Annotated in this window: 40 protein-coding genes, 1 tRNA gene and 1 pseudogene (1 of these 42 running past the window's edge); 22 read left to right on the top strand and 20 right to left on the bottom strand. The window is 72.7% G+C overall.

What is annotated here, in order from left to right; all coding sequences use genetic code 11:
* A protein-coding gene (locus LLG88_01030) for a S8 family serine peptidase (protein ID MCE5245493.1) crosses the window boundary here: on the top strand, positions 1-2,516 show its 3' portion. The gene continues 1,330 nt to the left of window position 1, outside the view; the window shows 2,516 of its 3,846 coding nt (coding positions 1,331-3,846); its start codon lies off the left edge, out of view; its stop codon occupies positions 2,514-2,516.
* Positions 2,517-2,579: 63 nt separating this feature from the next.
* On the opposite strand, the gene LLG88_01025 is transcribed toward LLG88_01030, so the two are convergent.
* On the bottom strand, positions 2,580-4,208 hold the full coding sequence (locus LLG88_01025) for an NCS2 family permease (protein MCE5245492.1): 1,629 nt from the start codon (positions 4,206-4,208) through the stop codon (positions 2,580-2,582).
* Positions 4,209-4,321: 113 nt separating this feature from the next.
* Here LLG88_01025 and LLG88_01020 point away from each other — a divergent pair, with 113 nt between their 5' ends.
* The 6 genes from LLG88_01020 (at position 4,322) to LLG88_00995 (ending at position 17,215) form a co-directional block, all read left to right on the top strand.
* On the top strand, positions 4,322-4,864 hold the full coding sequence (locus LLG88_01020) for an HD domain-containing protein (GenBank protein ID MCE5245491.1): 543 nt from the start codon (positions 4,322-4,324) through the stop codon (positions 4,862-4,864).
* A gap of 120 nt (positions 4,865-4,984) precedes the next feature.
* Positions 4,985-6,103 carry an alanine dehydrogenase gene (locus LLG88_01015; protein MCE5245490.1) on the top strand — a complete coding sequence of 373 codons (1,119 nt, stop codon included), beginning with the start codon at positions 4,985-4,987 and terminating at the stop codon, positions 6,101-6,103.
* Positions 6,104-6,164: 61 nt separating this feature from the next.
* A complete protein-coding gene (locus LLG88_01010; protein ID MCE5245489.1) occupies positions 6,165-7,466 on the top strand; it encodes a 4-hydroxybutyrate CoA-transferase in 1,302 nt (433 codons plus the stop codon).
* Positions 7,467-7,760: 294 nt separating this feature from the next.
* Positions 7,761-15,821: an immune inhibitor A gene (locus tag LLG88_01005; GenBank protein MCE5245488.1), complete on the top strand. Its 8,061-nt coding sequence runs from the start codon at positions 7,761-7,763 to the stop codon at positions 15,819-15,821.
* A gap of 138 nt (positions 15,822-15,959) precedes the next feature.
* Entirely contained in the window at positions 15,960-16,721 is a 762-nt protein-coding gene (locus LLG88_01000; GenBank protein MCE5245487.1) for an FCD domain-containing protein, read from the top strand.
* A 29-nt stretch (positions 16,722-16,750) separates the two neighbouring features.
* Complete coding sequence (locus tag LLG88_00995) at positions 16,751-17,215, top strand: DUF3465 domain-containing protein (protein MCE5245486.1); 465 nt, start codon at positions 16,751-16,753, stop codon at positions 17,213-17,215.
* Between the two features lie 57 nt (positions 17,216-17,272).
* Here the strand turns inward: LLG88_00995 and LLG88_00990 are convergent, their stop codons facing one another.
* The 3 genes from LLG88_00990 to uvrA all read right to left on the bottom strand — a co-directional run bounded on the left by LLG88_00990 (position 17,273) and on the right by uvrA (position 23,113).
* Complete coding sequence (locus tag LLG88_00990) at positions 17,273-18,574, bottom strand: 6-phosphofructokinase (GenBank protein ID MCE5245485.1); 1,302 nt, start codon at positions 18,572-18,574, stop codon at positions 17,273-17,275.
* Positions 18,575-18,660: 86 nt separating this feature from the next.
* Positions 18,661-20,286: an NADP-dependent glyceraldehyde-3-phosphate dehydrogenase gene (locus LLG88_00985; GenBank protein ID MCE5245484.1), complete on the bottom strand. Its 1,626-nt coding sequence runs from the start codon at positions 20,284-20,286 to the stop codon at positions 18,661-18,663.
* 10 nt (positions 20,287-20,296) lie between these two features.
* Positions 20,297-23,113, bottom strand: a complete 2,817-nt coding sequence (gene uvrA, locus LLG88_00980; GenBank protein ID MCE5245483.1) for an excinuclease ABC subunit UvrA — start codon at positions 23,111-23,113, stop codon at positions 20,297-20,299.
* Between the two features lie 127 nt (positions 23,114-23,240).
* Here uvrA and folD point away from each other — a divergent pair, with 127 nt between their 5' ends.
* Both folD and coaE read left to right on the top strand, forming a co-directional pair.
* Entirely contained in the window at positions 23,241-24,164 is a 924-nt protein-coding gene (gene folD, locus LLG88_00975; GenBank protein ID MCE5245482.1) for a bifunctional methylenetetrahydrofolate dehydrogenase/methenyltetrahydrofolate cyclohydrolase FolD, read from the top strand.
* The gene (coaE, locus tag LLG88_00970; protein ID MCE5245481.1) at positions 24,161-24,844 is read left to right on the top strand and encodes a dephospho-CoA kinase; all 684 of its coding nucleotides are present in this window, start codon (positions 24,161-24,163) and stop codon (positions 24,842-24,844) included. The genes folD and coaE overlap by 4 nt, the downstream gene beginning before the upstream one ends.
* Before the next feature lie 666 nt (positions 24,845-25,510).
* Here the strand turns inward: coaE and pyrE are convergent.
* Positions 25,511-26,077 (bottom strand): orotate phosphoribosyltransferase, encoded by a 567-nt coding sequence (gene pyrE, locus LLG88_00965; GenBank protein MCE5245480.1) that lies wholly within the window; start codon positions 26,075-26,077, stop codon positions 25,511-25,513.
* A gap of 174 nt (positions 26,078-26,251) precedes the next feature.
* Here pyrE and LLG88_00960 point away from each other — a divergent pair, with 174 nt between their 5' ends.
* From LLG88_00960 to LLG88_00930, 7 genes are all read left to right on the top strand, one after another.
* Complete coding sequence (locus tag LLG88_00960) at positions 26,252-26,782, top strand: carboxypeptidase-like regulatory domain-containing protein (protein ID MCE5245479.1); 531 nt, start codon at positions 26,252-26,254, stop codon at positions 26,780-26,782.
* Positions 26,783-26,994: 212 nt separating this feature from the next.
* Positions 26,995-28,227, top strand: coding sequence for an outer membrane beta-barrel protein (locus tag LLG88_00955; GenBank protein MCE5245478.1), 1,233 nt, complete (start codon positions 26,995-26,997; stop codon positions 28,225-28,227).
* Positions 28,228-28,252: 25 nt separating this feature from the next.
* A complete protein-coding gene (locus tag LLG88_00950; protein MCE5245477.1) occupies positions 28,253-29,170 on the top strand; it encodes a polysaccharide export protein in 918 nt (305 codons plus the stop codon).
* Between the two features lie 16 nt (positions 29,171-29,186).
* Positions 29,187-31,418 (top strand): polysaccharide biosynthesis tyrosine autokinase, encoded by a 2,232-nt coding sequence (locus LLG88_00945; GenBank protein MCE5245476.1) that lies wholly within the window; start codon positions 29,187-29,189, stop codon positions 31,416-31,418.
* Positions 31,419-31,427: 9 nt separating this feature from the next.
* Positions 31,428-33,965, top strand: a complete 2,538-nt coding sequence (locus LLG88_00940) for an O-antigen ligase family protein (protein MCE5245475.1) — start codon at positions 31,428-31,430, stop codon at positions 33,963-33,965.
* A 193-nt stretch (positions 33,966-34,158) separates the two neighbouring features.
* Positions 34,159-34,806, top strand: a complete 648-nt coding sequence (locus tag LLG88_00935) for a carboxypeptidase-like regulatory domain-containing protein (protein ID MCE5245474.1) — start codon at positions 34,159-34,161, stop codon at positions 34,804-34,806.
* 150 nt (positions 34,807-34,956) lie between these two features.
* Entirely contained in the window at positions 34,957-35,640 is a 684-nt protein-coding gene (locus tag LLG88_00930) for a carboxypeptidase-like regulatory domain-containing protein (GenBank protein ID MCE5245473.1), read from the top strand.
* A 118-nt stretch (positions 35,641-35,758) separates the two neighbouring features.
* Here the strand turns inward: LLG88_00930 and LLG88_00925 are convergent, their stop codons facing one another.
* The 4 genes from LLG88_00925 to fusA form a co-directional block, all read right to left on the bottom strand.
* Complete coding sequence (locus LLG88_00925) at positions 35,759-36,007, bottom strand: hypothetical protein (GenBank protein MCE5245472.1); 249 nt, start codon at positions 36,005-36,007, stop codon at positions 35,759-35,761.
* 95 nt (positions 36,008-36,102) lie between these two features.
* Positions 36,103-38,595: an endopeptidase La gene (gene lon / locus LLG88_00920; protein ID MCE5245471.1), complete on the bottom strand. Its 2,493-nt coding sequence runs from the start codon at positions 38,593-38,595 to the stop codon at positions 36,103-36,105.
* A 112-nt stretch (positions 38,596-38,707) separates the two neighbouring features.
* Positions 38,708-39,148, bottom strand: coding sequence for an Hsp20/alpha crystallin family protein (locus LLG88_00915; GenBank protein MCE5245470.1), 441 nt, complete (start codon positions 39,146-39,148; stop codon positions 38,708-38,710).
* Positions 39,149-39,288: 140 nt separating this feature from the next.
* Positions 39,289-41,373 (bottom strand): elongation factor G, encoded by a 2,085-nt coding sequence (gene fusA, locus LLG88_00910; GenBank protein MCE5245469.1) that lies wholly within the window; start codon positions 41,371-41,373, stop codon positions 39,289-39,291.
* A 683-nt stretch (positions 41,374-42,056) separates the two neighbouring features.
* On the opposite strand from fusA, the gene LLG88_00905 reads away from it, so the two are divergent.
* Positions 42,057-43,061 (top strand): zinc-binding alcohol dehydrogenase family protein, encoded by a 1,005-nt coding sequence (locus LLG88_00905; GenBank protein MCE5245468.1) that lies wholly within the window; start codon positions 42,057-42,059, stop codon positions 43,059-43,061.
* Positions 43,062-43,082: 21 nt separating this feature from the next.
* On the opposite strand, the gene LLG88_00900 is transcribed toward LLG88_00905, so the two are convergent.
* From LLG88_00900 to LLG88_00850, 11 genes and pseudogenes are all read right to left on the bottom strand, one after another.
* Positions 43,083-44,912 (bottom strand): molybdopterin-dependent oxidoreductase, encoded by a 1,830-nt coding sequence (locus LLG88_00900; protein MCE5245467.1) that lies wholly within the window; start codon positions 44,910-44,912, stop codon positions 43,083-43,085.
* A 36-nt stretch (positions 44,913-44,948) separates the two neighbouring features.
* Positions 44,949-45,248, bottom strand: coding sequence for an ATP-binding protein (locus LLG88_00895; protein ID MCE5245466.1), 300 nt, complete (start codon positions 45,246-45,248; stop codon positions 44,949-44,951).
* A gap of 168 nt (positions 45,249-45,416) precedes the next feature.
* Positions 45,417-46,016 (bottom strand): annotated as a pseudogene (locus LLG88_00890) (PAS domain-containing protein).
* Between the two features lie 6 nt (positions 46,017-46,022).
* Positions 46,023-46,412: a response regulator gene (locus LLG88_00885; GenBank protein MCE5245465.1), complete on the bottom strand. Its 390-nt coding sequence runs from the start codon at positions 46,410-46,412 to the stop codon at positions 46,023-46,025.
* A 123-nt stretch (positions 46,413-46,535) separates the two neighbouring features.
* On the bottom strand, positions 46,536-47,345 hold the full coding sequence (locus LLG88_00880; GenBank protein ID MCE5245464.1) for an SDR family oxidoreductase: 810 nt from the start codon (positions 47,343-47,345) through the stop codon (positions 46,536-46,538).
* A gap of 154 nt (positions 47,346-47,499) precedes the next feature.
* Positions 47,500-47,575 (bottom strand) — tRNA-Gly (locus tag LLG88_00875).
* Positions 47,576-47,649: 74 nt separating this feature from the next.
* Positions 47,650-48,711, bottom strand: a complete 1,062-nt coding sequence (locus LLG88_00870; protein MCE5245463.1) for an AI-2E family transporter — start codon at positions 48,709-48,711, stop codon at positions 47,650-47,652.
* A gap of 129 nt (positions 48,712-48,840) precedes the next feature.
* Entirely contained in the window at positions 48,841-49,875 is a 1,035-nt protein-coding gene (locus LLG88_00865; protein ID MCE5245462.1) for a tRNA-dihydrouridine synthase family protein, read from the bottom strand.
* The gene (locus LLG88_00860; GenBank protein ID MCE5245461.1) at positions 49,872-50,441 is read right to left on the bottom strand and encodes an NUDIX hydrolase; all 570 of its coding nucleotides are present in this window, start codon (positions 50,439-50,441) and stop codon (positions 49,872-49,874) included. Before LLG88_00860 ends, LLG88_00865 begins: the two co-directional genes overlap by 4 nt.
* On the bottom strand, positions 50,438-51,073 hold the full coding sequence (locus tag LLG88_00855; GenBank protein MCE5245460.1) for a site-2 protease family protein: 636 nt from the start codon (positions 51,071-51,073) through the stop codon (positions 50,438-50,440). Before LLG88_00855 ends, LLG88_00860 begins: the two co-directional genes overlap by 4 nt.
* 54 nt (positions 51,074-51,127) lie before the next feature.
* Positions 51,128-51,985, bottom strand: a complete 858-nt coding sequence (locus tag LLG88_00850; GenBank protein ID MCE5245459.1) for a 3-hydroxybutyryl-CoA dehydrogenase — start codon at positions 51,983-51,985, stop codon at positions 51,128-51,130.
* Positions 51,986-52,104: 119 nt separating this feature from the next.
* Between LLG88_00850 and LLG88_00845 the strand changes: the two genes are divergently transcribed.
* The 5 genes from LLG88_00845 to LLG88_00825 form a co-directional block, all read left to right on the top strand.
* The gene (locus LLG88_00845; GenBank protein ID MCE5245458.1) at positions 52,105-53,109 is read left to right on the top strand and encodes a D-2-hydroxyacid dehydrogenase; all 1,005 of its coding nucleotides are present in this window, start codon (positions 52,105-52,107) and stop codon (positions 53,107-53,109) included.
* 2 nt (positions 53,110-53,111) lie between these two features.
* Entirely contained in the window at positions 53,112-54,524 is a 1,413-nt protein-coding gene (locus LLG88_00840) for a GTPase domain-containing protein (protein MCE5245457.1), read from the top strand.
* Between the two features lie 170 nt (positions 54,525-54,694).
* On the top strand, positions 54,695-55,672 hold the full coding sequence (locus LLG88_00835; GenBank protein ID MCE5245456.1) for an NAD(P)H-quinone oxidoreductase: 978 nt from the start codon (positions 54,695-54,697) through the stop codon (positions 55,670-55,672).
* A gap of 125 nt (positions 55,673-55,797) precedes the next feature.
* Positions 55,798-56,493, top strand: a complete 696-nt coding sequence (locus LLG88_00830; GenBank protein MCE5245455.1) for a hypothetical protein — start codon at positions 55,798-55,800, stop codon at positions 56,491-56,493.
* The coding region (locus LLG88_00825; GenBank protein ID MCE5245454.1) for a deoxyribodipyrimidine photo-lyase at positions 56,490-57,671 on the top strand (1,182 nt) is incomplete at its 3' end. The genes LLG88_00830 and LLG88_00825, both read left to right, overlap by 4 nt.

Genomic DNA, 57,671 nt, shown 5'->3' with positions numbered 1-57,671 from the left:
CGCGGATCAGCAGCAACAGCTGGGGGAGCAAGCCGTCGGGGACCTCGGCCTTCTCCTACTACAACATTCCGGCGCGCGACTACGACCGGATCGTCCGCGACGCGACGAGCGACGCCGGCAACCAGCAGATGATCATCGTCTTCGCCGCCGGGAACGAAGGGGTCAACGCGAGCTTCGGCACCGTGACCCCGCCGGCGACGGCGAAGAACGTCCTCACCCTCGGCGCGACCGAGAACTTCTGGACCGGCGTCGCCCTCACCGGCTACAAGCCGATCCAGAACAACACCGCCGGGCGCGACCTGCTCTACTACAGCAGCCGCGGCCCCACGGCCGACGGCCGGATCAAGCCGGACGTCACGGCGATCGCGCACGGCTGGGTCGCCACGAAGAGCCAAGTCCAGACCTCGACCGCCTTCCCGGCGTGGGACACGGCCGACAAGACCCTCTACCAGCTCCACAACGGCACCAGCGCGGCGACCCCGGCCGCAGCGGGATCGGCGGCCCTCTTCTACCGCTGGTCGCTCGACCACGGCTTCGCCGCCCCGAGCCCGGCGCTGGTCAAGGCCGCTTTCGCGGCGACCGCGAGCGACATGGGCGACGAGGGCGGCTGCGCCCCCGCCGGCGCCGCGGGCGACTACACCAAGTGCGTGGCCCCCTCGGTGCCGATGCCGAAGATCCCGAACGTCCACGAGGGGTGGGGCCGGATCAACGTCGGTCGGCTGTTCGACGGCACGCCCGCCCTGCGCGTGGACCAGACGGTCCTGCTGAAGAGCACCGGCGAGACCTACGTGAAGTACGCCACCGTCTCCGCGACCGACAAGCCGGTCAAGATCGTCCTCGCCTGGACCGACGCCCCCGGCAACACCAGCTCGGCCCCGTGGAAGAACGATCTCGACCTGGTGGTCGACGACAACGGCTCGACCTACGTCGGCAACAACTTCGGCGCGACGTCGAACGGCTACTCCGTGGCCGGCGGAACGGCCGACGCCAAGAACAACCTCGAAGTCGTCGTGCTGCCGGCCGGCGCCGCGCGCACGCTCAGGATCACGGTCCGCGCCGCGAACCTCGTCGACGACGGCGTTCCGGGCAACGGGATCTCGATCGACCAGGACTTCGCGCTCTACGGCTACAACCTCGCCGCGTGCACCGGCCCGGCGGCCCCCGCCGGCCTCACCGGAACGGCGCTCTCCGGCAATCACGTCGCCCTCTACTGGGGCGCGGTCTCCGGGGCGAGCGAGTACCACGTCTACCGCGCCTACACCGCGGGCGGCCCCTACACGCAGATCGCGACGACGGCCGGCCCGGGCTACGACGACCCGACGGCCACCGCGGACCGGCTCAACTACTACGTCGTGCGGGCCTTCGGCTCGTGCGAGTCGGCCGACTCCAACGAGATCGCGCGCCAGCCTTCCGGCGTCTGCCTCGTTCCGCCGACCTTCGCCGGCCTCTCCTCGATCGACGCGGCGGGCGGCGCCACCTGCGGCACGACGCTCCACTGGAGCGCCGCGACCGCCAACTGCGGCGGCAACGTCCTCTACGAAGTCCACCGCTCGACGACGAAGGGCTTCGCCCCGAGCTCGTCGACGCTGCTCGCCAAGGGGATCGGCCAGACCAGCTTCACCGACACGCTGAGCGTGGCCAACGCGGCGACCTACTACTACGTCGTCCGCGCCACCGACGCGGCGACCGGCGCGACCGACGCGAACAGCGTCCAGCGCTCCGTGCTGGTCACCGGCGCCGGCGGCGTCAAGCACTACGACGACGCCGCGGCCGGGCTCCCCGCGGCGATCACGGACGCCACCTCGACCGCCTGCGGCACGCTCCTGTCCCGTTCGATCACCGTTCCCGACGGCGGCACGCTGACCAACGTGCAGGTCGGCGTGAACATCACGCACACCTACATCGGCGACCTCGACATCGTGATCCAGGCGCCGTCCGGAAAGCAGGTCTTGCTCAAGGGCGGCGGCGCCGACCCGACGCAGAACCTCAACACCGTCTTCGACAGCCAGACGCCGGCCGACGGCTTCCTCGCCGACCTCTACAGCGAGGCCCCGAACGGCGTCTGGCAGCTGCTGGTCCAGGACTGCGGGCCCGGCGACACCGGCACGCTCAACTCCTGGTTCCTCGACCTCGACGTCCGCGGCGCCTGCACGGCCGGCTCGTCGAACCTGCCGGGCGAGGTCTCCGCGGCCGGCACGATGACCGTCGCCAAGGCCGCGGGAAGCGCGGTGAACCTGGCCTTCGCCGCCGGCAGCAACACGACCGGCACGACCGTCTACATGGGCACGGCGGTCGCGCCGCTCTCCGGGCTGCAGTGGACCCAGTCGTTCTGCGGCCTCGGGGCGACCGGGTCCGCCTCGTTCGATCCGGGCACGCCGCAGGCCGGCCAGGTGTTCTACTTCGTGGCGGTCGGGAACAACGGCGCCTACGAAGGGCCGTACGGCCGCAACTCGGCCGGGTACGAGCTGCCCGAAGCGACCGTCGGAAGCTGCAAGCTGCCGCGCGCGACCAACTAGACCGGCCGCGTTTCGATTCACCGGGCCCCCGCCGCCGCGCGCGGCGGGGGCTCTTTCTTTTCCCTACTCGCGCCCCTCGTCGGGCAGCGGCCGGCCGAAGCGGGCGGCGGCGAGGAAGACGAGCGCGGCCGCGAAGTAACCGACGGCCATCGGCCACGCCGCGCCGAAGATCGCCTCCTCGCGCACCGCGCCGGCGGCGACGGTGAACGAGTGCATCAGTCCGGCGAGGGCGAAGAGGCCGGCGACGCCCGCCCAGAGCGCGGCCTTGCCGAAGCGCCGCTCGGCGAGGAAGACGCCGATCGCGCCGAGGAAGGTCGCCGAGAAGAGGAACCCGGCCTTGAGCGTCAGCAGCCCCTGAACGTACGGAATCGTCGTCGCGCCGAGATCGGCGACGAGCCGCGGCAGGTCGGCGCCGGCGACGAGCCGCCCCGCGGCGCGGGCCCCGCCGAGCGTCTGCTCGACCAGCAGCCAGCCCCACGCGGCGAGGCCCGGCAGGAGGCCGAGCACGACGGCCGGGGCGTGCGCCCGCGGCGTCGCGGTGAACGCCTGCGCCGTGATCACGACCGCGATCCAGACCAGGATCGCCATCGCCGCCTCGACCGGCACGATCTTGGCGATCGGGCCGATCAGGCCGGTCGTGGCCACGACGGCGAAGAAGAGGCCGTTGGCGGCGGAGTAGGCCCACCCCGCCCCCATCCGCTTCCAGCCCGGATGGCCGATGTAGATCGTCGTCGGGAAGCAGGAGCCGAAGCACGCGGCGACGACGGCGCCGAGGCCGTTGACGACGAGGCAGCGGCGCGCCGGGAAGCGGTCCCCTTCCGCCTCGGCCGACTCGATGTTCTGGAGCGAGCCGAGGACGTTGATCAGCGCCATCGGCACGATGATCGACATCCGCCCCCAGACGTGCGGGCTGCCGAGGGCGGCCCACAGGTCGCCGAGCGCCGGGATCGGCGGACGCAGCCCCGCCCCGGCCAGGATGTCCGCGCCGCCGACGGCGACGCCCCCCGGCGCCCCCGTCGCCTTGAGCAGCCACGCCAGCGCCGTGCCGAGCGCGACGGCCACCAGCCCGCCGGGGAGGTTGCCCGGCCACCGCAGCCGCCCGAGGTAGGTGACGAGGACCAGCGCCAGCGGCGCGAAGGCGACGAGCGGCCGGTCGAAGGAGCGCAGGACGAACTCCATCGAGATGAAGCCGAGGGCGATCCCGGCGAGGGTCGAGAGGAGCGCGGCGCGCGGCGTCGCGCGGCGGACCCAGTCGGCGACCAGACCGCCCGCCGTCTCGAGGACGCCGGAGAAGAAGCAGGCGGCGAGGCCGACCTGCCAGGCGACGCGCGCCGCGCGTTCCGCGCCGACCGACGGATCGGCGGCCAGCTCGGCGTAGGTCGGACCGATGATGAAGAAAACGAACGCGAAGAGGCTGACGGTGTTGATCCCGTACGGCAGGGCCGTCGTCCGCCGGCCGGTCGCCCGGGCCGCGCGGCGCGCCAGGAACGCGTAGTAGAGGTTGCCGAAGATGATCGACAGCGCCGCGCCGGGGAAGACCCGCGACAGGACGAAGTCGGCCGGGAAACCGCAGATCCCGACGGAGAGCGGCAGGATCACGAGGAACTGCAGCAGGTTGTCGACCATCAGGCCGAAGAAGCCGTCGAGGTCGCCGCGCCCCACGTCCGCGGGGCGGTCGCCGAACAAGGACATCGCGCGCTCCACCGTCTCGTCCGCCCCCGCGTCCGCCCCGAGGCGGGCGTTGGCCGCGGCGAGCGGTTCGGACCGGGGGCTATCCTAAGGCCGGATCTTGCGAGGAAGCGACGATGACGCGCGACGAGGCTTGGGCGATCGTGACCGAATGGACCGCGGGCGAGGCGCTGCGGAAGCACGCCCTGGCGGTCGAAACGACGATGCGGGCGCTGGCGCGGCGGTTCGGCGGCGACGAAGACCTCTGGGGCGTCGCCGGCCTGCTCCACGACGCCGACTACGAGGCGTTTCCCGAGCGGCACCCGCAGGCGACCGTCGAGCGGCTGCGGGCGGCGGGCGAGGACGAATTGGCCGACGCCGTCGCCGCCCACTACACCAAATGGGGGCGGCCCTACGAGGCCCTGCTGCCGAAGGCGCTCGTCGCCGCGGACGAGCTGACCGGGTTCATCGTCGCCTGCTCCCTCGTCAACCCCGAGGGGATCGCCGGCGTCGCCGTCGCGTCGGTCCTGAAGAAGCTCAAGCAGAAGGGATTCGCGGCGAAGGTAGACCGCGACGAGGTCCGGGCGGGGGCGGAGTTGCTCGGCGTCGAACTGGCCGAGGTCGCGGCGATCGCGATCGACGCCTTGCGCGAAAACAAGGAGGCGCTGGGCCTCAAATAGTTGGCCCGCACTGTCGCCCAAGGCTATCTTTAGAGCGCGTCGTCCGCGGGAGGATCCGCGGAAGACGCCGTTGTCGTCCGTTTCGCATCTCCGGCCGCCCCGGCAAAGGAGAGACCGCCCATGAAGATCGGCGTCCCGAAGGAAACGCTGCGCCACGAGCACCGCGTCGGCCTCACGCCGTTCGGCGTGTCCAAGTTGGTCGATCTTGGACACGACGTCTTCGTGCAGAGCGACGCGGGCGCCGCCGCTCATTTCGCCGACGCGGACTACGCGCAGGCGGGGGCGACGATCGTCTACAACGCCGACGAGGTCTTCGGCCGCGCCGACGTCGTCGCCAAGGTCGGCGCCCTCTCCGCGGACGAGATGGCCCTCCTGCGCGCGGAAACGACGATCCTCGGCTTCCATCATCTGGCGGTCGCCGGCAAGGAGGTCGTCCAGGCGATGGTCGACCGGCGGCTGACGATGATCGGCTACGAAATCTGCGAGGACGCGCGCGGCGGCCGCCCCGTGCTGGCCGCGCTGTCCGAAATCGCCGGCCACATGGTGATCCACGTCGCCGGCCACCTGCTCGAAACGTCGCAGGGCGGGCGCGGCGTGCTGCTCGGCGGCGTCGCCGGCGTCGCCCCGGCGACGGTCCTCGTGCTCGGCGCGGGGGTCGTCGGCCGCACGGCCGCCTCGCACCTGCTGGCGCTCGGCGCGCACGTCATCCTGCTCGACAGCGACCTCGCCAAGCTGCGGGACGCGATCGAGCGCGGCTGCCACGACGCCGTGACCGCCGTCTCCAGCCCGCGCAACATCCTCCGCTTCGCGCCGGTCGCCGACGTCGTCGTCGGCGCCGTGCTCGTCCCCGGAGGGCGCGCCCCGTTCCTGATCGGCGAGGAGATGGTCAAGTCGATGAAGTCCGGCAGCGTGATCATCGACCTCGCGGTGGACCAGGGGGGCTGCGTCGAGACGAGCCGCCCCACGACGCCGGAGCAGCCGACCTACAAGGTCCACGGCGTGACGCACTACTGCGTGCCCAACATGACCACCAACGTGCCGCGCTCCGCCTCGCGCGCCCTGGGGCTCGCCGCCTTGCCGCTGATCACGCGGCTGGCGGAGAGCGGCCCCGAGGCCGCGCTCCGCGCCGACGCGGGGCTGGCCCGCGGGGCCTACTCGTTCCGCGGCCGGATGGTGAACGAACTGGCGGCGAAGGCGCTCGGACTGGCGCCCTCCCGCCTGAACGACCTGTTGCCTTGACCCCTTTCGTCCGACCCGTTGACTTGACCCGCGCCGGCGGGCGCGGCCTTGGAGACCCACGATGAGCTGGCACGACGACTACAACAGCAAGCGTATGTCCGCCGAGAAGGCGGTTTCCATGATCCAGAGCGGTTCCCGCGTCTTCTACGGCGGCAACGCCAACATGCCGCTGGCGCTGATGCGCGCCGCCGCCGAGCGCTGCAAGAGCCTCGAGAACGTGAAGATGACGCACGTGTTGGTGCTCGGCGAGGACCCGCTGGCCGCGCCCGAGATGGCCCCGCACGTCCGGCACCACTCCCTGTTCGTCGGCCCCTCGGACCGCCTCGCGGTCAACGAAGGGCGCGCCGACTACGTGCCGATCTTCCTCTACGAGATCCCGCGGATCTTCGAGACGAGCTTCCCGCTCGACGTGGCGATGGTCCAGGTCTCCAAGCCGGACGAGCACGGCTTCATGAGCTTCGGCCTCGAGGCCCTCGCCGCGCGCGCCGCGATCCAGAACGCGAAGAAGGTCATCGTCCAGGTGAACGAGAAGACCCCGCGCGTCCTCGGCAACGCCTTCGTGCACGTCAGCCGCGTGGACGCGGTCGTCGAGCACACCGAGCCGATGACGTCGCTGACCCCGCGCCCCTCCTCGGACATCGAGAAGAAGATCGGCGGCTTCATCCGCGGCCTGATCGAGGACGGCTCCTGCATCCAGATGGGGATCGGCGGCATTCCGGACGCCGTCTTCAACTCGCTCGACGGCCTGCACGACCTCGGCATCCACACCGAGATGCTCAGCGACGGCGCGATGCGCGCCATCCAGCGCGGGATCGTCACCGGCGCGCGCAAGAACATCCACCAGGGGAAGGCGGTCATCACCTTCGCCCTCGGCTCGCAGGAACTCTACGACTTCCTCGACAACAACCCGATGATCGAGGCCCAGCCGGTCGAGTACTGCAACGACCCGTACGTCGTCAGCCAGAACGAGAAGATGGTCGCGGTGAACGGCGCGATCGAAGTCGACATCACCGGCCAGGTCTGCTCCGACTCGATCGGCACGCGGATCTTCTCCGGCTTCGGCGGCCAGGTCGACTACATCCGCGGCGCGGCCCGCTCCAAGGGCGGCAAGCCGATCATCGCCCTCCCGGCCACCGGCAAGTCGAAGGACGGCAAGATGTTCTCGAAGATCGTCCCGATGCTCAAGCCGGGCGCCGGCGTCGTCACGACCCGCGCGGACGTCCACTACGTCGTCACCGAGTACGGCGTGGCGGAGCTGTTCGGCCGCAACCTGCACCAGCGCGCCGAAGCGCTGATCAACGTCGCGCACCCCGACTTCCGCTCCGAGCTGACCCAGATGGCCAAGGACCGCAAGATCCTCTGAGCGGTTCCTGCGCGTTCCGCATGACCGCGACGGGCGGCGCTTCGGCGCCGCCCGTTCGCGTTTCGGGAGCGGATCGGACAGTCTCGGACGAGCCCTTCGAAATTGCCGTCATGTCGTCGCCGCGTTGCGTGCCCGTCGCGCGAAAGCGGACGTTTTATTTAAAACAGGCCGCTCGTTAACTGACCGCGTTTCAGTGAAACTGTGCGCGCTGGAAGCAGGCGGCTCTGGGGATCCGCCCGCGCTCTCGCACCTGCCCTGGGAGGAGCGATGCCCGAACGCGCCGTTCGTCTTGTCGTGTGTCTGTCGATTGTCCTCGCCGCCGCCGCGGGCTTCGCGTTGGCCGCCTATCCGTTCGCGGACGGCGCGGAAGCGGGCGCGGGTCAGTGGTCCGCCGCGCCGCCGTGGGCGGCGAGCGCGGAGAGCGCGCACGCGGGGAGCTTCGCCTTCAGCGACAGCCCGGGCGCCAACTACGCCAACAACGCGAACGTCGCGCTGACGATGCGGGACTCGCTCGACCTGACGCGGTCGACGCGGCCGCGCCTGTCGTTCTGGCACACGTTCAACCTCGAGCCGGGGTACGACTTCGGCTACGTCGAGATCTCGCTCGACGGCGGCGCGAGTTGGCAGGCCTCCCCGCTCGCCTCGTTCACCGGCAACGCGGCCTGGCGGCGCGAGCAGATCGACCTCTCGGCCTACAAGACGCAGGCGACGGTGAAGCTCCGCTTCCGCCTCGTCAGCGACGCCAACGTGACGCTCGACGGCTGGCACGTGGACGACGTGGTGGTCGACGAGGCGCCGGACGCGCCGACGGCGACCGCCGGCGCCGTCACCGCCAACACCATCGCCCTCTCCTGGACGGCTTCGGCCGCCGCCGACTTCGCCGGCTACCGCGTCGTCCGCTCCGCGACGCAGGGCTTCGACTGGCGGACGGCGACGACGGTCGCCTCCTTCGGCGCGGCGTCCACGACGAACTTCACCGACGTCGCCCTCAACCCGAAGAGCCGCTACCACTACCGGGTCGTCGTCGCCCGCGGCAACGGGATCGAGGCGGCCTCCGACGAAGTCTCGGCGACGACGTCGGCGGGGATGGACTTCCCGTTCCTCGACGACGGCGAGGCGGGGGCGGCGACCTGGCGGGCCGACGTGCCTTGGGCCCTTTCGACCGAGGCCGCGTACGGCGGCGCTTCGGCGTGGAGCGATTCGCCGGGCGGCCCCTACGCCGCGAACGTCAACGCGTCGTTGACGCTCGCCGCGCCGCTCGACCTGCGCGCCGCGACGCGTCCGACCCTCTCCTTCCGGCACACCTACGACTTCCCCGGCAACGACCACGGCCTCGTCGAGGTCTCGACCGACAACGGGCAGACCTGGACCGCGCTGCGCGACTTCACCAACGGGACCGTCGCCGCCTGGACGTACGTGCAGGTGGACCTCTCGGCCTACAAGGCGCAGGCGACGCTGGTGCGGTTCCGCGTCACGGCCGACGGGGCGACGAACGGCGACGGCTGGCATCTCGACGACGTCGCCGTCTCCGAGCCGCTCGCCGCGCTGGCGACGCCGACGCCGACGCCGCTCGACTCGCACGCCATCCGGGTCGCGTGGCCGCAGGCGACGGGAAGCGGCTTCGACCACTACGAAGTCGTCCGCTCGACCTCCCCCAACGCCGGGGTCTACGGCACGATCGCCGCCGAGATCCACGACGTCGCCGCGACGACCTTCGACGACCGCGGCCTCGCGCTCAACACGACCTACTACTACCGGGTCTACGCCGTGAACCGCTGGGGCTGCTTCAGCCCGGACAGCGCGGCCGAAGCCGCGGCGACGACGCTCAACAACCCGCTGCCGTTCGCGGACGGCTTCGAAGGGGCGCTCGACGCCTGGACCTTCACCGGCGGCTGGTCGAAGACCAGCGTCGTCCCGGCGCACGGCGGGGCCTTCGTCCTGCAGGACAGCCCCGGCGACTACGCCAACAACTCGGACACCTACGCGATGACGGCCGTCGATCTGCGCGGCGCCCTCAACCCCGCGTTGTCGTTCTGGGACCGCTTCGCCTTGGAGCAGAACGCCGACTTCGCCGCCCTCGAGGTCAGCGCGGACGGCGCGAACTGGTCCCGGCCGTACGTCGCCACCGGAACGCGCCTCGACTGGGCGCGCCAGGTGATCGACCTCTCGCCGTGGCGCGGACAGGCGAACCTGCGGATCCGTTTCCGCGTGGCCACGAACGCCGGGACCGTCGCCGACGGCTGGTACATCGACGACGTCGAAGTGAAGGACGTCGCGCCGCTGCCGACGATCGCGCTGCCGTTCACCGAGACCTTCGAGTCCGGCCTCGGCGCCTGGCAGGCCAGCCGCTGGACGGTCGCCGCCGACGCGGCGCACGGCGGCGCGGCGAGCGCCCGCAGCAGCGCCGACGGCAATCTCTGGAGCGACGGCTACGAGCGGCTCGTCCTGAACGGCGAGCTCGACCTCGCCGGGTCGGCGAACCCGCAGCTCACGTTCTGGATGTCCGGCCACGCCTACTGGTGCAGCGGCTTCAACGTCTACGCCTCCACCGACGGCGGCGCGACTTGGAGCGGCTCGCTCTTCGGCCAGGGGAACGACTGGAACACCTCCGGGACGTGGCGCCGCGCGCAGGTGGACCTCTCCGCCTACAAGGGACAGAAGACCCGCCTGATGTTCCAGGTCTCCACCTGCTGGGGGGGCGCCGACGAGGACTTCTACATCGACGACGTGCGCGTCGAAGACCTCCCGACGGCGGTGACCCTCGCCGCGCCGACGCCGCGCCTCAAGACCGCCGAACTCGCCTGGACCAAGTCGAGCGACCCGAACTTCGCCCGCTACGAGGTCCGGCGCTCGACGTCGCCCAACGTGACGCTCGACGGGACGCTCGTCGCCTTGATCGCCGACGTGAACACGGTGAGCGCCCTCGACGACAACCCGCCGGAAGGGCTCGCCATCGGCGCGACGTACTACTACAAGGTCTTCACGTTCGACACGTACGGCACGGTCACGCCGAGCAACGAGCGCTCCGCCACGACGGTGCCGCTCGCGTATCCGGTCGCCGACGCGATGGACGACCTGCGGAACTGGGTCCGCGGGACCGACAGCGCCGACCAGCCGACGTGGGGCCCGCTCTCGCCGGGCCGCGACGGCGAGACCGGAACCTGCATCGCCAGCTCGCCGACGACCGACTACCCGAACAACAGCAGCACCTACATCCTCACCGCGGTGGACCTGACCGCGGCGGTCCACCCCGTCCTGACTTTCTGGGACCAGCCCGCCTTCCAGCAGAACGCCGACTACGGCAGCGTCGAGGTCAGCGCCGACGGAAACAACTGGCAGCGGCCGTACGTCGTCACCGGCGTCCGCGCCGCCTGGGCGAAGCAGCGGATCGACCTCACCCGCTGGCGCGGCCAGACGAACCTGCGCGTCCGCTTCCGCGTTTCCACGGACGCCGGCACGACCAACGCCGGCTGGCGGATCGACGACGTGACGATCGGCGAGGCCGAGGGCTGGACGGCCTTCCCCTTCCCGTTCACCGAGACGTTCGAATCCGGCCTCGGAAACTGGCAGACGAGCCGCTGGACGATCGCCGCCGACGCGGTCCACGGCGGCGCGGCGAGCGCCCGCAGCAGCGCCGACGGCAACCTCTGGAACAGCGGCTACGAGCAGCTTCTGCTGAACGGCGAGATCGATCTCGCCGCGGCGCAGAATCCGCAGCTCACGTTCTGGATGACCGGCCACGCCTACTGGTGCAGCGGCTTCAACGTCTACGCCTCCACCGACGGCGGCGCGACCTGGAGCGGCACGCTCTTCGGCCAAGGGAGCGACTGGAACACCTCCGGGACGTGGCGCCGCGCGCAGGTGGACCTTTCCGGCTACAAGGGAAAGGCCGTGCGTCTGCTGTTCGAAGTCAGCTCCTGCTGGGGCGGCGCCGACGAGGACTTCTACGTCGACGACGTGCGCGTGGAAGATCTTCCGACGGCCGTGACCCTCGCCGCGCCGACGCCGCACCTCAAGACCGCCGAACTGGCCTGGACCAAGTCGAGCGACCCGAACTTCGCCCGCTACGAAGTCCGCCGCTCGACTTCGCCGGGCGTCACGCTCGACGGAACGCTCGTCGCCTCGATCGCCGACGTGAACACGGTGAGCGCCCTCGACGAAAACCCGCCGGAAGGGCTCGCCATCGGCGCGACCTACTACTACAAGGTCTTCACCTTCGACACGTACGGCACGGTCGCCCCGAGCAACGAGCGCTCCGCCGTCACCGTCCCGCTGCCCTATCCGGTCGCCGACGCGATGGACGACCTGCGGAACTGGGTCCGCGGAACCGACAGCGCCGACCAGCCGACGTGGGGCCCGCTCTCGCCGGGCCGCGACGGCGCGACCGGAAGCTGCATCGCCAGCTCGCCGACGAGCGACTACCCGAACAGCAGCAGCACCTACATCCTCACCGCGGTGGACCTGACCGCGGCGGTCCACCCGGTCCTGAGCTTCTGGGACCAGCCCGCCTTCCAGCAGAACGCCGACTACGGCAGCGTCGAGGTCAGCGCCGACGGAAACAACTGGCAGCGGCCGTACGTCGTCACCGGCGTCCGCGCCGCCTGGGCGAGGCAGCGGATCGACCTCACCCGCTGGCGCGGCCAGACGAACCTGCGGATCCGCTTCCGCGTCGCCACCGACGGCGGCACGACCAACGCCGGCTGGCGGATCGACGACGTGACGATCGGCGAGGCCGACGGCTGGAAGACCTTCGCCTTCCCGTTCACCGACGGCTTCGAGTCCGGCCTCGGCAACTGGCAGGCGAGCCGCTGGACGGTCGCCGCCGACGCGGTCCACGGCGGCGCGGCGAGCGTCCGCAGCAGCGCCGACGGCAACCTCTGGAACAGCGGCTACGAACAGCTTCTGCTGAACGGCCAGATCGACCTCGCCGCGGCGCGGAACCCGCAGCTCACCTTCTGGATGTCCGGCCACGCCTACTGGTGCAGCAGCCTCAACGTCTACGCCTCCACCGACGGCGGCGCGACCTGGAGCGGCTCGCTCTTCGGCCAGGGGAACGACTGGAATTCCTCCGGGGCCTGGCGCCGCGCGCAGGTCGACCTTTCCGGCTACAAAGGACAGGCCGTGCGCCTGCTGTTCGAGGTCGCCTCGTGTTGGGGCGGCGCCGACGAAGACTTCTCCATCGACGACGTCGCCGTGTCGGAGCTGCCGGCGGCGCCGGTCCTCGCGCCGCCCGACTCGATCGGCAACGGCTCGATGCGCCTCTCCTGGAGCGCATACGCCGACGCGCCGTCGTTCAGGTCCTACCTGCTCTACCGCGACACCACGAACGGCGTCGGCCTCGGCAGCGCGCTCGTCGCGACGCTCGGCGACCGCGCGGCGACGCAGTTCGTGGACACCGGCCTGCAGGCGGGCAAGACCTACTACTACCGCCTCTACGCGCAGGACGTCCACGACGCGTACAGTCCCTCGAACGTCGTCTCGGCGCGGACCGCGCCGCTCGTCCCGTCGTCGGCGGCGGACGACTTCGAGACGCCGAACGACCACTGGACCATGACCGGGACGTGGGCCGTCCAGAGCGGCGCGGGCCGCAACGGCGGCGCCGCGCTCGTCGATTCGATCGGCGACTACCCCTGCGGCATGGACGCCTCGGCGACGACCTCCGTCAATCTGAAGAACGCCTCGTGGCCGGTGCTGACCTTCCACGACCGCTACGCCTACCAGGACAACTACGACTGGGGCGTCGTGGAGGTGATGACGAACGAAGGATCGTCGTGGACGCGCGTCTACACCGTCACCGGCACGCGTCCCGACTGGCGCCGCGCGCAGATCGACCTCAGCCCGTGGAAGGGGCAGGAGAACGTCTGGATCCGCTTCCGCTCGCTCTCCGACGGCTGCGGCATCCAGGCCGACGGCTGGTCGATCGACGACTTCGCCGTCGTCGAGAACGCGCACGCCCCGCTTCCCTACCCCTACGCGCAGAGCTTCGAAGGAGCGCTCGACGACCTGCTCCCCTCGGCGTGGGTCCAGGGCGCGGACCTCCCGAAGGAAGGCGCGGCCGACCTCGTCGCGACCCCCGGCCAGCGGATCTGGGCCGACGCCAACCACAGCTTCGCCTTCGCCGGCGAGCTCGACCTCTCCGCGGCGACGAGCCCGTCCCTGTCCTACTGGATCCGCGGGCACATGTACTGGTGCAGCACCTTCCGCTTCCAGTCCTCGATCGACGGCGGGATCACCTGGACCGACGTGCCGGGGACGATCCGCGGGAACGACTGGGCCTCCGACGCGACGTGGGTCAAGACGACGGTGGACATCTCGCCTTTGAAGAACGCGCACCTGCGGCTGCGCGGCTTCCTCAACACCTGCTACGGCGGCGCCGACGCGGTCGTCCACGTGGACGCCGTGCGGATCGGCGAGCCGACGCCGGGGGCGCCCGCGCCGCACGACCCGCCGGACGGCGGCGCGGTCGGCGTCCTCCGCCCGACGCTGACGCTCGACAACGCGCTCGACTACCAGTTCGACCCGCTCACCTACCGGATCCAGGTCGCGTCCGACTCCTCGTTCGACTCGACCGTCGCCGAGGTCCCCGCGGTCGCCGAAGGAACGAGCACGACGTCGTGGACGGTGGACACCGACCTCGCCAACAACACCCGCTACTGGTGGCGCGCTCGGGGCCGCGATCCCGAAGGGCACGAAGGGCCGTGGATGGCGCCGGCCGCCTTCTACGTCGTCCTGCGCAACGACGCGCCGCCGGCGCCGAAGTTCGTCGCGCCGCCGAACGGCGCGCAGCTCTGGGGCGCCGAGGCCGCGCTCACCTGGTACGCCTCCGTCGATCCGAATCCCGGCGACACGGTGACGTACGACCTCGAGATCGACGACGACCCGAACTTCGGCGCCCCCGAGGTTTCGGCGACCGGTCTCAGCGCGACGGCGAAGAACGACCTGGCCGCCGCGCTGCCGACGATCACCGCGCCGCTCGGCGACCTGCCGGGCTACGCGTCGCTCGTCTCGCAGCGGACCTACTACTGGCGCCTGCGCGCCGTGGACAACCGCCACGCCGCCTCGCCGTGGACGTCGGAAGTCCGCTACTTCGTCTTCGGCGCCGACACGACGGCCCCGACGGTCGCCTGGTCCTCGCCGGCCGACCGGGCGACGATCGCCGCGACCCCGACGACGCTCTCCGGCACCGCGCAGGACGTCGGCGCCGGCCTCGACTACGTGCAGCTCAGCTTCGACGGCGGAACGACGTGGATCCTCGCCGCCGGCGGCGGTTCGTGGAGCTACAGCTTCGCCCCGACGCAGAACGGCGAGATCGCGGCGCTCGTCCGCGCGGCCGACAAGGCGGGGAACGTCTCCGCCCCGGCCTCGCGCCGCTTCACCGTCGCCCTGCCCGACATCCCCACCGCTCCGGCCGCGCACCCCGACAACTCGATGGTCACGGTCTTCTGGGGCCCGCCGGCGCTGCCGGGCGCGACCGGCTACAACGTCTACCGCGCGATCGAGAGCGGCGCGTTCGCCAAGCTCAACGCCGCGCCGCTCCTGGCCCTCTCCTACCGCGACGCCGGCCTGATCAACGGCCTCGCCCACCGCTACGTCGTCACCGCGCTGCGCGGCGGCGTCGAGAGCGGGCGGAGCCCGGAAGTCTGGGCGCGGCCGACGGGAGACGGCGCGCCGCCGTTCGTGGACGACGTGCGCGTCGCCCGCTCCGGCGGCGACCTGCGGCTCGACTGGTCCGCGGCGACCGCCGACCTCGGTTCCGGCGCGGCGGCGATGAAGGGGTACCGGATCTACGAAGGCGCGCTGCCGACCGTCGATCCGGCGACCGCGGCGAACAACTACTACGTCGCCGCCCCGGCGACGACGTTCACCCTCTCCGGCCTCGGAGGCGACGGCGCGACGCACTTCTTCCTCGTGGACACGGTCGCGGCCGACGACGCCGAAGGGGCCCACGCCCGCTGGTTCCGCGAGGAGAACGACCCGAGCGTCGCCCTCTCCGCGGGCTGGACCGAACAGCTCGACGTCCGCGCGAGCGGCGGGCGCGCCGTCGCCTCCGCGGTCAAGGACGCCGCGGCGACGATCCCGCTCTTCCTCGACGGCGGCGCGGCGCTGGAAGGGACCGGCGCGAGCCTGTTGATGAAGCGCGGCCCCGACCAAGGGATCGCCACGATCCTGATCGACGGCGCTCCCGCCGCGGGCGTCGATCTCTACGCGCCGTCCGAAGAGTGGCGCGTCTGGGCGTTCCACATCCGCGGCCTGGCCGCCGGCGCCCACACGCTCCGCGTCGTCGTCTCGGGCGACAAGAGCCCCGCCTCGAGCGGCGCGACGGTGACGTTCGACGCCGTGCTCCACCTCAAGTAGCGACCGAGCGCGGAAGCCTCGGCCGACGGCCGCCCGCCGCGCGCGGGCGGCCGTTTTCTTTGCGCCGCGCGGGGCGCGCCCCGTCCCGCCGGCGCCGGGGCGGGACAGCGCGCGGCGGGCGATCTAGACTGACCTCCGATGAAACCGCGCTTCCGCGACCTGCCGGCGCTCGTCGCCGCCGAACTCGCCCAAACCCCCGGCCCCGTCGGCTCGGGGGCGATCCTGGAGCGTCTCCTCGCGCGCGGCGTCGCCACGAGCCGGCCCACCGTCAGCCGCGCGCTCGACTCGCTCACCCGCCGCGGTTTCGCGGAGAAGGTGAGCAACAAGGGGCGCACGATCACGGCGACGGGGCGCACGTGGCTCGAGCGGACGCAGGCGCGGCGCGCCGCCTTCCAGTCGAGCGACCGCGTGCTGCGCGCGGTCGGCCGCTCCACGCTGACCGAGCTGCGGAACGCGATGCTCGCGCGGCGCGGGCTCGAGGCGGAGATGGCGCGCGAGGCGGCCGAGCGGGCGACGCAGGAACAGGTGGCCACGCTGCAGCGGATCGCCGAGGCGCAGGCCAAAAACGTCGAGGCGGGAGGACGCGGCGCGCAGGAGGCGCTCGACTTCCACCAGACGTTGGCCGAGGCCTCGGGGAACCGCTTCATCGCCGCCGCGCTGCGCCTGATCCGGACGAGCGCCGAATCGCTCGAGGCGCTGATGTTCCACCTCGGCGCGACGATCGGCGGCGACTCGCGTCCGGCGCACGCGGAGCTGGTCGCGGCGATCGCCGACCGCGACGGCGAGCGCGCGGCGGCGGCCGCGGCGGCGCACATCGACGAGTTCATCCGGCACATCGATCAGTGGCTCGCCGGCCTCGGCCCGGACGACGCGGGGCGCGGCGCCCCGCTGCGCCGCTGACCGCCGCGCCGCGCCGCGGACTGCACGGCATGAAGAAGACGCTGCTGCTCCTCGCCGCGCTGCTCGCGGCGTTCGTCTCCGCCGCGCCTCCGTCCGCGGGGGCGGCCCCGCGCGCGCGCCGCGCGCCGACGCTCAAGGCCGAGATCACCGCCGTCGTCACGGTGGAGTCGCCGCCGCGCGCGACGACGCACAAGAACGGCCGCCGCTTCCTCGAGTTCACGGCGCTGGTCCGTCGCTTCGAGCTCGCCCCGCTGCGGGGAAGCGAGGGGGCGGAACTCCCGCGCGTGATCGCGACGCGGCCGGTCCGCGTCGTGCACGACCTGACCTGCGGCGGCGAGCCGGTGGGCCTCCGCATGGGGGACACCGTCGAGCTGAAGGGGGAGTACGTTCATCCGCCGAGCGGCCAGGACCTGATCCACTTCACCCATCCGGCCGACGGCTCGTGCGGAGGCCGCGGGACGCATCCCGACGGCTACCTCCGCCGCGCGCGCTGACCGCGCGCCTTCCGCTCTCCCGCGCCGCGCGCCGACCGCGTTCCCGCCGCTTCCGCTTTACGGCTCCTGCGCCGGCGGCGGCGGAACGAGCTCGATCTCGAACGGCGGCGGCTCGAACTGCACGAGATACCCGAACTGCTCGCCGAACTGCTCCATCGTCACCCCGGCGACGGCGGCGAGCTTCGCCTGCTCGTACGGATCCTCGAAGTCGTCGCGGCGCAGCCGGATCATGTAGCGGCGGGCGATCTTGTAGCGCGCCGACTCGATGTCCACCAGCCGCACCTTGGAGCGGCCGGTGGCCGGGTCGAGCAGCTCCGCGAACGGCACCGGGACGAAGTGCCCGCCCTGCAGCGAGACCATCGCCGCGTTGCCGCCGGAGAGGAGGAACTTCGCCGCGCAGTAGCCGAGGTCGCGCGTGTACTCCATGTCGTAGGGGATCGGGTCGGCGCAGCGCAGCTCGTAGCCGATGTTCTTGGCGACGATCGTCGTCTTGAGCTTGAAGTCGGCGAGCCGCTTCTGGACTTCGCTCTTCAGGATCTCGCCGATGTTGATCTCGGCGATCCGCAGGTGGCCGTGGGCGTCCCGCTCGACGTCGGCCAGCCGGCCGAGGTCGTCGGGGTCGATCCCCAGCGCGACCCCCTCGGCGATCACCGCCACGCCGTCCCGCCGGCCGTCGGCGGCGCGCTTGATGATCGCCCCGACGAGCGTGTCCACGAGGGCGCGCAGCGGGATCTTGCCGCCGCCGAACTCTTCCGGGATCAGCGTCAGCGTCGTCCCCGCCGCCTTGCCGATGCCCAGGGCGAGGTGCCCCGCCTTCCGCCCCATGGCGATGATGAAGTACCAGCGGGAGGTCGTCCGCGCGTCGACCATCAGGTTCTTCACGATCTCGACGCCGACGTGGCGCGCCGTCTGGAAGCCGAACGTGTCGATCTGCGGCGGGAGGGCGAGGTCGTTGTCGATCGTCTTCGGCACATGGGCGACGTGGATCCGGCCCGCCGAGCGTTCCTCGAGCTTCATCGCCGAGAAGGCGGTGTCGTCGCCGCCGATCGTGATCAGCTGCGTCACGTTGAGCCGCAGGAGGGAGAGGATCGTGTTCTCCAGCAGCTGCGGATCGACCGTCGGGTTGGCGCGCGAGATGCCGATGTAGGAGCCGCCGCGGAAGTGGATGCGGCTCACGGCGTCGATCGTCAGCGGGACGACGTGGTCCACGTTTCCTTTCTGGACCCACTCGAAGCCGTCCTGCACGCCGACGACCTCGACGCCGCCGAGCTGGCCGCGGATCGTCGCCGCGGCGATGACGCTGTTGATCCCCGGCGCCGGCCCGCCGCCGACCAAGATCGCCATTCTCTTCTGCTGCATCATGCCCGGCGTCCTTTCGCGGCGTCCGCCGCTCCCCGCGAAGCCGACCTGAATATTACGCGCCGCGCGCTTCGGCGCGGCGCCGGTCAGAGGATGAAGTCGGTCGAGAGGAAGTTCGACGTCCGGCCCCGCACGATATCGGTCACGAGGCGCTTGTTCGCCTCCTCCGTCCGCGCGGCGACGAGCGCCCGGATGGAAAAGGCGCGCAGCGCGTCCGTCACCGACAGCGTGCCTTCGGCCGAGTCCTTGCGGCCGTTGAAGGGGAAGGTGTCGGGGCCGCGTTGGCACTGGCTGTTGAGGTTGACGCGGCAGACCTGGTTCGCCATCACGTCGATCAGCGGGCCGAGCGTCTTCGGGTCGCGGCCGAACAGGCTGACCTGCTGGCCGTACTCGGAGGCGACGATCGCCTCGACGACGTCGGCGACGTCCTCGAACGGCGCGACGGGAACGACCGGCCCGAACTGCTCCTCGCGGGCGAGGCGCATCGACGAGTCCACGGGATAGACGACCGCCGGGTCGAAGAACGTGCCGACGACGGTTCCGCCGTTGCCGACGATCCGCGCCCCCTTGGCGAGCGCCTCGTCGCACATCGCGCGGAGCTTCTGCGGCTTCCCCGGCTCGGGGAGCGGCGTCGCGGCGACGCCGTCCTCCCACGGCATCCCCCGCTTCAGTCCGTCCACCGCCGCGGCGAGCGCGGCGACGAACGGCTCGGCCACGCGCTTGTGCACGTAGATCAGCTTGATCGCCGTGCAGCGCTGGCCGTTGAACGAGAGGGCGCCGAGCAGGCACTCCCGCACCGCCAGGTCCAGGTCCGCGTCGGGCAGGACGATCGCCGCGTTCTTGGCGTCGAGGCCGAGCACGCCGCGCAGCCGGTGCGGGCGCGGATGGTCGCGCCGCAGCGCGTCGGCGACGCGCGAGGAGCCGATGAACGCCAGCACGTCCACCGCGCCGGAGCGCATCAGCGGGCCGACGATCGTCGGCCCGTCGCCGTAGATCGTGCCGACGACGCCCGGCGGGAAGGCGGCGCGGAACGCGTCGAGCAGCGGCCGCCAGAGCAGCGCGCCGAAACGCGGCGGCTTGACGACGGCGCAGTTCCCCATGATCAGCGCCGGGATCAGCGTCGTGAACGTTTCGTTGAGCGGGTAGTTGTACGGCCCCATCGAGAGGACCACGCCGAGCGGCGAGCGGCGGATCTGCGCCAGCACCCCCTCCTCGACGACGAAGCGGGAGGACGTGCGGTCGAGCTCCTTCACCGCGTCGATCGTGTCGCGCACGTACTGCGCCGTGCGGTCGAACTCCTTGCGCGCGTCGGCGAGCGGCTTGCCGACCTCCCACGAGAGGAGCCGCACGACCTCGTCCCGCCGCTCCTGCATCCGGAACAGGAACTCCTCGACGCGGCCGATCCGCTCCGCGACCGACATCGTCGGCCACGCGCCGCGGCCGCGGTCGAAGGCGCGCGACGCGGCGTCGAGCGCCGCCAGCGCCGCCTCCTCGTCCATCGACGGGAAGCGCCCGACGAGCGCCTGCTCCAGCGTCCCGCCCCGCCGCACGCAGACCGGCGAGCGCGCCTCCTTGAGCGGCCCCTCCCACGTGCGGAGCTCTCCGCCGACGAGCCACTCCCGCTGCTCGATCGGCCCGGGGAGCCGCGCGTCCGCGGGAATCTCGTCCTCGGTCGGAAAGAAGGCGCGCCAGTCGCGGCGTTCGGTCGTCATGTCGTCTCCTTCACTTTCCCAGCATCGGCGCGAGGAACTTGCCGGTCCACGAGCCGTCCGTCGCGGCGACCGTCTCCGGCGTGCCGGCGGCGACGATTCGCCCGCCCCCGTCCCCGCCCTCGGGCCCGAGGTCGATCACCCAGTCGGCGGTCTTCACGACGTCGAGGTTGTGCTCGATGACGACGATCGTGTTCCCCTCGTCGCGCAGCCGCAGCAGCACCTCGAGCAGCTTGCGGACGTCCTCGAAGTGCAGGCCGGTCGTCGGCTCGTCGAGCAGGTAGAGCGTGCGGCCGGTCGAGCGGCGAGAGAGTTCCTTGGCCAGCTTGATCCGCTGCGCCTCGCCGCCGGAGAGGGTCGTCGCCTGCTGGCCGAGGCGGACGTAGCCGAGGCCGACTTCCTGCAGCGTGCGCAGCTTCCGCTCGATCTGCGGCACGGCGGAGAAGAACTCGAGCGCCTTGGCCACCGTCATGTCGAGGACGTCGGCGATCGACGCGCCCTTCCAGAGCACCTCCAGCGTCTCGCGGTTGTAGCGCCGCCCGCCGCACTCCTCGCAGGTCACGAAGACGTCGGGGAGGAAGTGCATCTCGATCTTGATCAGCCCCGCGCCTTCGCAGGCCTCGCAGCGGCCGCGCTTGACGTTGAACGAGAAGCGTCCGGGCTTGTAGCCGCGCGCCCGCGCCTCCGGCGCCTGCGCGAACAGCTCCCTGATCGGCGCGAAGAGGCCGACGTAGGTCGCGGGGTTGCTGCGCGGCGTGCGCCCGATCGGCGACTGGTCGATGTCGATCACCTTGTCGAGCTGGTCGAGGCCCACGATCTCGCCGTAGTCCCCCGGCTTGTCGGCGGCGACGCCGAAGTGGCGCAGCAGCGCCGGGAACAACGTCTCGCCGACGAGCGTCGACTTGCCCGAGCCGGAGACGCCGGTCACGCAGGTGAAGAGCCCCAGCGGGAAGCGGGCGTCGACGCCGCGCAGGTTGTGCGCGCGCGCCCCCTTGACCTCCAGCCAGGCGTCGTTCGGCTCGAGACGCTTCTTCGGCACCTCGATCCGCGCCCGGCCGGAGAGGTAGCGCCCGGTGAGGGAACGGGCGCTGCGCGCGATCTTCTCCGGCGTCCCGGCGACGACGACCTCGCCCCCCAGTTCGCCCGCGCCGGGGCCGAGGTCCACGACGTAGTCGGCGCTGCGGATCGTCTCCTCGTCGTGCTCGACGACGATCACCGTGTTGCCGAGGTCGCGCATCGCCTTGAGCGCCTCGATCAGCTTGCGGTTGTCGCGCTGGTGCAGCCCGATCGACGGCTCGTCGAGGACGTAGAGCACGCCGCTGAGGCGCGAGCCGACCTGCGTCGCCAGCCGGATCCGCTGTCCCTCGCCGCCGGAGAGCGTCGCGGCGCCGCGGTCGAGCGTGAGGTAGCCGAGGCCGACGTTGTCGAGGAAGCCCAGCCGCTCGCGGATCTCCTTCAACACCAGCCGCGCGATCTCCCGCTCGCGCGGCGCGAGCTCCAGCCGCTCGAAGAACGCGCGCGCCGCGCCGACGGTGAGCGCCGTCGCCTCGGCGATGTTCTTGCCGCCGACCGTCACGGCGAGCGTCTCCGGCCGCAGCCGCGCCCCTTCGCAGGCCGGGCAGGGCGAGCTCGACATGTACTTCTCCAGCTCCTCGCGCGTCTGCTCGGAGGTCGTCTCCTTGGCCTTCCGCTCGAGGCGCGGAATGATCCCCTCGAAGTTCCGCCTAAAGGTGTACTTGGAGCGGTCCCCCTGGAAGACGAAGTCGTACTCCTGCGCGCCGGAGCCGTACATCACGATCCGGCGCACCTTCGCCGGCAGGTCGCGCCAGGCGGTGTTCACCGGGATCCCGTTGGCGCGCAGCACGACGGCGAGCAGCTCGCGGACGAACGACGCCTCCATGCCGGAGACGAACTCCAAGGCGCCGTGGCCGAGCGGCGCCTCGGGATCGGCGACGATCTTGTCCGGGTCGAACTCGCGGTGCACGCCGAGGCCGTCGCAGGTCGGGCAGGCGCCGAACGGCGAGTTGAACGAGAAGGCGCGCGGGGCCATCTCGGGCAGCGAGACGCCGCAGTCGACGCAGGCGAAGTGCTCGGAGTAGAGACGCTCCCCGTCGTCGAGGACGATCCGCACCAGCCCCTCGGCCTGCTTGAGCGCCGTCTCCACCGAGTCGGTCAGCCGCCCCTTGACGTCGGGGCGCACGACGATCCGGTCCACGACGATCTCGATGTCGTGGGCCTTCTTCTTGTCGAGCTCCGGCGGCAGGTCGAGGTCGACCATCTCGCCGTCGATCCGCGCCCGCACGAATCCCTGCGCCGCGAACCGCTCGAGGTCCTTGCGGTAGTGCCCCTTGCGGCGGCGCACGACCGGCGCGAGCACCTGCGCGCGCGTCCCCTCGGGGAGCGAGAGGACCGCGTCCACGATCTGCTGCACCGTCTGGCGCTCGATCGGCTTGCCGCAGTTCGGGCAGTGCGGACTGCCGACGCGCGCGTAGAGCAGGCGCAGGTAGTCGTAGATCTCGGTCACCGTGCCGACGGTGGAGCGCGGATTGCGCGAGGTCGTCTTCTGCTCGATGGCGATCGCCGGGCTGAGCCCCTCGATCGACTCGACCTCCGGCTTGTGCATCAGCTCGAGGAACTGCCGCGCGTAGGCGGACAGCGACTCGACGTACCGCCGCTGCCCTTCGGCGTAGATCGTGTCGAAGGCCAGGGACGACTTCCCCGAGCCGGACACGCCGGTGACGACGACGAGTTGGTTGCGCGGGATCTCGACGTCGATCTTTTTCAGATTGTGTTCGGCGGCGCCGCGCACGATGATGGCGTCTTGGCTCAAGGGTCGCTCCGCGGAAGGTGAACCGGCAAGTTTATGCCGGCGCCGCGCCGCGACAACAACCCGCTTCCGCGCGCCCCGCCCGGGGCGCGGGTACACTGTTCCCTCTCTTCGCGGAGGAACGCGCTCCATGGCCGCCCAGTTGCTCGACGGAAAGGACCTCGCCCAGCGGATCCGGGTCCGCTTGGCCGAGGAATCGGCCGCCTTCGCGGCCAGGAACGGCTTCCCGCCGGGGTTGGCCGTCGTGCGGGTCGGGGACGATCCGGCGAGCGCCGTCTACGTGCGGAACAAGGAGACGGCCGCGGCGGAGGTCGGGTTCGCCAACTACTCGGTCCACCTGCCGGCGGAGACGTCGCGCGAGGACGTGCTCGGGAAGATCCGCGAGCTCGGCGCCGACCGGCGCGTTCACGGCATGCTGGTCCAGTTGCCTCTGCCCCCGCACATCGACCCGTGGGAGGCGCAGATCGCCGTCCCGCCGGAGAAGGACGCCGACGGGTTCCACCCCGAGAACGCCGGCCGGCTGCTGCTCGGCCGCGACGACGGCCTCGTCTCCTGCACGCCGCGGGGGGTGATGGCGCTGCTCGACGACGCGAAGGTGGAGCTCAAGGGCGCCGAGGCGGTGATCGTCGGGCGGTCGAACATCGTCGGGAAGCCGCTGGCGCATCTGCTGCTCGGCCGGCACGCGACGGTGACGGTCTGCCACTCCCGCACGCGCGACCTCGCGGAGGTCTGCCGCCGGGCCGACGTCCTCGTCGCCGCGGTCGGCAAGCCGGGGCTGATCCGCGGGAGTTTCGTGAAGCAGGGCGCGACGGTGATCGACGTCGGGATCAACGAGATCACCGACTCGCGTCTGGCCGAGGACCTGCTCGCCGGGCAGCGGAAGCGGCTGGAGCGGTTCGCAAAGAACGGGCGCGCGCTCGTCGGCGACGTCCACTTCGGCGAGGCGCTCGAGGTCGCGGGGCGGCTGACGCCGGTGCCGGGCGGGATCGGCCCGCTGACCGTGGCGCTGCTGCTCGAGAACACGCTCGTCGCGGCGCGGCGTCTCTGCGCGTGAGCCTCCCCGCGCGCCTCTTCGTCCCCGGGCTGGGGCCGGTCCTCGTCGCCGGGCTGACCGGAGGGATCGCCTCCGGCAAGAGCACCGTGGCGGGGATGATGCGCGAGTTGGGAACGCCGGTCGTGGACGCCGACGAGATCGTCCACGAGCTGCTCGCGCCGGGCGGGGCCGCCGTCGGCCCGATCGTCGCCGCCTTCGGCGCCGCGGCGCAGACGCTCGACGGCGCGGTGGACCGGGTCGCGCTCGCCGCGCTCGTCTTCCGCAACGACGAAGCGCGCGAACAGCTGGAGGAGATCGTCCATCCGCTGGTCGCCGCGGCGGCGCGCGATCGCCTCGCCGACGCGGCCGAGGCGACGCGGGCCGAGGTCGTGGTCTACGACGCCGCGCTCCTCGTCGAAACGGGACGGCGCGACGAGGTGGACCGGCTGGTCGTGGTCTCCGCGCCCCCCGACGTCCAGTTGGCGCGGCTGATGGCCCGCGACCACATCGACGCCGACGCCGCCGGCGCGCGCCTGCGCGCCCAACTGCCGCTGGAGCGGAAGCTCGACGTCGCCGACTACGTCATCGACAACGGCGGCCGCTGGGACCAGACGCGCCGCCAGGTGGCGGCGACGATGGCCGCGCTGCGCGAGGACGCGGCGCTGCTGCGGATGGGCCAGCCGCTGCCGCGCCGGCGCTGATCCCGTCGTCGCCGGCCGCGGTCTCGGGGACGTCCTCCCGCCCAAGGCCCGGCTGCAGCGCCCGCGCGAGCGCCGACCCGCACCGCTCGCCGATCAACACCGTGAGAAGCGCGGCGAACCGCGGCGCGAGGACGCATGGAACGCCGTGCGCCGCCGCGGCCATGACCATCTCTTCCCGCGCGCCGAGGTCCCGCCCGCGCGGCGCCGAGATCGGCCGTCGCGTCAGGCCGTAATGGTCCGGGCGGATGAACGCCCAGGCGCAGGGGAACCAGCTCACGAGCGCCGGGCCCGCGACGGGGCCGAGGCGCCGCGCCGCGGCGGCGACCGCCGCCCCGACAGCCACCGCGACCAGATGCGGCGCGAGGCGGAATTCGCGCGCCAGCGCCTCGATGATTTCCTCCGCGCGCCCCGGGTGCTTCAACGCTTCGACGCGCGCCTCTTTGTTCGACGGCATCGTCCCTCCCGCGAAGGGAGGGCTGCACGTTCGGCGCCGCGCGCCGCGACCGCGCAACTCGTTGAAACGAAACGCCGCCCCGCCCCGGCGACGTCCGCCGGCGGACACGGTGTCCGGACGGTGTCCGGACACCAATCAATAGAATCCGTACGGGAGGCTGGCGCGCCCCGACGATCGTCGGACCGCTCAACAAACCACCGCGCCTGCCTCCCCTACGCGTCGGTCGAGTGGGTCGAGTCGGTCGATAGGAGTTCCCGGGCCGTGAAGAGCGCCTCGACCTCGAGGCCGGCGGCCTCGAGAGCGGCGCGGCCGCCTTCTTCGCGATCCACCAACGCCACGACCCCCTTCACCACCAAGCCGGCCGCGACGCAGGCCTCCTTGGCCACGAGCGTGCTGCCGCCGGTCGTGATCACGTCCTCGACGAGAACGACCGCCGCGCCCGCCGCCGGCGCCCCCTCGATCTGCTGCCCGGTGCCGTGCGTCTTGGCTTCCTTGCGGACCAGAAACGCGCGGATCGGACGCTCGTCGAGGTAGGACACCACCGCCGCCGCCGTGGCCATCGGATCGGCGCCGAGCGTCAGGCCGCCGACGGCCTCCGCGCCCCAGCCGCGACGGTCGGCCGCGTCCAGGACGAGCTTCCCCACGAGATAGGCGCCCTCGGGGTGGAGCGTCGTACGGCGGCAGTCGAGGTAGTAATTCGACCGGCGGCCGCTGGCGAGGACGAAATCACCCTTCTTGATCGACTCGACTTGAAGAATTTCCGCGAGTCGCCGCCTCATCTGCTCCCGAGTCATATAATCTCCTGTCCAATTGGAACGGCCCGCCTCAGGGGCGGCGGGCGGTCCAAGGTTCCGGTACGCATGATCCCCGCCGTTCGGGTCGCTCCGCAAGCGTCGAACGTCGCCCATGCGCCCGCGCCTCCGCGAGTCCGACTCGCGCCGGAGACATAAGACATGAAGGCGAACCGGTTGATGAAGCTCGTGACGGTGGCCATCGCGGCCGCTCTGTTCCTCGGACCCGTTCCCGCCGCGACGGCGACGCCGTCCTCGGCCGACGCCCGCCTCGCGGGCCGGGTCTTCGACAAGGATCTCGTGACTCCCGCCGCGTCGCTGACCGTCGCGGCCACCTCGCTCGGCGCCAAGGCGCCGGCCGCGTCCTCGCGCACCGACAAGGACGGCCGCTTCGAACTCGCCGCCCTGCCCGCCGGCTACTACGACCTGCTGATCAGCGACGCCAAGGGGCAGCCGCTGGCGACGGCCCGGGTGATGGCCAAGGCCGGCGAGAAGACCACCGTGACGATGGCGCTCCCCGACCGCAAGCCGGGCGAGAGCGCCGCGGCCCCCGCGGCCGGCGAAGGCTTCCTCTCCACGCCGACCGGGAAGGTCACCGTGATCGTCGGCGCGGCGATCATCCTCGCCGTGGCCGCCAACAGCCTCGTCAAGGACAACAGCAGCAGCCCGGTGAGCCCGAACGTTCCCAAGTAAGGCTCGCCGCCCACGCGGCTTCTCTCGCCGGCCCGCGGATGTCCCGGGCCGGCGTCTGTTTTGGGGCGGTCCGCGGCCCGGATGGCCGGACCGCCCATCCTCGGGAATAATCGTCGGAGTCCGTCCGTCGGCCGCGGGGGCTGCGGACCGACGGGCGCGGAGCGGACATGAGTCGCCGGTTCTGGACGAGAACATTGCTCGCGGGAGCGGCCATGCTGGCCGCGGTCGGCGCCGCCGGCGCGCAGACGCCGACCCGCGACGCCCCGTTCCCGGAGCTGCTCGGCACGCGCCGCTGGGGTCCGTTCCTCGTCGTGCCCCGCTTCACGCTGGACAACATCGGCTACGACGACAACGTGTTCCTCTACTCCCAGGCCGACCCGCGGCCGAAGGAGACCGACTACATCCTGCGCATGGGGCCGGAGGTCCGGGCCCAGATGCCGATCGGCCACCGCCTGGCGCTGACGATCCACGACAAGCTGGCCGGCGAGGTCTTCGCGCGGCACTCGTCGCTCAACCACGCCGACAACAACTTCGACGGGCAGTTCGACGCCCTGATCGGCCCCGCGCTCTTCACCGTCGGCGGGACGTGGAACAGCTACCGCTGGCGTCCGAGCTCCGAAATCGTCGAGCGCGTGCGGGAGAACGACGTCCGCGTCTGGCAGACCGCGCGCCTCTTCCTCAGCCCGCGGACCGACGTCTCGTTCACCGCCTCGACGACCCGCTACCGCTACAACTCCGAGCTGCCGTACTACCTCCTCGTCGGCGACGAGTGGACGCAGGCGACGATCGACGAGGCGCTCGACCGCGACCAGAAGGACCGCACGGCCGAGGTCGGCTGGCGGATCCGCCCGCGGACGCGCCTCTTCGCCCAGTACCTCGACCGCGACAGCGACTTCCGCCACATGGTCGGCGGGGAAAGCCGCAACGCCACGGAGCGGCGGCGCGCGCTCGGCGTCGAGTTCAGCGCCTCGAGCAAGCTCTCGGGACGGCTGCTCGCCGGCACGTCGAAGCTGGAGCCGAAGGACGCGAGCCTCGGGCTGCGGCCGTTCGACGGCACGGTCGTCTCCTCGGAGCTCCGCTACCGGCCGAACGGCTGGACCCGCTTCACCGCCACCGCGGAACGGGCGCCGGTCTTCTCCGTCTTCGAGCGCAACCTCTACTACGTCGACACCTACCGCGGCGTCGGCGTGGACATGTACCTCGGCGCCTTCTGGGGCGTGCAGGGCGGCTACAGCCTGCGCGACTCCAAGTACCCCGAGGTCTCCCCGACGATCCACGCGCCCCGCGACGACCGCACCAAGGACAGCTACGTCGGGGCGCTGTTCCGCCTCAAGAACGGCTTCGAAATCGGGCTGCGCGTCGGGCGGCGCAAGCGGGACTCGAACCTGCCGACCGCCGTGGACGACCAGCGCTACGTGACGACTTCCGGCACCTACGCCTTCTAGCCGGAGGGAAACCGGAGTGACGCAGATGAAGCTCCTCGCCCTCGCCGCCGCCGCGCTCGCCGCGGCCGCGGTCCCCGTTCTCGCCCAGGAGGCCTCCAAGGCCCCCGCTCCGGCGCCCGCGCCGCAGACCGTCCCGACGCCGGACACCAAGGCGTTCGCCGCCCCGCCGACGCGGGTCGACGACTACGTCGTCGGTCCGAACGACCTGCTCGACATCAAGGTCTTCGAGCTCTCGCAGCTCGACCGGACGGTGCGCGTGACGAAGGACGGGACGATCTCCCTGCCGCTGCTCGGGCAGGTGCCGGTCGGCGGCCTGACGCCGCGCGGGGTCGAAGAGAAGATCGCCCAGATGCTGCGCGACGGGAACCTCGTCCGCGACCCGCAGGTCTCGGTCTTCGTGCAGGAGTTCGTTTCGCGCCGCGTCTTCGTCCAGGGCGCCGTGAGCAAGCCGGGGATCATCAACCTCCTCGGCGACCGCACGCTGCTCGACGTCGTCGGCGAGGCGGGCGGCCTGATCGACCGCGCCGGCACGCGGATCTACGTCGTCCGGCCGTTCGCCGCCGGCGGCGCGGAGCGGATCGAGGTCGACGCCGAGCGGCTCGTCTACCAGGGCGACCCGTCGGCCAACCTGCGGGTCCAGCCCGGCGACATCGTGATGGTCCCCTACGAGCAGGTCTTCAAGGTCTTCGTCAACGGCGCCGTCTCGCGCCCCGGCCCGGTGGAGTACGCGGGCGGCGAGCCGATGACCGTGCTGCAGGCGGTGACCGCCGCCGGCGGCGGGAACGACCGCGCCAACGAGAGCCGCGTCCAGATCATCCGGCGGATGCCGGACGGCTCGAAGCAGCTGTTCAAGGTCAACCTCAAGCGGGTCAAGCGGGGCAAGGACGAAGACATGCTGCTCCAGCGCAACGACATCGTCGTCGTGCCCGAATCGTTCTTCTGAGCCGGGGGAGTTCGCCATGTCCGACGCCGCCGCGCGCCGCGAGTTCAACGTCCGGGAGCACTGGCAGGTCCTCGTCCGCCGGCGCTACCTGATCTTCACCTTCGTCCTCGCGGCGACGCTCGCGTCGGCCGTGGCGAGCTTCGTCGCCACCCCCGTCTACCGCTCGGCGTGCTCGGTCTCGATCGAACGCTCCGGCGTGCGGCTGCTCAAGCAGGACCTCGCCACCGCCGAGCCGAGCTGGCTCGACTATCAGAACTTCTACAACACCCAGTACAAGATCATCGAGTCGGACAAGGTGCTGCGCGGCGCGGTGGACGTGCTGCGGCTGCGCGAGCGTCCGGCGCCCGGCGGCGAGCCGTCGCTCCTCTCGCGCCTCCTCTCCCTCGGCCGCGCCCCGCAGGCGGAGGCGGATCCTTACTACGCGCCGGTCAAGTCGCTGCGCGGCGGCCTGACGGTGACGCCGGTCCGCGACAGCCATCTCGTCGAGATCGCCTACGTCTCCCCCGACCGCGACTTCGCGGCCGCCGCGGCGAACGCGGTGGCCCGCGCCTACCTCAACTTCACCCTCGGCAGCAAGCTCGAGATCGCGCGGGACTCCGGCGAGTTCTTCGTCAAGCGGATCGCCGAGCTGCGCGCGGAGATCGCGCGCGAGGAGGCGGCGCTGCAGGAGTTCGCGCGGGCGAACCAGCTCGTCACCGGCGACACCAACGAGGCGGCGCTCAAGAACTTCGAGGACCTGCGGCTGCGGCTGACGAAGGTCCAGGCGGACCTCGCCGAGGCGCAGGGCCGCTACAAGGCGTACGCCGCGGCCAGCCCCGAGTCGCTGGACGAAGTCCGCACGAACCAGTTCATCCAGCAGCTCGGCGAGGCGGCGGCGGAGGCGGAGCGGGAGTACCGCGAGAAGTTCTCCACCTACGGCTCGCAGTATCCCGAGGTGATCAAGATCCGCTCCAAGATGGACGCGGCGAAGGAGAAGCTGGCCTCCGAGACGACGGAGCTGGCCCGCCGCACGGTCGAGGCGGCGCGGATCGACTACGAGAACAAGAAGGCGCAGGCGGACGAGCTCTCGCGCCTCTTCGCCGGCTCGCGCGTGGACGTGGACCGCTTCCAGGGGCCGTACAGCGAGTACCTGACGCGCAAGAAGATCGTGGACGCCAAGCGCGCGACGCTCAACGACCTGCTCGACAAAGAGAACCAGATGGCGCTCAACGCCAGCCTCGGCGACACCGGCCACAACGTGCGCGTGATCGACGAGGCGCGTCCGGCGCACCAGATCTTCAAGCCGAAGAAGAAGGTCAACATCGCCCTCGGCTTCCTCGTCGGCCTGTTCCTCGGCGTCGGCGGGGCCGTGCTGCTCGAGTACCTCGACAACACGATCAAGACCCCCGAAGACGTCCGCGCCGCCCTCGGCGTCCCGGTGCTGGGGATGATCCCCGCCCCCGACGCGCCGGCGCAGGGGCCGCGGCGCTGGCTCGGCGAAAGGCGCGCGGAGGAGGCCGATCCCGAAGGGCCCGACCCGGCGCTGGCGACGAACGACGCGCCCCTCTCGCCGGCGGCCGAGGCCTACCGCGAGCTGCGCACGGCGGTGCTGCTGGCGACGGCGGGGCATCCGCCGCGCTCCCTGACGGTCACCTCCAGCCAGCCGGGCGAAGGGAAGACGACGACGGCGATCAACCTCGCCGCGGCGCTGGCCCAGCTCGGCAAGCGCGTGCTGCTGGTGGACGCCGACCTGCGGCGGCCGCGCTGCCACCGCGTCTTCGGCGTCGCCGCCGACGAGGGGCTCTCGACCTACCTCTCCGGCAACGCGGAATTCGACGGTCTCGCCGTGCCGACGAGCGTCCCTAACGTGACGCTCCTCCCCGCGGGGCCGATCCCGCCGAACCCGGCCGAGCTGCTGGACGCGGAACGGTTCACCGACCTGGCGAAGCGGCTCGCGTCGAGCGGGGACTGGGACCACGTCGTCTTCGACACGCCGCCGACCCTCTCCGTCGTCGATCCGCTGGTCGTCGGCCGCGCGACCGAGGGCACGATCCTCGTCGTCCGCTCGGCGGTCACCACGCGCGAATCGGGGCGGATGGCCAAAGAGAAGCTGGCGTCCGGCCGCGTGCCGCTGCTCGGCGCGCTGCTCAACGCCGTGGGGATCGACAGCGTGCCGTACCAGTACCGCAACTACCGCTACGGCTACGCCCGGCGGAAGGGCGAGGACGCGGAACGCGCGGCGGAGGGCCGCGGGCGCGCCCGCGGCTGACCGCGCGCCGTGGCCGAGAGCATTCCCGAAGGCGGCGCGCTCGGCGCCGCCCGGAACGCGCCCTTGGCGTGGATCTTGGCCGCGGCCGCGATCGGCGGCGCGGCCCTCTTCGGCGCGGTCGAGCCGGGAACGCGCGGCGCGGTCCTCGCGCTGGCCGCGGCCGCCTCGGCCGCGATCCTGTTCCGGACGCCCCCCGAACGGCGGCCCGGCCTCTTCTGGCTCGCGGTCCTCGCCTATCCCGCGTGGCTCCTTCTCCAACTGATCCCGATTCCCGCCTCGCTGGCCGCCGCGCTCAACCCGGCGGTCGCCGCGCAGCGGATCGAGGCGTGGCCCGGTCCGCTCCGCGCGCTCGACGGCGCCGCGGTCGCGGCGGCCGCGCCGGGCGCCGCGCGGCTGACGCTCGACGCCTGGTGCACGATCGATCTGCTGGCGCGCGTTCTCGCGGCCCTCGCCGTCTTCTGGGCGGCCCGCGCCGCCTTCGCCGGACCGGAGGCGCGCCGCGCCCGCCGCGCCCTCCTGTGGGCCGCGGCCGGCTTCGCCGGGCTGGAGGCGTTCTACGGCCTTTGGCAGTGGGGAACGAACGCGGGAACGATTCTTTGGTACCGGAAGACGGCGTACCTCGGCGACGCCACCGGCTCGCTCGTCAACCGAAACCACTTCGCCCTGCTGCTCTACCTCGGCCTCGGCTGCACGCTGACGCTGCTGCTCGACCGGCCGTCCGCGCCGCGGCGCGGGCTCTTGGCCGACGGCGGCAAGGAGTTCTCGCTGCGCGCCGCGCTCGCGCTCCTCGCGGCGCTGCAGGTCGTCGGCATCCTGGCGAGCCACTCCCGCGGCGGCCTGGGCTGCGCGGCGATCGTCGTCGCCGGCGCGCTGATCGCCGCGCCGTGGCGCAACCGGAGAATCGCCTTCGTCGCGCTCGGCGGCGCCGCGCTGCTCCTCGCCCCGGCGCTGCTCGTCGCCGCCCCCGGCGCCGCGGCCCGCTTCCGCGCCCTCCCCGCGGAATGGTCGAGCCCCGAAGGGCGCGGCGCGGTGGCGCGGGCGACGACGGCGATGCTCGGCGAGGCGCCGGTCTTCGGCGTCGGCGGCGGCGCCTTCGAGTCGGCCTTCGCGCGGCGCCGCCCCGAGTCGATCGCCGTGCGCTACGACTACGCCCACAACGACTATCTCGAAACGCTCTTCGAGACCGGCCTGCCGGGGCTGCTGCTCGCGCTCCTCGGCCCCGCGCTGTTCCTCCGCGACCTCGTCCGCGCGCGCCGGGCGGAGCGCCCGCCGCGCCCCGCGCCGTGGCCGCTCTACGCCGCGTTCGCCGCGCTGGCGCTGCACGAGTTCTTCGACTTCGGCCTGCAGTTGCCCGGGCTGCTCCTGTTCACGGCGCTCCTCGCCGGAGCGTCCGCGCCGCCGCCGTCCGACCGGCCGTCGCGGCGCGCGGGCCGGCTCGCCGCCTTCGCCGCCGCGGCCGCCGTCGCGCCCGCCGTCGTCGTCTCCGGGCCGTTCTGGCCCGGCGTCGCCGCGCTCCTCCCGGCCCATCCCGAGGCGCTGCGCGCCGCGGCGGCGCGCGCCTTCGACCACTGGCGCGCGGACAAGGACGCGGCCTCCTGGCGCGCGGCGGTCGATTTCCAGACCCGCGCCCTCGCCGCCCGCCCGACGTTCGCGCCGCACTCCGTGGATCACGCCCACTACGTCGCCGCGGGTCTGGCGCACGGCGCGGCCGCCGGGGACGAGGACGCGCTGCGGGCCGAGGCGGCCCGCTCCGCCGCCCGCGCCCGCCTGCTCGACCCGTGGGACCCGAACTCGCGCCAGACGCTGGCCGAGGTCTCGCTCGCCCTCGGCGACGTCGACCTCGCGGTGAAGGACTATCAGGTCCTCGCGCGGAACAACGCCGACCAGGCGGCGACCGCGCTCCGCACGCTGCGCGAGGCCGGGCTGCCGACGGCGGCGCTCGCCGCGCTCGCCCCGCGCACCGGCCCCGCCTTCTCCGCCCTGCTCGAGCAGGCGCTGAACGAGAACGACCTCGCCGTCGTCGCCGGCCTCGTGCCGGAGAACGCCGCCGCCGACGAGGCCCGCTGCCGCGCCGGCGCGCTCGTCGCCGACGCGCAGCGCCGCCTCCGCGCGGCCTCGGGGCGGCCGTTCCTCGAAGCGTGCCGCGCCCTCCCCGCCGTCCGCGCCGACGAGGAGTGGTCCAACAACGTCGCCGGCTGGCTGGCGCGGGAGGAGATCCGCGACGGACGGACCGACGAGGCCGCCCTGTTGATCCGCGGGATGGCCGCCGGATGGAACCGCGATTGGCGCGCCCTCGAGCTGGCCGAGACGACGCGCGATTGGCCCGAGGCGGCGCGGCGCGCCGAGGCGCTGCTCTCCGGCGCGGAAGCCCCGCGGGAGCCGCGGAAGCGGGCCGAGCTGCACTGGCACGCCGCGGCGGCGTTCGGCCGCGCCGGGCAGCCCGCCGAGGCGCTCGACCACCTCCGGGCGGTGCGCGACGACGCCCCCGACTATCCCGGCCTCGACCGCGCGGAAGAGGCGCTGCGCCGCGGCGAAAACCCGTTCTGACGAGCGCCCCCTTCCCGCCGAAACGCCGCGGGGCGGCGCGCGCGCCGCGCCGCGACGACGCGTCGCCGAAGTCCGCGAAGCGCGCGGCGGCGCCCGCCCGAAACGGCGCGCGCCGGGCCGTCGCCCGTCCGAGACGAGGGGCGGCCGGCGGCGTCGATGGTGTAGCATCACCGGGTTGCCCACGGAGGATCACGTGAACGCGCACCGACTCTCGCTCCGGCCGCTCTGGACCGTCCTGCTTATGGCGCTCGTCGCCGCCGCCGCCCTGCCCGCCCGCGCCGCGGACGAGGCCAAGGCCCCGAAGATGGCGCGGCTGAGCGGCTCGATCCACGACGAAGCGGGAAAGCCGGTCGCGGGGGCGAAGCTGGTCCTGACGCCGCTCGAGGCGCGCGGGGCCGCGCTGACGGTCGAAAGCGACGCCGGCGGGAAGTACGTCTTCCCCGCCGTCGCCCGCGGCCTCTACGACCTCGCCGTCGCCTACGGCGGCAAGGCGTACGTCTCGAACCGCTCGCTGCTCGTCCCGCCGCTCAAGAAGGTCGTCGCCGACTTTCGCCTTTCGCCGGTCCAGACCGACGACAAGCTCGGCGGGATCGAGGCCGGGAAGCCCGCTCCGGGGCTGAACGCGCCGATCTACGGCGTCGCCCGCCTGGTCGAAAACACCGAGCCGACCGGCTTGGCGTGGTTCCGCACCGGAAAGGGCGTGGCCGTGCTGGTCGGGGGCGGGGCGCTCGTCGTCGCCGCTCTGATCGCCTCGGGCGGCAAGAGCAACGACTACGTCAGCACGACGACGACCACCACAACCTCGTCAACTAGCGTTAAATCGGACCGATTGCCGCGTTAACAATTTCCGGTCGCGGCGCTCGACACCGGTTGATCCGCCGCGGCTCTTGGACTACTGTACCGGCTGGCTTCTTCTCCAGGGGAGGGGAAGGCGCTCGTGTTGTCGAACCCTCGAATCCGGTTCGGCGCGATGCGACAAAGGAGAGTTCCGATGTCGATGCAAATCGCCACCGTTCGCCGCTACGCGTTCAGTGTCTTCGCCGCGGTCGCGGCGTGCCTGCTGCTCGTTCCGGCGGCTTTCGCCGCCGCTCCCGCCGGCAACGTCTCGCTCAAGGGCGCGGTCGTGCGCGGCGACAAGGCGACGCCGGTCACCGGCGCGCGCGTTTACGCGGTCCACCTCGACACCAAGCAGGTCTTCACTTCCGCGCCGTCGGCCGACAAGGGCGATTACCAGCTGACGGGGCTTCCGTACGGCTACTACGACATCGCCGTCGAAACGAGCGATGGGCTCTTCCTGGCCAACCGCGTGATCAACGCCCCGGCCGGCGAGAAGATCGAAGTCTCGCTGGTTCTCGGCCCGCCGCAGCCGGAAGACACGGAGTGGTGGTCGGCCGAACCGGACCGGCGGATCCCCGGCTTGGACCGCACGCCGGACGGCGTCGCGCGGATCGTCGAAGGTCGTCCGCGCGCGGGCATGGTGGTCGCGGCCAAGACGAAGGGCGCGGCGGTCGGCGCCGCGGCGGGCGCGGGCGGCGGCGGCGGGTATCTCGCCCCGGTGCTGGCGGCGGTCGGCATCGCGGCTCTGGGCGCGCTGGTCAACCACCAGAAGGACAGCAGCAGCGAGCTCCCGGCGACCCCGTTCCTGCCGGGCGGAAACACCAAGAAGCGTCGCTGACGCTCTTTCCGGACAAATCAAAAGCGGCGCGGAGATTTCCGCGCCGCTTTTTTTTGCGCGCCGCCGCCGCCGCCGGGCGGCGCGACGCGCCGGATGATCCGCACGGTCGCCGGGGGCGTCAGCTCCAGAACCCGCGCCAACGGGTGTCGGCCCGCTTGCGCCAGTCGGCGCGGTCGCGGACGCGGACCCAGAGCTGGTCGATCTCGTTCCGCCCCGCGGCCTTGCAGGCCGGGCAGAGCGGCATCGGCTGCGCCGCCTCGACCGTCAGCGTCGTCTCGACCTTCAGCCCGTCGCAGGCGGCGCAGAAGAACTCGCACGTTTCCGGGCAGCGCTCGCCCGGCTTGAAATCCTCTTGCTGACTCAGCATCGGCCGATCCCTTTCGCGTCCATGATACCGAACGCGTCCCGCCGCGCACGAAACGGGCGGGGCGCCCCCGCCCCGCCCGCCTGAAGCCCCATGGTTCAGGGAGCGTCTTCCTCCGCCCCCTCGCCGACGACCTCGACCTGGCCGTGGACCTCGGCCGGACGCTCGCCGCCGGCCGGCGCGCTCTTGATCACCCCCTCGCCGAGCGCCTCGACCACGACGGAGTCCATGTCCTCGGCGAAGACGAACTCGAGGTCGCGCCGGAGTTCCGGCTGGATGTCCTCGAGGTCCTTTTCGTTGTGCTTCGGCAGGACGATCCGCGTCACGCCGGCGCGCCGCGCGGCGAGGACCTTCTCCTTGATGCCGCCGACCGGCAGCACCTTGCCGCGCAGGGTGATCTCGCCGGTCATCGCGAGGAGCGGCTTGACCGGACGGTCGGTGAGCAGCGAGAGGAGCGCGGTGTCGATCGTCACGCCGGCCGACGGCCCGTCCTTCGGGATCGCCCCCGCCGGCACGTGGACGTGGAGGTCGTTCTTCTCGAAGACCTCGACCGGGATGCCGAAGCGCGCGGCGTTGGAGCGGATCCAGGAGAGCGCCGCCTGCGCCGACTCCTTCATCACCTCGCCCAGGCGGCCGGTGATGATCAGCTTGCCGCGACCCGGCATCTTCGTCGCTTCGATGAACAGGATGTCGCCGCCGGCCTGCGTCCACGCGAGACCGATCGCGACCCCCGGACGGTCGGCGCGCTCCGCGAGCTCGCGGATGAACTGCGGCGGGCCGAGGAGCTCCGTCAGGGCGTCGGGGCCGATCTTCACCGGCGTCTCGACCTCCCCTTCGCGCTCGACGAGGCGGCGGGCCACCTTGCGGCAGAGGCTCGCCACTTCGCGCTCGAGGTTGCGCAGCCCGGCCTCCCGCGTGTACTCGCCGATCAGCTTGGCCAGCGCCGGGTCGGGCAGCTCCAGCTCGTCGGGGCGCAGCCCGTTCTCCGAGATCTGGCGCGGCAGCAGGTGGCGCTTGGCGATCTCGATCTTCTCCTCCTCGGTGTAGCCGGGGAGCGAGAGGACCTCCATCCGGTCGCGCAGCGCCGGCGGGATCGTGTCGAGCACGTTGGCCGTGCAGATGAAGAAGACCTGCGAGAGGTCGAAGGCGACCTCGAGGTAGTGGTCGCTGAAGGAGAAGTTCTGCTCCGGATCCAGCACCTCGAGCAGGGCGGACGACGGATCGCCGCGGAAGTCCGCGCCGAGCTTGTCCACCTCGTCGAGCACGAAGACCGGATTGCGCGTGCCGGCCTTCTTCAGCCCCTGCAGGATCCGCCCCGGCAGCGCGCCGACGTAGGTGCGCCGATGGCCGCGGATCTCCGCCTCGTCGCGCACGCCGCCGAGCGAGATGCGCACGAACTTGCGCCCCATCGAGCGCGCGATCGAGCGGCCGAGCGACGTCTTGCCGGTCCCCGGGGGGCCGACGAAGCAGAGGATCGGGCCTTTGAGGTCCGGCTTCCGCTTGCGCACGGCGAGGTACTCGAGGATGCGGTCCTTGACCTTCTCGAGGTCGTAGTGGTCCTCGTCGAGGATCCGCCGCGCCTCGCGCAGGTCGATGTGGTCTTCCGTCGCCTTCGACCACGGCAGCGCGGTGAGCCAGTCGAGGTAGGTGCGCGAGACGGTGTATTCGGCCGACGACGGCGACATGCTGGAGATCCGGTCGAGCTCGCGCTCGGCGACCTCGCGGACTTCGTCCGGCATCGCCGCGTCCTCGACCTTCTTGCGGAACTCCTCCACCTCGCGGGACTTGTCGTCCCCCTCGCCGAGCTCGCGCTGGATCGCCTTCATCTGCTCGCGCAGGTAGAACTGGCGCTGCGTCTTGCCGACCTCGTCCATCACGCGGGACTGGATCTGCGAGCCGAGCTCCGTCACCTGGATCTCGCGCACGATGCGGTGGGTGATCTTCTCGATCCGCTCCTCGAGCGAGGTCAGCGGCAGGATCGCCATCTTGTCGGCGACCGGCACGGGGAGGACCGACGCCACGAGGTCGGCCAGGCGGTCCGGATCGTCCTCGGGGAGCGAGAGCTCCGCGATGTCGCCGGAGAGGTTGGGGTGGATCTCGACGAGCTTGCGGAACTGCGCCGCGAGGTTGCGCGCCGAGGCCTCGACCTCCAGCCCTTCCGACGGCCGCTCGGCGAGCCGCTCCACCTCGGCCGCGATGTACGGCTCGAGCTGCGCGAAGCGCTTCACCCGCAGCCGCTCGTGCCCTTGGATGATCAGGTTGACGTTGCCGCCGCCGACGCGGATCGCCTTGACGATCTTCGCCAGCGTGCCGTGCTCGAACAGATCGTCCGGGCTCGGATCGTCCACCGCGGCGTCCTTCTGGCTGACGACGGCGATCGGCAGATCCTTGTCCAGCGCGCTCTCGATCAGCGCCAGCGTCTTGCGGCGCCCGACCGAGATCGGCATCACGGCGTGCGGAAACAGCACGCTGTTGCGCAGCGGGAGCACTCCGACAACTTCGACCGCCGGATCCTCGTGGCTCGTCATCGACATCCCCCGCCGCGCCTCGTCCGGCGCCGTGCGCTCGCCGCGTCCCGTGCAGTCTGCCACGCCGCCGCGGCGTTTTCATGCGGCGCGCGCCGTCGCGCGCCTCTCCAAATTACGGCGAGGGACCGGCGCGGGAGCGAATCCCGCCCGGTCCCGTCCGCCGCGCGTTCCCGCGTCAACGCCGCGCGATCTCGATCCGGCGCGGCCGCGCGTCGGCCGCCTTCGGAATCGAGATCCGCAGCACGCCGTCCGCCGCGTCGGCGCTGATCCGCGCGACGTCCACCGTCGCCGGCAGCGAGAAGGTGCGCGTGAAGCGCCCGACCGGCCGTTCGCAGCGGAACGCGTCGCCGTCCTTCGCGTCCTCGCCCGGCTTGCGCTCGCCGGACAGGGTCAGCGTGCGGTTCTCGACCGAAACGTCCACGTCCTCGAGCTTCACGCCCGGCAAATCGGCGAGCAGCACGACCGACTCCTTGCTTTCGACGATGTCCACCGGCGGCACGAAGCCGTCCGCGCTTCCGCGCCCGCCGACCTGCTCGAAAGCCTCGCTCATCGCGCGCGCCATCTCGTTCTGCATCCGGGCCAAGTTGCGCAGCGGTTCGATGGTCATGTACGTCATGGTGTTTTCCTCCTGCGCTTCGTCGCGTCGTCCGCGGCCTCTTTCCGCCGCGGCAGGCAGTTCCTAAGACGGCGCGGGGAGGGCGTCAAGCGCCGCGCGGAGCGGCGCCGGCGGCGGCGCGGGAAGGATTGGAGGACGCCTCAGAGGAGCGTGTGGTCGCGCTCGGCGATGTGCCCGGGGACGGCCTGGTAGTCGAACGGCTCGAGCGAGAAGACGCCGCGTCCCTGCGTCAGCGAGCGGATCTGCGTCGAGTAGCCGAACATCTCGGCGAGCGGCGCGCGCCCGCGGACGACGGCGAGGTTCCCGACGAGCGACGTCTCGCGGATCTCGGCGCGGCGCGCGCCGAGGTCCTTCATCACCGCGCCGAGGAACTCCTCCGGCGCGCGCGCCTCGAGCCGCATCACCGGCTCGAGCACGACCGAGCCGGCCTTCTCGAAGGCGTCGCGCATCGCCATCGTCAGCGAGGCGAGCAGCGGGACGAGCGGATCGGGCGGCTCGCCGAGCTGCACGTCGAGCACCTTCACCTTGACGTCCACCACCGGGTAGCCGTAGCCGCCGCCCGCCGCGCAGGCGTTGGCGACGATCTCCAGCGCCTCGCGCTGCAGCGCCGGCGGAAGCGCCGCAGCCCCGCCGGCCAGCTCGACCTCGACCGGCGGCTGCGAGCGGTCCCCGGCCGAGCGCGGCCGCGGCTCGACGTCCACCTCGGCGCGCGCGGAGACGAGCGCGTCCCCCATCCGCTTCTCGAAGTCCCCGACGCCGCGCGCCGGGCCGGCCACCGTCTCGCGGTACGACACGCGGGGACGGCCGAAGCGGGCGGCGACGTTGAAGTCGCGCTGCATCCGGTTGCGCAGCACCTCGAGGTGCAGCTCGCCCATGCCGGAGAGGATCAGCTGTCCCGTCTCCTCGTCGGTGTGGTAGGTGAACGTCGGGTCCTCGCGCGTGAGGCGCGCGACGACCTCGAGCAGCTTCTCGCGGTCGGCCGAGGTGCGGGCCTCGACGGCCACCGAGACGACCGTCTGCGGGAACTGGATCGCCTCGAAGACGACGGGCTTCTCCGGCGCGCAGAGCGTGTCGCCGTTGGCGACGTCCTTCAGCCCCGGGACGGCGACGATGTCCCCGCACTCGGCGCGGTCCACCGGCTCGGTGCGGTCGGCGTGGATCCGCAGCAGCCGGCGCAGGCGGAGGCGCGTCTTGGTGCGCGGGTTGTAGCAGCGGTCCTCGCTGGAGAGCGAGCCGGAGTAGACGCGCAGCCAGTAGAAGTCGGTGTTCGGCGCCGCGACGACCTTGAAGACGAGCGCGGCGAACGGCGCCTCGAGCGACGCGGGACAGACGACCGTCCCGCCGTTCTCCGGATCCTCGCCCGCGGCGGGCGGGCGGTCGATCGGCGCGGGAAGGTAGTCGCAGACGGCGTCGAGGATCGGCCGGATGCCGAGGTCGCGCAGCGCGGCGCCGCAGAGGACCGGCACGAGCCGCCCGGCGACGGTCGCCTCGCGGATCGCCCGCTTCAGTTCGTCGGTCGAGATCGGCTCCTCGGCGAGGTACTTGTCGGCGAGCCATTCCACCGCGTCGGCGGTCTTCTCGACGAGCCGCTCGCGCGCCGCCGCGGCGGCGTCGGCCGCGTCCGCGGGAATCGCGCGCGCTTCGAGCTCGCGGCCGTGCGACTCCGCGTCGAAGACCAGCAGCTTCATCTCCAGCAGGTCGACGACGCCGTCCAGCCGGTCCTCGAGCCCGTGCGGCAGATTGACGAACGCCGCGCGCGCGCCGAGCTTGGCCTCCATGTCGGCGAGCGCCCGCTCGTGGTCGGCGCCGACGCGGTCGAGCTTGTTGATGAAGGCGACGCGCGGCACGCCGTAGCGGTCCGCCTGCCGCCAGACCGTCTCGCTCTGCGGCTCCACCCCCTCGACGCCGGAGAAGATCACGACCGCGCCGTCGAGCGCGCGCAGGCTCCGCTCGACCTCGGCCGTGAAGTCCACGTGGCCCGGCGTGTCGATCAGGTTGACCTGATGGTCGTTCCAGATGAACGTCGTCGCCGCGGCGGAGATGGTGATGCCGCGCTCCCGCTCGTCCGGGCGGAAGTCCATCACGGCCTCGCCGTCGTGGACCTCGCCGATCTTGTGCGTCAGGCCGGCGTAGTACAGGAAGCGCTCGGTGGTCGTCGTCTTCCCCGCGTCGATGTGCGCGATGATGCCGATGTTGCGGACCCGCTCGAGCGGTTTCAAAAGCATGGGAGGCCTCTGTCGATCGACGCGTCTTGTGCGCGGCGGAACGGGAGAAGGTAGCAGGCGTCGCGCGGGCGCCGCAACGCGGCGCGGAACCGGACCAAAATAAATCCCCCGCGGACAAGTCCGCGGGGGATTTGGCGAATAATGCGGAAGACTAGACGAAGCCAGGTTCGGTCCGACGGGCCGTTCCCCACCCGTTGTCGTCAGGCCCGTATTCGGTTTCCCGAGCTCCCGGCCAATTTGGCCAGTCTTCCCGGCGGCGGCCGCGGCAAGCCGCTTGCCTCCGCGCCCTTCAATAGAGCAACGCGCGTGCCAAACATACCGGCTAGTCCGGCGCTGATCGCGAACGCAAACGAACATAAACGAATCCAAGGCGTGCGCGAAATCACCCACCCTGCGCGCATTGGCGCGGATGGAGAGAGTTCAGTCCCGCGGCGCAATCGCCGAACGCATTTTCTGGACGCCGGTCAGGAACGGCGCGACTCATCAGGGCGCGCGCCGCCCTCCGGCAAACGACGTTTTGCGTCGCGGTCAGAGGGTGTCGGGAATTTGACGTTTTTCGTCCCGCATCGTCGACAAACCGATTTTCACAGCTGTGGATGAAGCGGTGGAAATCCATATCTTCGTAACATTAGCGGGCGGCCCGGGGTGTTGGTGACCCCGGCCAACAGGAGCCCCGCGGAGCCATGAAAGCCGCCGTGCTGCGCCGGTCGGCCGACCGTCGGCACACGCTTTTGGACGTCGCCGAACACCCCGCGCCGACGCCCCGGCCGGACGAGGCGCTGGTCGCCGTCGTCTGCTGCGCCCTCTGTCGGACTGATCTGCACCTTGTGGAGGGGGAGTTGCGGCCGCCCCGCCTTCCGCTCGTCCTGGGCCATCAGGCGGTAGGCAAAATCGTCCGCCCCGCCGCCGACGGGGGCGGCCCCCCGGCCGGCGCGCGGGTCGGGGCGTTCTGGCTGCGCCGCGCCTGCGGGGGGTGCGAGTTTTGCCGCCGCGGGCTCGAGAACCTCTGCCCCGAGGCGCAGTTCAACGGCTTCTCCGCCGACGGCGGGTTCGCCGAGCTGATGGCGGCGCCGGCCCGCTTTCTCGTCCCGCTCCCGGAACGGTTCGCCGACGAGGAGGCCGCCCCGCTCCTCTGCGGCGGGGTGATCGGCTACCGCGCCTTCCGCCTTCTGGGCCTCGACCGTCCGGCGCGGATCGGCCTCTACGGATTCGGCGCGTCGGCCCACCTGACGCTGCAGGTCGCGCGGGCGCAGGGGCACGAGGTCTTCGTCTTCACCCGGGGGGAGGCCCACCGGCGGCTCGCCCTCGACCTCGGCGCGGCGTGGGCCGGGCCGGCCGACGGGCCGGTCCCCGCCCCCTTGGACGGCGCGATCTGCTTCGCGCCCGCGGGCGGGCTCGTCCCGCGCGCCTTGGGGGCGCTGGCCTCCGGCGGGACGCTCGCGCTGGCCGGGGTGACGATGACCGAGATTCCGCCCCTCGACTACGACCGCCTGCTCTACCGCGAGCGGGTCCTGCGGTCGGTGGCCAACGCGACGAGGTCCGACGCCGCCGATTTCCTCGCGCTGGCGGCCCGGCTCCCGCTCGCGCCGCGGATCGAGACCGCCCCGCTCGAGCGGATCGACGACGCGCTCTCCAAGCTGCGGGAGAGCCGCGTCGAGGGATCGCTCGTCGTCCGGATCGAGCGCTAGCGCCGCGGCCCGGCCGCGCCGTCACGGCTTGGCGAGATCGACCAGGCAGGGCTCCGGCGCTTCGCCGTCCCCTTCGAACCGCTGCGGCGGCAGCAGCTCGTTGACCGAGCGGCCGCGATGAACCGGCCACCGCTCCGGAAGGACGACCACTCCCGGCGGCTGCGCCGGATCGAGGACCGCCCGCGCCAGGAGCCGCGCCCGCTCGTTGTGGACGACGACCATCCGGCCGGCCGAAAGGCCGCGCGCCGCGGCGTCGGCCGGATTGAGCAGCAGCGGCGGCGGCCCCGAGGGGAAGACGCCGATCGGCAGATGCCATTCGCCGCGCGTCAGAAGGAGCTTGAAGACGCGGAACTGGTCCGGCGCGCTTCTGGGCCCCTCCCCCGCCTCGCGGAAGACAGGAGGCTCCCAGCGCCCCGGAAGGCCGGTCAGGCGGAACGTCGGCACGCCGTACGCGGAAACCTCGCGGGCCAGGTCGGCCGGGTCGGCGGGGAACCAACGCTCCGGCCAGCCGACCCGCTTCGCGACCGCGCGCCAGACGGCGGCGTCGGTCCGCGCGTCCCGCCGCGGCGGCAGCGCGGGGCGGCCGAGCCGCATCGTCGGCGGCCAGCGCAGCCCCGCCGCGTCTCCCCGCTCCACGTGGGCCGCGACCGGCAGGACGATGTCGGAGAGGGCGCAGCAACGGCTCCAAACGTCGGCGAGCGTCACGATGAACCCGGCTTGGCGCAGGTAGCCGGGCAGGCCGCCGCCGGCCGGGAACTCGTCGAGCGGATCGCCCCCCTCGACGATCACGAGGTCGTGGCGCGGCTCCCGGGCGGCCAGTTCGCGGTCCAGCGCCCCGGCCTCCGCCTCGCGCGCCGACGACGAGCCGTTCGGCAGGAGCACGCCGAGCGACGGATCGGGCGCGGACGAGGGGCCGACGATCAGCGCCTTCGCCGAGCGGGCGAGGAGCACGACGGCGTGCACCGCCATCAGCGCCTCCGGCTGGCGGGCGAGCCCGCCGCCGAGCAGAAGGGCCGGTTGCTTCGCCTCGGCGAGCCAGCCGGCGAGCCGCTCGACGTCGCGCGGCGCGAGGCCGCAGACCTCCGCGCCGCGCGCGGTCGGCCACTCCGAGAGGGCGGAGTTGAGCAGGGCCGGGAACGACGCCGCGCGCTCCGAGGTCGGACGGAGCCGCTCGACGAGCGTCATCGCCAGCGCGACGTCGGTCGCCGGGCGCAGCGGCAGGTGGAGCGTTCCCTCGCGGGCGCTGGCCGAGGCGCGCGGATCGACGACGACGAGCTTCGCGCCGCGCTCGACCGCGGCCGACGCGGCGAACCAGAGGGGCGGCGGCCCGCGGCGCGGATCGGCGCCCCAGGCGACGATCAGGTCGGCGCTCTTGAGCCCGTCGGCGCCGGCCCGCTCGTCGGGATAGAGCATCCCGTCGAGCAGCCGGCCGAGACGTTCCCGCGGCGGCTGGCGGCGGATCAACGTGAGATCGGGCACGAGGCGGCCGATCCGCCGCGGCACGGCCTGCAGCAGGCGCGGCGCGCCGCCGCAGGAGATCCAGACGACGCGTCGCTGGCCGCGCGCCGCCTCGGCGAGCAGGAACGCGACCCGGTCCACGACCTCGTCCCACGGCGCCGGGTCCATCTCTTCCGGGCGCGCGGCGTCCCGCTCGATGCCGCGCGCGCGGAGCGGCTGCGTCAGGCGCGCCGGGTCCTGCGCGCGGAAGGCGGCGGCGAGGCAGGCGTCGCACGGCGGCGCGCCGTCCTCCCCTTCGAGGCCGAGGAGCACGCCGTCGCGCACGAGCGCCACCGGCCGACATTCGCACGAGCAGTCGGGGGCGGGAAGGATCGGGATCGCATCGAGGCTCATGGCGGAACCCGATGGTAGCGCGCGGCGGCGCGCGGGTCAGGCGGAAGGCAGGAGGAGCTTGAAAGTGTTGCCTCGCCCGGCGCACGACGACACGGCGAGCCGCGCGCCGTAGCGGCGGGCCAGCAGGAAGGCGACGAAGAGGCCGCAGTCGTCGCCGCGGCCCGCCTCGCACCCCGTGAACGGGTCGAAAACGTGCCCCAGCCGCCCTTCGTCGATCGCCGGCGCGTCGTCGTGGACGACGACGAGCGTGCCGCCGTCCCCGTCCGCGAGGACCGTCAGCTCGACCTCGCCGCCGGGACGCGCCGCGCGCACGGCGTTGAGCAGCAGCGCGGTCATGATGTCGCGCACGACGGCCGCGGGAACCGAGCTCGGCGGAACTTCGCCGGGGGCGTCGAGGACGAGCGCGACGCGCCGATGGGCGGCCGGGTCCTCGACCAGCGCGAGCGTCTCGGCGAGGACCTTGTGCAGCGGCGCGCCCGCCTCCTCCGGCGCCGGCTCGTGGTTCCGCTGCAGCGTCGGCAGGTCGCGGACGACGCCTTGGATCCGCGCCACCCCTTCGGCGATCTTCTCGATCAGGTCCGGATCGGCGCCCCCTTCGGCGCAGTCTTCCTCGAGCAGCTCGAGCCGCACGACGAGCCCTTGGAGCGGGTTGTTGATCTTGTGCGCGATCGCCGCGGCGAAGCGGGACAGCGCCGCGCGGACCGCGACGTCGGCCTCGTGCGCGCGCCGCGCCTCGCGCCGCGTCGCGTCGCGCACCGCGAGACGCGCGCCGGCGAAGGCGCCGCCGTCGCACCGGAGCGCGAGGCCGTCCACGAGGAGCAGCCTCGTCTCGCCCCCCTCGTCGATCGTCACTTCGAGGTCGCGCAGCCTTCCCGAGGCGAGGAACCCCGGCAGCGCGCGCCGCACCGCCTCCATCGCGGCGGGCGGCAGGAGCGCGAGCAGGCGGCGTCCGCGGCAGCGGGCCGCGGGGCGTCCCAAAAGCGCGGCGGCGGTCTCGTTGAGCTCGACGATGCGTCCTCCGGCATCGATGAGCAGCGCTCCGTTCGGATCGTCGGCGACCCTCGTCCAGGCGAGGACCGCGTCGGGCGCGTCGGGACCGGTCATGCGCTTTCAGTCTCCGAGTATGTCCTCGATGTGGGCCATCAGGCTTTTGGTGTCCTGCGGCTTGGTGAGGAACAAATCGGCCCCGGAGATCAGCGACTGTTCGTTGTTCCCCGAACCGCCGAAGCCGGTGAGGATGATGATCTTCAGCTTCTCGCCGTCACGCATGCGGCGCATCCGCTCGCAGACGTCGAAGCCGCCCATGCCCGGCATGACGATGTCGAGCAGGACGACTTCCGGCTTGAAGGCGGCCATCTGGTAGCCGGCCTCGAACCCGTCGCCGGCGGTCTGGACGGCGCAGCCGCGGCGCGCGAGCGCGCGGCCGATCCCTTCCCGGATCGCCTCTTCGTCATCCACGACCAGAACGCGCACTTTGCGGGACGACTGCTCTTCGGTCATCGCGAACGGACCCCTCGTAGTTGTGGGCGCAGCATCCCCCGGATCAGGGGAAGTCTACGGCGGCGGCGCCGGCGCGGCCATCCAGTTTGCCCGCCCGGGCCGGGCGTCCCGCCCCGGTTCGGCCTACTCCAGGAAGCCGGCGGTCTGGCCTCCGTCCACCGGAATCACCGCTCCGGTCAGGAACGCCGGCCCGGGCGCCAGAAGCCCCTCGACGACGAGGGCGACCTCGTCCGGCGCGCCGACCCGGCCGATCGGGTGAAGACGCCCCAGGCGGGCGACCCGCGCCGCGCGGTCGGACGGATCCTCCCCCGGCGCGTCGAGCATCGGCGTGTCGATCACGCCGGGGCAGACGACGTTGACCCGCACCCCCTGCGGGGCCAGCTCGACCGCCAGGGCGCGGGCGAAGTTGTTGAGCCCGCCCTTGGCCGCGCAGTACGCCGCGGACCGCGGGAGCCCGACCATCCCCAGCGTCGAGGAGACCATCACCACCGACGGCGCGTCCCCGCGCCGCAGCCACGGCAGCGCGGCGCGCGTGACGAGGTACGGCCCGGTCAGGTTGACGTCGAGCATCGCGCGCCACGCGTCCGGCTCGAGTTCCTCGATCGGCTCGTGCCGCACCGCGCCGGCGTTGTTCGCGACGCCGTCGAGGGCGCCGAACGTCCTTCCCGCCTCGGCGACGGCGGCTTCGACCTCCCGCGGCGCGGCGACGTCGGCGGCCAGCTCGAGCGTTTCGGCGCCGAGCCCGCGGCAGAGCCGCGCGGTCTCCCGCAGCGGCGCGGGACGATGCCCGACCAGCGCCAGCCGCCAGCCGCGGGCGGCGAGACGGAGCGAGAGGGCGCGGCCGATGCCGCCGCCGGCCCCCGTGACGAGCGCGCGCCGGCCGCCGCGGTCGCCCGCGGCCCGGCCGACGTCCGAAGCCCCGATCGAGACCACTGCCCGCCTCCCCGCGGAACGGCGCGCCCCCCGGCGCGGCCGCCGCCGCGGCGCGATCGTAGCAACCGGCGTTTCCGCGCGTCAACGCGGCGCGGGAAGTCCCGAAAACGAAAACGCCGGGCGACCGGCCCGGCGCGCGACGACGACCGAAGAATGGAGCGGGAAACGGGACTCGAACCCGCGACCCCGACCTTGGCAAGGTCGTGCTCTACCAGCTGAGCTATTCCCGCTCGGGGTCTCGATCAACAGCGGGCGGATTCTAGCCAACGGGGGCGCGGCGCGCAAGCCGACGCCGCCGGGGGCGTCAAGTTTGCGCCTCCGGACCGGAGGCGGCGACGAGCGTCCCGCTCCACTGGCGCCAGAGGGCCAGCAGGATCGCGAGGAAGCAGGGGCCGAGGACCAGCCCGAGGAGCCCGTAGACGAGCAGCCCGCCCATCACGCCGAAGAAGACGATCACGAACGGGATCTTCGACGGGCCGGAGATGAAGAGCGGGCGGAGGAAGTTGTCGATCAGGCCGACGAAGCCGAGGCTCCAGACCGTCAGGAAGACCGCCTTCCCCCACTCCCCCGCGAGGGCGAGCGAGGCGACGGCGGGGATCCAGACCAGCCCCACGCCGAACGGAATCACCGCGGCGAGGCCGGTGGCCACGCCGAGCAGGACCGGCGAGCCGAGGCCGCAGATCCAGTAGCCGATCATCGAGACCACGCCCTGCGCGGCGGCGGTGAGAAGCCAGCCGAAGAAGACGGCGCGGACCGTCTCGCGCACGGCGCGGAGCAGTTCCTTCCCCTGCCCGCCGGCGATCTTGTCGAGCAGCAGTCCGACCTCGCGCGCCGCCTTCTCGCCGTCGCGGTAGACGAAGAAGAGCGCGAAGACGGCGAGCAGCGCCACGGCCGCGACGTGAAGGATGTTCCGGCTCCAACGCAGCAGCCGCTCCGCCGGGAGCAGCGTGCCGCGGATCCAGGCCTCGCGCGTCCGCGGGTCGGTCATCCGCTCCATCCACGGCTTGACCTGCCCTTCGAGCCCCGGCACGTTCTTGACCCAGTCGGGCATCTCCAGCGCGCCCCCCTCGGCCCACTTCTGCATCCGCTCGACCGTCGGCTGGACTTCGCGCACGAGCGAGAGGGAGAGGAAGAACACGGGGATGACGACGACGAGGACGAGGATCGCGGTCATCGTCGCCGCGGCCAGGCCTTCGCGCCCGCCGAACCACGCGCGCAGGCGGCGATAGGCGGGCCAGGTGGCCGAGCCGAGGATCATCGCCCAGAGGATCGGGTCGAGGAACGGCCAGAGCGTCCGCGCCGCCCCGACGACGACGACGCCGAGCGCCGTGATCCCCAAGACCGGCCGAAGAAGCTCGAACCGCATGCCGCAATAGTACCGCGGCGGCGCCGAAGGCGGCGTCGCCGCGGCGGCGTCGAGTTTCGCGGGGAACGCGGGCCTTGCGGCTCGTCCGGCGCTGCCTCCGCCCCGGCGGTCGCGCGGGGAACGCGGGCCTTACGGCTCGTCCGGCGCGCGGTCCGCGCCGGCGCGATCGAGGGCCGCGAAGTGCTCCTCGACCGCCTCGAGGAAGAGCTCCGGCGCCTTGAGGTCGTTGATCAGGCCGCGCAGCCGCCGCCCGCCCGGCACGCCGCGCGTGTACCAGCCGAGGAAGGTCCGCAGCTTGTGCAGCGCCTCGGGCGGCGGCTCGTCGCGCACGATCCAGCCGAAGTGCTCGAGGATCAGCGCGCGGCGCTCGGCGAGCGTCGCCGCCGGCGCGGGGCGTCCCGCAAGAAGCGCGGCGGCGCGGCGGAAGATCCACGGGTCGGCCAGCGCGCCGCGGCCGACCATCACGCCGTCGCAGCCGGTGCGGCGGAACATCTCCAGCGCGTCCTCCGGCGTCTTGACGTCGCCGTTGCCGATCACCGGAATCGCGAGTTCCCGCTTGAGCCGCGCGATCGCGTCCCAGTCGGCGGCGCCGGAAAACATCTGCTTCGCCGTGCGTCCGTGCAGCGCGACCGCGGCGACGCCGAGGGCCTGGCAGATCCGGCCGAGCTCGAGGTAATTGACCGGATCGTCCCCCTTGCCCAGCCCCATCCGGAACTTCACCGTCAGCGGAATCGAGAGCCGGCGTCGGCAAGCCTCGACGATCTTCGCGGCGCGCGGCAGGTCGCCCATCAGCGCCGCGCCGGAGCACCCCTTGAGGACCTTGTTCGCCGGGCAGCCCATGTTGATGTCGCAGACGTCCGGGCGCAGCGCCTCGACCAGATCCGCGCAGGCGGCCATCCGCTCCGGATCGCGGCCGTAGATCTGGATCGAAAGCGGCCGCTCCTCCTCGGCGAAGCGCATCTTCTCGATCATCGCCGCGCTGCCGCGCGTCACCGCGTCGGCGGAGATGAACTCCATCGAGACGAGGCCGACGCCTCCGAGGCGGCGGACGATCAGGCGGTAGTGGCGGTCGCAGATCCCCGCGAGAGGCGCGAGGAACAGCGGCGGGTCGATCGTCGCCGCGCCGAGGACGAGCGGCGCGACGCGCGGCGGCGGGAGGCTCACCGCGTCCCCGAGAGCGGCCCGTCGATCAATCCCGCGAAGCCGAAGGCGAGGGCGACGAGGGCGTGGTCGAACGCACCTTCCCCGACGAGGCGCGGCACGTCGCGCCGCGGCACGCGGACGACCTCGATCCGCTCCGCCTCGTCCGGCTCGGGCGGGCCGTCGGGAACGACGCCGCGGGCGAGGAAGAAGTGGCAGCGGTTGGTCTGGATCGCCGGATTCGGGTTGAGCGCGCCGATCGGCTCGATCGAGCGCGCGGCGCAGCCGGTCTCCTCGCGCAGTTCGCGCAGCGCGGCCGCGGCCGGATCCTCGCCGCGGTTGACGACGCCTCCGGGCACCTCGAGCGTCACGCGCCCCGAGCCGTGGCGGAACTGCCGCACGAGGACGACCTCGCCGTCGTCGGTGAGCGGCACGACGTTGACCCAGTCCGGCCCGTCGAGGACCACGAAGTCGCGCTCGATGTCGGTCGGGGCGATCCGGTAGCGGTCGAACCGCACGCGGAAGATCCGGAGGTCCGGCCCCTCGCGCCGCGAGAGGAGCGTCCAGCAGGTGTCGGGGGAGGCGTTCACCGCGCGCCTCCGACGACGAGCGCCACGACGACGTTCACGACGTGCGGCGCGACCCACTGGAAAAGCATGAAGGCGGCGAAGAAGGCGGCGATCGAGGCGAAGGGGGAGCGGCGCAGCCCGTCCAGCGCAGCCGCGAACGGCCCGCCGAGGCCCCGCACGACCCCCGCGCCGTCGAGCGGCGGCAGCGGGATCAGGTTGAAGACGAAGAGCAGCGCGTTGAGGCAGGCGCCGACGAGCAGCAGGTACGCCGCCGCGTACGGAATCGACGCGCCGCGCAGGAGCCGCAGCGCGGCGATGCAGAGCGCGGCGAGGACCACGTTCGCCGCCGGCCCCGCGGCCGACATCAGCGCCGCCCAACCGGGGCGGCGCCGCGCCCATTCGGGGTCGTACGGCGCGGAGGCCCAGCCGATCAGCGAGCTGCCGTGGCTCATCATCCCGGTGACGAGCGGCATCACGACCATCCCGATCGGCTCGCGGCGCAGGTGCGGCAGCGGGTTGAGCGTCGCCTGCTTCTCGGCGGTGCGGTCGCCGCCCCACCGGCCGACGACGGCGTGCGCCGCCTCGTGGCAGGTGGTCGAGAACAGAAACGCGACGAGCCACGTCGCGAACGAGGCGACATCGAACGATTCCATGCGCGTAGTGTCCCGCGTCCCCCGCGGCTTTACAAGAAACGGCGCCGCGGCGGCTCAGTAGCGATAGAAGCCGCGCCCCGTCTTGCGCCCCAGCCAGCCGGCGTCCACGTACTTCACCAGCAGCGGGCACGGCCGGTACTTCGGATCGCCGAACCCGTCGTGCAGGACGCGCATGATCGCGAGGCAGGTGTCGAGCCCGATCAGGTCGGCGAGCTCCAGCGGGCCCATCGGGTGGTTCATCCCCAGCTTCATCACGGCGTCCACGTCCTCGACGCTCGCCACCCCTTCGTGGACCGCGCAGACCGCTTCGTTGATCAGCGGCATCAGCACGCGGTTGGAGACGAAGCCGGGGAAGTCCTGCACCGCGACCGGCGTCTTCCCGAGACGCGTCGCGAGCTCGCGGACGAGCTCGAAGACGGCGTCGTCGGTGGCGAGGCCGCGCACGACTTCGACCAGCTTCATCGCCGGCGCCGGGTTCATGAAGTGCATCCCCGCGACCCGCTCCGGCCGCGAGACCGCGGCGGCGAGGCGCGTGATCGGCAGCGACGAGGTGTTGGAGGCGAGGATCGCCTCGGGGCGGACGATCCGCCCGAGCGCGCGCAGCAGCTCCGACTTGACGTCGAAGTTCTCGACGACCGCCTCGACGACGAGATCCGCGGCGGCGAGCTCCTCGAGGCGCGCCGCCGCGGCGACGCGGGAGCGGACCGCCGGCGCCTCGTCGGCGGCCAGACGTCCCTTGTCCACCGCGCGCTGCAGGTTGCGGTCGATCGCGGCGAGCCCGCGCTCGAGCGCCTCGGCCGAAACGTCGTGCAGCAGCACCGCGCGCCCCGCCTGCGCGAAGACCTGCGCGATGCCGCTCCCCATCTGTCCCGCCCCGACCACGCCGACCGTCCGAACGTCGTCCGCCCGCATCGTCCGCCCTCCGCGCGTTCGCCCCGCGCCCGCCGGCGGGCGGCCCGCCCGCGCCGCCGCCCGATCCGTCGTCCGCTCCGGATGTACCGACAAACGAGAGCGTGGCAACATAGGCGTCAATGGAACGCCCCCCGAAGCCGGTCGTCCTGCTGAACGCCTCGCTGCCTTGGCCCGTGTGGTCTTGGCCGGAGGAAGCCTCGCGCCGTCTCGCCGCGCGCTTCCCCGAGGCGGAATTCCCCGAAACGCGCGACCGGGCTTCGTTCGCCGCCGCGCTGCCGGACGCCGACGCGCTCCTCACCTGGACGCTGCCGCCCGACCTGCTCCCGTCGGCGAAGAGGCTCCGCTGGGTCCACACCCCCGAGGACGGCGTCGATCGGCTGCTGTCCCCCGCCCTCGCGGCGTCGGGGATCGCCGTCACCAACAGCCGCGGCGCGACGGCCGACGCGGTGGCCGACCACGCGATGGCGCTGCTCTACGCCGCGACGCGGCGGATCGCGCTCTGCCGCGACGCGCAGTCGCGCGGCGAGTGGATCCGCGAGAAGTTCTGGGAGGACGCCGCCGCCGCGCCGTTCGTCCTCGCCGGGCGGACGATGCTCGTCGTCGGCGTCGGCGAAGTCGGCCGCGGCGTCGCGCGGCGCGCCCGCGCCGCCGGGATGAAGGTCGTCGGCGCGCGCCGGACCGACGCGCCGCCGCCGCCGGAGTTCGACGCGGTCGTGCCGGCCGCGCGGCTCGACGACGCGCTCGGCGCCGCCGACGTCGTCGTCCTCGCCGCGCCGATCACCGCCGCCACGCGCGGCCTCTTCGACGCCGAGCGGATCGCCAAGCTGCGTCCCGGCGCGGTCTTCGTCAACGTCGGCCGGGGCGGCCTCGTCGATCTCGATCCGCTCCTCGAGGCGCTCGAGGCGGGGAGGATCGACGGGGCGGGGCTCGACGTCTTTCCCGACGAGCCGCCGGCGCCCGACCACGCCGTCTGGCGCGAGCCGCGGGTCGTCCTGACGCCGCACATCGGCGGCACGGCGCCGGGCACGATGGACAAGGTAGAGGCTATATTCGCCGAGAACGTGGCGCGCTGGCTCGCCGGCCGGCCGCTGCTCAACGTCGTGGACGCGACGGCGGGGTACTGAGGATGCAGTTCAGCACGGCCGACAAGTCGCTCTACGTGAAGCTGGTCTACTACGGACCGGCTCTCTCGGGGAAGACGACCAATCTCGAGACGATCCACCGTCTCACCGATCCGCGCCGGCGCCAGCCGATGGTCTCGCTGCGGACCGAAGGGGACCGCACGCTCTTCTTCGACCTGCTGCCGTTCGACCTCGGGCAGCTCTTCGGCCTCAACGTGCGGATCAAGCTCTACACCGTCCCCGGGCAGATCCAGTACGACACGACCCGCCGCCAGGTGCTCGCCGGCGCCGACGGCGTCGTCTTCGTCGCCGACTCCTCGCCGCGCCAGCGCGAGAACAACCGCGTGATGCTGCGCAACCTGCAGCGCAACCTGACGGGGAACGGGCTCGACCCGCAGAAGCTGCCGATCGTCCTGCAGTGGAACAAGCGCGACCTCGCCGACGCGCTCCCCGCGGGGGAGCTCGACGCCGAACTGAACTGGCGCCGCCTGCCGACGCACGAAGCGGTGGCGACGACCGGCGTCGGCGTGATGGAGACGTTCCGCGAGATCACGGTGCAGACGCTCGAGGCGCTCGCCCAGCGCTCGCCGTCGCTCGGCGACCGGATGAAGGTGGCGGAGCTGCGGCACAAGGTCGAAACGATCTTCGCCGGCTTCATCGAGGCCGCGCGGCGCACCGCGGCGTTCCTCCCCGCGGCGCCGATCGCCGGGCCGGCGTCTCCGGCCGCGCCGCGGCCGACGCCCGACCCGGCGGGCGGGCCGCGCGCCGCGGAGGAGCGGGCCGACGCGCGCCCCGACCTGCTGCGGCAGCATCTGGGGCTCGACGAACTGCTCGGCGAGTCGGTGCAGGCGAACCTCGCCTTCTCCGAGCGGCTCGTCGCCGACGCCTCGCGCGAGCAGCTTTGGGCGCGCGTGCGGCGGGAGCGGCGCGCCCTCTCCGGCGCGGCGCGGCTCGCGCTCGGCGCGACGGATCTGGACGGCGTGGCGCGCGTCGCGCTGCGCGCGGCGCAGGCCGGCCTCGAGGTCGGCCGCGGCTCGGTGCTGCAGGCGGTCGGGCCGCGGATTCCGTTGCGCGAGATCGCCGTCGCCGGCCACCCGCGCGACCCGCTGAACTCGATCGTCGCCCCCGGCGTCGGCTCGGCCGCGTCGGCGGTGCTGGAACGCGGCGAAACGGCCGTCTTCCACGATCCGACGGCGGAGCTGCTCTTCGGCCAGCCGCATCCCGCGCTGGAGGGGATCCGCGGCGTCCTCGCGCTGCCGATCCTCGCCGGACGCGGCCTGCCGCCGCTGCTCGTGCTGCTCTACGCCGACGCCACGACGCGCGACTTCGACGCCGACGACGCGGAGTTCGCGGCGGCGGTCGGATCGGTCGTCGCGCTCGCGCTGCGCGGCGCGGTCCAGACGGCGCCCCGCGGCTGATCGACCGCCCCGGCGCGGCGCGGTCCAGACGGCGCCCCGCGGCTGATCGACCGCCCCGGCGCGCCGCGCCGCAGCGGCCGCACGCCTTCGTTCCCTCCGTCCTCGCGCCGCGGTTTCGAAGCGCCGAAAGGCCGGCTGACACGCCGCGCCGCGCGTGCGATCCTCGGCCCATGAAAGCGATCGTCATCCCCCGTTTCGGCGACCCCGACGTTCTCGAACTGCAGGAGCGGGAGCGGCTCGTTCCCGGTCCGGAGGAGGTCGTGGTCCGCGTCCGCGCCGCCGCGCTCAACCGCGCCGATCTGCTGCAGCGGCGCGGCCGCTACCCCGCCCCTCCCGGCGCCCCCGCCGACGTCCCCGGCCTCGAGTTCGCCGGCGAGGTCGCGGCGGTCGGCGCGCGCGTCTTCGGCCTCGCGCCCGGCGCGCGCGTGATGGGCATCCTCGGCGGCGGCGGGCACGCGACGGAGGTCGCGACGCACGAACGGCTCTGCCTCGAAGTGCCCGAGCGGCTTTCGTGGGAAGAGGCCGGCGCCGTGCCCGAGGCGTTCCTCACCGCCTTCGATGCGCTGGTCCTGCAGTGCGGCCTCGCCGCGGGGGAGACGGTCTACGTGCCCGCGCTCGCCTCCGGCGTCGGCCTCGCCGCGGCGCAGATCGCGGCGGCCTGCGGCGCGCGGGTCGTCGGCTCGACGCGCAGCGCGGAGAAGAAGCGCCGCCTCGAGGAGATGGGGATCGGCACGGTCCTCGACGGGACCGCCCCGGACCTCGCGGACCAGGTGCGCGCCGCGGCGCCGCGGGGCGCGGACGTCGTGCTCGATCTCGTCGGCGCGGCCGCCTTCCCGCTGCACATGGAGATCCTCGCGCCGCGCGGGCGGATCGTCTTCGTCGGCACGATGGCCGGGCACAAGGCGGAGCTGAACCTCTCGGTCGTGATGGGCAAGCGGCTGCGGCTCTTCGGCACCGTGCTGCGGGCGCGGCCGCTCGAGGAGAAGATCGCGGTCACGCAGACGTTCCGCGCGCGGATGCTGCCGCTCCTCGCCGAAGGCCGGCTGAAGCCGCTCGTGGACAGCGTCTTCCCCTTCGCGCGGGCCGCGGAGGCGCACGCGCTGATGGAGAAGAACGCCAACATGGGGAAGATCGTCCTCGTGCCTTGAGCGCGCTGCCGGGACGATCGACGCGACCTCGCGCGGGGCGCGAAGCGCGCTGCGCGGCGCCGGCGAGCGCCGTACTGTTCCCCCTCCGGCCGCAGGCGCGCCGCGCGGCCGCGCGGAGACCGCCGATGACCCGCACCGCGACGTCCCTTTCCCTCGCGCTCCTTCTCCTCTTCGCCGCCGCCTGCTCCCGCGGGACCGTGCCGGCCGACGACAAGCGGCCCGCCGCGGCGCCCGCGCCGTCGAACGCGCCGTCGAACGCGCCGGCCAACGCGCCCACCAACGCCGAATCGCTGCCGCCGGGCCATCCGCCGATCGACCGCGCGCAAGGCGCCGCGCCCTCCGCGGCGGACGCGGAACAGGCCGATCCCGGCGTTTCGTGGACCGTCCCCGCGGGCTGGACGTCGTCGCCGCCGAGCGGGATGCGGATCGCGCAGTACGCGGCCGGCGGCGCGGCGTGCAACGTCTTCGCCTTCGGCCCCGGCCAAGGCGGCGCCGTGCAGGACAACGTCGAGCGCTGGCGCTCGCAGTTCGCCGGCCCCGCCGGCGCGCCCCCCGCGGCGAAGGTCGCGCCGCTCGCCGGCGCGCTGGTCAAGACGACGCTCGTCGAGATCGCCGGCGAGTACCAAGGGGCGATGGCGATGGGCGCGGGGAAGGAAGCGCCCCCGGCGCAGAAAGACGCGCTGCTCCTCGGCGCGATCGTCGAAGGGCCGCGCGGCAGCGTCTTCTTCAAGCTCGTCGGCCCGCGCGCGGCGGTCGAGGCGCAGCGCGCGGCGTTCAAGGCGCTCGTCGCCTCGATCCGCCCCTCGGGCGCCAAGGCGTGATTCAGGAGGAGCGGGTCCGGCCGCTCAACGACGCCGACGCGCGCCGCGGCGCCTACGTCCTCTACTGGATGCAGGGGGCGATGCGCGTCGGCTTCAACCACGCCTTCGCCTACGCCGCGGACCGCGCCGACGAGGCCGGGACGCCGCTCGTCGTCGTCTTCGGCCTGACCCCCGACTATCCCGAGGCGAACGCGCGCCACTACGCGTTCCTGCTGCAGGGGCTCGCCGACGTCCGGCGGCGCCTCGCCGAACGCGGCGTGCGCCTCGTCGCGCTGCGCGGCGAGCCGCACGAGGCGGCGCTCCGTCTCGCGCCGGACGCCGCGCGCGTCGTCGTGGACGGCGCCGTGCTCCGCGCGCCGCGCGAATGGCGCGCCCGCTTCGCCGCCGCGGCGCCCTGCCTCGTCGAGGAGGTGGAGACCGACGTCGTCGTGCCGGTCGAGTCGGCGTCGGGCAAGGAGGAGTTCGCGGCGGCGACGCTGCGGCCGAAGATCCGGCGCGCGCTGCCGCGCTTCCTCGCGCCGCTCGCCGAGCGCCGGCCGCGCCGCTCCTCGCTCGGCCTCGACCTGCCCCGCGACGAAGTGGACCTCGACGACGTCGCGGGGACGCTCGACGCGCTCGGCGCGGACCGCTCCGTCCCGCCGATCGACGATCTCGAAGGGGGCGAGACGGCGGCGGAGGAGCGGCTGGAGGAGTTCCTCGCCCGCGGCCTCGGCCGCTACGCGGAGCGGCGCAACGACCCGTCGCTCGAGGACGCGACCTCCGGCCTCTCCCCCTACCTCCACTTCGGCCAGCTCTCGCCGCTCCGCGCGGCGCTCGCCGTCCGCGCGCGGCGCGGCCCGGGGGCCGAGGCGTTCTTCGAGCAGCTCGTCGTGCGCCGCGAGCTCTCGTTCAACTTCTGCCGCTTCAACCCGAGCTACGACCGCTGGGAGGGACTGCCGGCGTGGTGCCGCGGCGTCCTCGGCGCGCACGCCGCCGACCCGCGCCCCGCGCTCTACCCGCTCGACGCGTTGGAGCGGGCGGAAACGCACGATCCGGCCTGGAACGCGGCGCAGCGGCAGATGGTCCGCTCGGGGACGATGCACAACTACATGCGGATGTACTGGGGGAAGAAGATCCTCGAGTGGTCGCGCGCGCCGGAGGAGGGATTCGCCGCGGCGCTGGCGCTCAACGACAAGTGG

It is taken from the genome of bacterium (genome assembly GCA_021372775.1).
GTDB lineage: Bacteria > Acidobacteriota > Polarisedimenticolia > J045 > J045 > JAJFTU01.
The sequence above is the reverse complement of the archived record's forward strand: the minus strand, read 5'-3'. Positions and strand labels throughout refer to the sequence as shown.

Bases quoted from the DNA above. Each gene is read 5' to 3' on its own strand.
- LLG88_00945 (MCE5245476.1), top strand. From the start codon at position 29,187: ATGTCCGACGCCGCCGCGCGCCGCGAGTTCAACGTCCGGGAGCACTGG.
- LLG88_00930 (MCE5245473.1), top strand. From the start codon at position 34,957: ATGTCGATGCAAATCGCCACCGTTCGCCGCTACGCGTTCAGTGTCTTC.
- LLG88_00990 (MCE5245485.1), bottom strand. From the start codon at position 18,574: ATGCAGCAGAAGAGAATGGCGATCTTGGTCGGCGGCGGGCCGGCGCCG.
- pyrE (MCE5245480.1), bottom strand. From the start codon at position 26,077: ATGAGGCGGCGACTCGCGGAAATTCTTCAAGTCGAGTCGATCAAGAAG.
- LLG88_00855 (MCE5245460.1), bottom strand. From the start codon at position 51,073: ATGGAATCGTTCGATGTCGCCTCGTTCGCGACGTGGCTCGTCGCGTTT.
- LLG88_00885 (MCE5245465.1), bottom strand. From the start codon at position 46,412: ATGACCGAAGAGCAGTCGTCCCGCAAAGTGCGCGTTCTGGTCGTGGAT.
- LLG88_00870 (MCE5245463.1), bottom strand. From the start codon at position 48,711: ATGCGGTTCGAGCTTCTTCGGCCGGTCTTGGGGATCACGGCGCTCGGC.
- LLG88_00960 (MCE5245479.1), top strand. From the start codon at position 26,252: ATGAAGGCGAACCGGTTGATGAAGCTCGTGACGGTGGCCATCGCGGCC.
- LLG88_00830 (MCE5245455.1), top strand. From the start codon at position 55,798: ATGACCCGCACCGCGACGTCCCTTTCCCTCGCGCTCCTTCTCCTCTTC.
- LLG88_00950 (MCE5245477.1), top strand. From the start codon at position 28,253: ATGAAGCTCCTCGCCCTCGCCGCCGCCGCGCTCGCCGCGGCCGCGGTC.
- LLG88_01010 (MCE5245489.1), top strand. From the start codon at position 6,165: ATGAGCTGGCACGACGACTACAACAGCAAGCGTATGTCCGCCGAGAAG.
- LLG88_00925 (MCE5245472.1), bottom strand. From the start codon at position 36,007: ATGCTGAGTCAGCAAGAGGATTTCAAGCCGGGCGAGCGCTGCCCGGAA.
- LLG88_00985 (MCE5245484.1), bottom strand. From the start codon at position 20,286: ATGACGACCGAACGCCGCGACTGGCGCGCCTTCTTTCCGACCGAGGAC.
- LLG88_00900 (MCE5245467.1), bottom strand. From the start codon at position 44,912: ATGAGCCTCGATGCGATCCCGATCCTTCCCGCCCCCGACTGCTCGTGC.
- LLG88_00905 (MCE5245468.1), top strand. From the start codon at position 42,057: ATGAAAGCCGCCGTGCTGCGCCGGTCGGCCGACCGTCGGCACACGCTT.
- LLG88_00845 (MCE5245458.1), top strand. From the start codon at position 52,105: ATGGAACGCCCCCCGAAGCCGGTCGTCCTGCTGAACGCCTCGCTGCCT.
- LLG88_00955 (MCE5245478.1), top strand. From the start codon at position 26,995: ATGCTGGCCGCGGTCGGCGCCGCCGGCGCGCAGACGCCGACCCGCGAC.
- LLG88_01025 (MCE5245492.1), bottom strand. From the start codon at position 4,208: ATGTCCTTGTTCGGCGACCGCCCCGCGGACGTGGGGCGCGGCGACCTC.
- LLG88_00995 (MCE5245486.1), top strand. From the start codon at position 16,751: ATGAAGAAGACGCTGCTGCTCCTCGCCGCGCTGCTCGCGGCGTTCGTC.
- LLG88_00915 (MCE5245470.1), bottom strand. From the start codon at position 39,148: ATGACGTACATGACCATCGAACCGCTGCGCAACTTGGCCCGGATGCAG.
- LLG88_00835 (MCE5245456.1), top strand. From the start codon at position 54,695: ATGAAAGCGATCGTCATCCCCCGTTTCGGCGACCCCGACGTTCTCGAA.
- LLG88_01020 (MCE5245491.1), top strand. From the start codon at position 4,322: ATGACGCGCGACGAGGCTTGGGCGATCGTGACCGAATGGACCGCGGGC.
- LLG88_01015 (MCE5245490.1), top strand. From the start codon at position 4,985: ATGAAGATCGGCGTCCCGAAGGAAACGCTGCGCCACGAGCACCGCGTC.
- LLG88_00850 (MCE5245459.1), bottom strand. From the start codon at position 51,985: ATGCGGGCGGACGACGTTCGGACGGTCGGCGTGGTCGGGGCGGGACAG.
- fusA (MCE5245469.1), bottom strand. From the start codon at position 41,373: ATGCTTTTGAAACCGCTCGAGCGGGTCCGCAACATCGGCATCATCGCG.
- folD (MCE5245482.1), top strand. From the start codon at position 23,241: ATGGCCGCCCAGTTGCTCGACGGAAAGGACCTCGCCCAGCGGATCCGG.
- LLG88_01000 (MCE5245487.1), top strand. From the start codon at position 15,960: ATGAAACCGCGCTTCCGCGACCTGCCGGCGCTCGTCGCCGCCGAACTC.
- LLG88_00895 (MCE5245466.1), bottom strand. From the start codon at position 45,248: ATGACCGCGCTGCTGCTCAACGCCGTGCGCGCGGCGCGTCCCGGCGGC.
- LLG88_00840 (MCE5245457.1), top strand. From the start codon at position 53,112: ATGCAGTTCAGCACGGCCGACAAGTCGCTCTACGTGAAGCTGGTCTAC.